The organism is Citrobacter sp. A316 (assembly GCF_002042945.1).
Classification (GTDB): Bacteria; Pseudomonadota; Gammaproteobacteria; order Enterobacterales; family Enterobacteriaceae; genus Citrobacter; species Citrobacter portucalensis.
Window position 1 is genome coordinate 1 of the sequence record NZ_MVFZ01000004.1, and the last position, 57671, is coordinate 57671.

47 protein-coding genes (1 of these 47 running past the window's edge) are annotated in these 57671 nt (G+C 51.4%); 11 read left to right on the forward strand and 36 right to left on the reverse strand.

What is annotated here, in order from left to right:
• Positions 1 to 52: 52 nt before the first annotated feature.
• The 25 genes from neuC to BZK41_RS06110 all read right to left on the reverse strand — a co-directional run bounded on the left by neuC (position 53) and on the right by BZK41_RS06110 (position 28093).
• On the reverse strand, positions 53 to 1213 hold the full coding sequence (gene neuC, locus BZK41_RS05985; protein ID WP_079937529.1) for a UDP-N-acetylglucosamine 2-epimerase: 1161 nt from the start codon (positions 1211 to 1213) through the stop codon (positions 53 to 55).
• Positions 1210 to 2475, reverse strand: coding sequence for a GDSL-type esterase/lipase family protein (locus BZK41_RS05990; protein WP_079937530.1), 1266 nt, complete (start codon positions 2473 to 2475; stop codon positions 1210 to 1212). The genes neuC and BZK41_RS05990 overlap by 4 nt, the downstream gene beginning before the upstream one ends.
• Positions 2476 to 2478: 3 nt before the next feature.
• Positions 2479 to 3519 carry an N-acetylneuraminate synthase gene (gene neuB / locus BZK41_RS05995; RefSeq protein WP_079937531.1) on the reverse strand — a complete coding sequence of 347 codons (1041 nt, stop codon included), beginning with the start codon at positions 3517 to 3519 and terminating at the stop codon, positions 2479 to 2481.
• Positions 3520 to 3524: 5 nt separating this feature from the next.
• Positions 3525 to 4145: a NeuD/PglB/VioB family sugar acetyltransferase gene (locus tag BZK41_RS06000; RefSeq protein ID WP_079937715.1), complete on the reverse strand. Its 621-nt coding sequence runs from the start codon at positions 4143 to 4145 to the stop codon at positions 3525 to 3527.
• 390 nt (positions 4146 to 4535) lie between these two features.
• The gene (galF, locus tag BZK41_RS06005; RefSeq protein ID WP_079937532.1) at positions 4536 to 5429 is read right to left on the reverse strand and encodes a GalU regulator GalF; all 894 of its coding nucleotides are present in this window, start codon (positions 5427 to 5429) and stop codon (positions 4536 to 4538) included.
• A gap of 165 nt (positions 5430 to 5594) precedes the next feature.
• Positions 5595 to 6989 carry a colanic acid biosynthesis protein WcaM gene (wcaM, locus tag BZK41_RS06015; protein WP_079937533.1) on the reverse strand — a complete coding sequence of 465 codons (1395 nt, stop codon included), beginning with the start codon at positions 6987 to 6989 and terminating at the stop codon, positions 5595 to 5597.
• An 11-nt stretch (positions 6990 to 7000) separates the two neighbouring features.
• Entirely contained in the window at positions 7001 to 8221 is a 1221-nt protein-coding gene (gene wcaL / locus BZK41_RS06020) for a colanic acid biosynthesis glycosyltransferase WcaL (RefSeq protein ID WP_079937534.1), read from the reverse strand.
• Positions 8218 to 9498 carry a colanic acid biosynthesis pyruvyl transferase WcaK gene (gene wcaK / locus BZK41_RS06025; protein ID WP_079937535.1) on the reverse strand — a complete coding sequence of 427 codons (1281 nt, stop codon included), beginning with the start codon at positions 9496 to 9498 and terminating at the stop codon, positions 8218 to 8220. Before wcaK ends, wcaL begins: the two co-directional genes overlap by 4 nt.
• A 23-nt stretch (positions 9499 to 9521) precedes the next feature.
• Positions 9522 to 11000, reverse strand: a complete 1479-nt coding sequence (gene wzxC, locus BZK41_RS06030) for a colanic acid undecaprenyl disphosphate flippase WzxC (RefSeq protein ID WP_079937536.1) — start codon at positions 10998 to 11000, stop codon at positions 9522 to 9524.
• A 1-nt stretch (position 11001) separates the two neighbouring features.
• Entirely contained in the window at positions 11002 to 12396 is a 1395-nt protein-coding gene (gene wcaJ, locus BZK41_RS06035) for an undecaprenyl-phosphate glucose phosphotransferase (protein ID WP_079937537.1), read from the reverse strand.
• A 54-nt stretch (positions 12397 to 12450) separates the two neighbouring features.
• Positions 12451 to 13821: a colanic acid biosynthesis phosphomannomutase CpsG gene (cpsG, locus tag BZK41_RS06040; protein ID WP_079937538.1), complete on the reverse strand. Its 1371-nt coding sequence runs from the start codon at positions 13819 to 13821 to the stop codon at positions 12451 to 12453.
• Between the two features lie 135 nt (positions 13822 to 13956).
• Entirely contained in the window at positions 13957 to 15393 is a 1437-nt protein-coding gene (gene cpsB / locus BZK41_RS06045) for a mannose-1-phosphate guanyltransferase (protein ID WP_079937716.1), read from the reverse strand.
• Positions 15393 to 16619: a colanic acid biosynthesis fucosyltransferase WcaI gene (gene wcaI / locus BZK41_RS06050; protein WP_079937539.1), complete on the reverse strand. Its 1227-nt coding sequence runs from the start codon at positions 16617 to 16619 to the stop codon at positions 15393 to 15395. Before wcaI ends, cpsB begins: the two co-directional genes overlap by 1 nt.
• Positions 16616 to 17095 (reverse strand): GDP-mannose mannosyl hydrolase, encoded by a 480-nt coding sequence (locus BZK41_RS06055; RefSeq protein ID WP_079937540.1) that lies wholly within the window; start codon positions 17093 to 17095, stop codon positions 16616 to 16618. The genes wcaI and BZK41_RS06055 overlap by 4 nt, the downstream gene beginning before the upstream one ends.
• A 2-nt stretch (positions 17096 to 17097) precedes the next feature.
• Entirely contained in the window at positions 17098 to 18063 is a 966-nt protein-coding gene (locus tag BZK41_RS06060; protein ID WP_048240732.1) for a GDP-L-fucose synthase, read from the reverse strand.
• A gap of 2 nt (positions 18064 to 18065) precedes the next feature.
• On the reverse strand, positions 18066 to 19187 hold the full coding sequence (gene gmd, locus BZK41_RS06065; RefSeq protein WP_003036748.1) for a GDP-mannose 4,6-dehydratase: 1122 nt from the start codon (positions 19185 to 19187) through the stop codon (positions 18066 to 18068).
• A gap of 24 nt (positions 19188 to 19211) precedes the next feature.
• Complete coding sequence (gene wcaF / locus BZK41_RS06070) at positions 19212 to 19766, reverse strand: colanic acid biosynthesis acetyltransferase WcaF (RefSeq protein WP_079937541.1); 555 nt, start codon at positions 19764 to 19766, stop codon at positions 19212 to 19214.
• A gap of 9 nt (positions 19767 to 19775) precedes the next feature.
• Positions 19776 to 20522 (reverse strand): colanic acid biosynthesis glycosyltransferase WcaE, encoded by a 747-nt coding sequence (gene wcaE / locus BZK41_RS06075; RefSeq protein ID WP_079937542.1) that lies wholly within the window; start codon positions 20520 to 20522, stop codon positions 19776 to 19778.
• Between the two features lie 5 nt (positions 20523 to 20527).
• Positions 20528 to 21745: a colanic acid polymerase WcaD gene (gene wcaD, locus BZK41_RS06080; protein ID WP_079937543.1), complete on the reverse strand. Its 1218-nt coding sequence runs from the start codon at positions 21743 to 21745 to the stop codon at positions 20528 to 20530.
• Complete coding sequence (gene wcaC, locus BZK41_RS06085) at positions 21720 to 22937, reverse strand: colanic acid biosynthesis glycosyltransferase WcaC (protein WP_079937544.1); 1218 nt, start codon at positions 22935 to 22937, stop codon at positions 21720 to 21722. Before wcaC ends, wcaD begins: the two co-directional genes overlap by 26 nt.
• A complete protein-coding gene (wcaB, locus tag BZK41_RS06090; protein ID WP_003834262.1) occupies positions 22934 to 23422 on the reverse strand; it encodes a colanic acid biosynthesis acetyltransferase WcaB in 489 nt (162 codons plus the stop codon). The genes wcaC and wcaB overlap by 4 nt, the downstream gene beginning before the upstream one ends.
• A gap of 2 nt (positions 23423 to 23424) precedes the next feature.
• Complete coding sequence (gene wcaA / locus BZK41_RS06095; RefSeq protein WP_079937717.1) at positions 23425 to 24267, reverse strand: colanic acid biosynthesis glycosyltransferase WcaA; 843 nt, start codon at positions 24265 to 24267, stop codon at positions 23425 to 23427.
• A 72-nt stretch (positions 24268 to 24339) separates the two neighbouring features.
• Entirely contained in the window at positions 24340 to 26502 is a 2163-nt protein-coding gene (gene wzc / locus BZK41_RS06100; protein WP_079937545.1) for a tyrosine-protein kinase Wzc, read from the reverse strand.
• The gene (gene wzb / locus BZK41_RS06105; RefSeq protein ID WP_032949610.1) at positions 26499 to 26948 is read right to left on the reverse strand and encodes a low molecular weight protein-tyrosine-phosphatase Wzb; all 450 of its coding nucleotides are present in this window, start codon (positions 26946 to 26948) and stop codon (positions 26499 to 26501) included. Before wzb ends, wzc begins: the two co-directional genes overlap by 4 nt.
• Positions 26949 to 26953: 5 nt before the next feature.
• The gene (locus BZK41_RS06110) at positions 26954 to 28093 is read right to left on the reverse strand and encodes a polysaccharide export protein (RefSeq protein ID WP_079937546.1); all 1140 of its coding nucleotides are present in this window, start codon (positions 28091 to 28093) and stop codon (positions 26954 to 26956) included.
• 629 nt (positions 28094 to 28722) lie between these two features.
• On the opposite strand from BZK41_RS06110, the gene BZK41_RS06115 reads away from it, so the two are divergent.
• On the forward strand, positions 28723 to 30306 hold the full coding sequence (locus BZK41_RS06115; RefSeq protein ID WP_079937547.1) for a TerC family protein: 1584 nt from the start codon (positions 28723 to 28725) through the stop codon (positions 30304 to 30306).
• A 44-nt stretch (positions 30307 to 30350) separates the two neighbouring features.
• On the opposite strand, the gene asmA is transcribed toward BZK41_RS06115, so the two are convergent.
• From asmA to udk, 3 genes are all read right to left on the reverse strand, one after another.
• On the reverse strand, positions 30351 to 32204 hold the full coding sequence (gene asmA, locus BZK41_RS06120) for an outer membrane assembly protein AsmA (RefSeq protein WP_079937548.1): 1854 nt from the start codon (positions 32202 to 32204) through the stop codon (positions 30351 to 30353).
• Positions 32205 to 32230: 26 nt separating this feature from the next.
• Positions 32231 to 32812, reverse strand: a complete 582-nt coding sequence (gene dcd / locus BZK41_RS06125; protein ID WP_003834269.1) for a dCTP deaminase — start codon at positions 32810 to 32812, stop codon at positions 32231 to 32233.
• Between the two features lie 91 nt (positions 32813 to 32903).
• Positions 32904 to 33545: a uridine kinase gene (gene udk / locus BZK41_RS06130; protein WP_003036776.1), complete on the reverse strand. Its 642-nt coding sequence runs from the start codon at positions 33543 to 33545 to the stop codon at positions 32904 to 32906.
• Positions 33546 to 33860: 315 nt separating this feature from the next.
• On the opposite strand from udk, the gene BZK41_RS06140 reads away from it, so the two are divergent.
• Positions 33861 to 37190: a diguanylate cyclase gene (locus BZK41_RS06140; RefSeq protein WP_079937718.1), complete on the forward strand. Its 3330-nt coding sequence runs from the start codon at positions 33861 to 33863 to the stop codon at positions 37188 to 37190.
• Here the strand turns inward: BZK41_RS06140 and alkA are convergent.
• Positions 37158 to 38027, reverse strand: a complete 870-nt coding sequence (alkA, locus tag BZK41_RS06145; protein WP_079937549.1) for a DNA-3-methyladenine glycosylase 2 — start codon at positions 38025 to 38027, stop codon at positions 37158 to 37160. The genes BZK41_RS06140 and alkA overlap by 33 nt on opposite strands.
• A 136-nt stretch (positions 38028 to 38163) precedes the next feature.
• Here alkA and yegD point away from each other — a divergent pair, with 136 nt between their 5' ends.
• Entirely contained in the window at positions 38164 to 39516 is a 1353-nt protein-coding gene (gene yegD, locus BZK41_RS06150) for a molecular chaperone (protein WP_079937550.1), read from the forward strand.
• Positions 39517 to 39615: 99 nt separating this feature from the next.
• Here yegD and BZK41_RS26855 read toward each other — a convergent pair whose 3' ends face one another.
• Positions 39616 to 39675 (reverse strand): type I toxin-antitoxin system Ibs family toxin, encoded by a 60-nt coding sequence (locus tag BZK41_RS26855; RefSeq protein ID WP_100280300.1) that lies wholly within the window; start codon positions 39673 to 39675, stop codon positions 39616 to 39618.
• A gap of 279 nt (positions 39676 to 39954) precedes the next feature.
• On the opposite strand from BZK41_RS26855, the gene BZK41_RS06155 reads away from it, so the two are divergent.
• From BZK41_RS06155 to yegQ, 8 genes are all read left to right on the forward strand, one after another.
• Positions 39955 to 41202 carry an MdtA/MuxA family multidrug efflux RND transporter periplasmic adaptor subunit gene (locus BZK41_RS06155; RefSeq protein ID WP_079937551.1) on the forward strand — a complete coding sequence of 416 codons (1248 nt, stop codon included), beginning with the start codon at positions 39955 to 39957 and terminating at the stop codon, positions 41200 to 41202.
• Positions 41202 to 44324: an MdtB/MuxB family multidrug efflux RND transporter permease subunit gene (locus BZK41_RS06160; RefSeq protein WP_079937552.1), complete on the forward strand. Its 3123-nt coding sequence runs from the start codon at positions 41202 to 41204 to the stop codon at positions 44322 to 44324. Before BZK41_RS06155 ends, BZK41_RS06160 begins: the two co-directional genes overlap by 1 nt.
• Entirely contained in the window at positions 44325 to 47405 is a 3081-nt protein-coding gene (mdtC, locus tag BZK41_RS06165; protein WP_079937553.1) for a multidrug efflux RND transporter permease subunit MdtC, read from the forward strand.
• Entirely contained in the window at positions 47402 to 48814 is a 1413-nt protein-coding gene (locus BZK41_RS06170) for an MFS transporter (protein WP_079937554.1), read from the forward strand. The genes mdtC and BZK41_RS06170 overlap by 4 nt, the downstream gene beginning before the upstream one ends.
• Complete coding sequence (gene baeS, locus BZK41_RS06175) at positions 48814 to 50217, forward strand: two-component system sensor histidine kinase BaeS (protein WP_079937555.1); 1404 nt, start codon at positions 48814 to 48816, stop codon at positions 50215 to 50217. Before BZK41_RS06170 ends, baeS begins: the two co-directional genes overlap by 1 nt.
• Positions 50214 to 50936, forward strand: a complete 723-nt coding sequence (baeR, locus tag BZK41_RS06180; RefSeq protein ID WP_003036797.1) for a two-component system response regulator BaeR — start codon at positions 50214 to 50216, stop codon at positions 50934 to 50936. The genes baeS and baeR overlap by 4 nt, the downstream gene beginning before the upstream one ends.
• A 136-nt stretch (positions 50937 to 51072) precedes the next feature.
• Positions 51073 to 51405 carry a YegP family protein gene (locus BZK41_RS06185; RefSeq protein WP_003841759.1) on the forward strand — a complete coding sequence of 111 codons (333 nt, stop codon included), beginning with the start codon at positions 51073 to 51075 and terminating at the stop codon, positions 51403 to 51405.
• A 159-nt stretch (positions 51406 to 51564) separates the two neighbouring features.
• Positions 51565 to 52926: a tRNA 5-hydroxyuridine modification protein YegQ gene (yegQ, locus tag BZK41_RS06190; protein WP_079937556.1), complete on the forward strand. Its 1362-nt coding sequence runs from the start codon at positions 51565 to 51567 to the stop codon at positions 52924 to 52926.
• 426 nt (positions 52927 to 53352) lie between these two features.
• Here the strand turns inward: yegQ and BZK41_RS27235 are convergent, their stop codons facing one another.
• The 6 genes from BZK41_RS27235 to BZK41_RS06215 all read right to left on the reverse strand — a co-directional run.
• Positions 53353 to 53517: a hypothetical protein gene (locus tag BZK41_RS27235; protein WP_172313110.1), complete on the reverse strand. Its 165-nt coding sequence runs from the start codon at positions 53515 to 53517 to the stop codon at positions 53353 to 53355.
• A gap of 222 nt (positions 53518 to 53739) precedes the next feature.
• On the reverse strand, positions 53740 to 55464 hold the full coding sequence (locus BZK41_RS06195) for a hypothetical protein (protein ID WP_079937557.1): 1725 nt from the start codon (positions 55462 to 55464) through the stop codon (positions 53740 to 53742).
• A gap of 7 nt (positions 55465 to 55471) precedes the next feature.
• Positions 55472 to 56014 (reverse strand): hypothetical protein, encoded by a 543-nt coding sequence (locus tag BZK41_RS06200; RefSeq protein WP_079937558.1) that lies wholly within the window; start codon positions 56012 to 56014, stop codon positions 55472 to 55474.
• Positions 55986 to 56708, reverse strand: a complete 723-nt coding sequence (locus BZK41_RS06205) for a hypothetical protein (RefSeq protein ID WP_044713454.1) — start codon at positions 56706 to 56708, stop codon at positions 55986 to 55988. The genes BZK41_RS06200 and BZK41_RS06205 overlap by 29 nt, the downstream gene beginning before the upstream one ends.
• Positions 56698 to 57042 (reverse strand): tail fiber assembly protein, encoded by a 345-nt coding sequence (locus BZK41_RS06210; protein ID WP_079937559.1) that lies wholly within the window; start codon positions 57040 to 57042, stop codon positions 56698 to 56700. The genes BZK41_RS06205 and BZK41_RS06210 overlap by 11 nt, the downstream gene beginning before the upstream one ends.
• Positions 57043 to 57044: 2 nt before the next feature.
• Positions 57045 to 57671, reverse strand: partial view of a phage tail protein gene (locus BZK41_RS06215; protein ID WP_079937560.1) — the end only. Its footprint extends 1161 nt past the window's final position; 627 of the gene's 1788 nt are visible here — the last part of the coding sequence; the start codon falls outside the window, past its right edge — the gene reads right to left on this strand; the stop codon is at positions 57045 to 57047.

The window sequence follows — 57671 nt, forward strand, 5'->3', positions numbered from 1 at the left end:
AGTTGATACAACATTAAAATTAGAGTTTTCTAAATAGATAGCTCCCTCGAACTTACAAATCATAAAATTCTTTGAAGCCTAACTTAGCAAGATCATTTGATATAAATTCTTTTATTATTTTTATAATTCTATCTTTAACGTTTTCCATAAAATATGGGTTTTTAGAATTTTCCAAGTTACTAATAAAACTATTTTCGGTTACCTTTAAAATTGCTTCACGGATATCTTCTCTTTGACAAAGAGTATCGACAACACTTTCTCCTCGAATACGCCCTTTCTGACGATCGCCAATATTTATTGTTGGAACTTTAAGGCTAGGTATTTCAATTAAACCCGATGAGGAATTTCCAATTAAACCTATGGAATATTTATTTAGTGCAAGATATTCTTCAGGTGTTACTGATACCAGGTAACGACATCCATGGCGTTGGCAAAAAACATCTGTCATTTCTTTTATTTTGTGTGCACCTGTATCAGAATTAGAACCAATAAAGATAAAATCGTATTCTTTTCTAAAATATTCTAGTGCACTTAAAAGCTCAGAGAATTGACTTTCAACGGATGAGTTTGACAATGTCTCTGGATGGAAAACCACAACAAAATATTTGCGATCCAGTTTACCTAATTTCTTCTCTAATTCATTTTTTTTTGGTAGGTCAAGTAAGAAACTATTTTCTGCACCTAATGCACCAACATTAAATACGAAATGAGGATCTTCACCAAGTTGAATAACTCTTTTTCGATATTCTTCTGTTGACACTAGATGCAGGCGGCTCATTTTCGTTATTGAATGTCGGATAAATTCATCATAGTTACCTAACGTCTTCTCACCGCCATGAAGATGAATAATAGGTAGGTTATGCATAGCAGCAGCTACTGCTACTGAGAATATTTCGTATCGGTCCCCTAATATAATGACAGCATCATATTTATTCTCCTGGAAATGCTCACCAAATTTTTGCTGGCATATTGACATAGATTTCAATATATCGGCATTTGTTTTATTATTTAACTCTAAATCAATTAATTTTTCAATTATAAAACCATCTTTCTCGATGGTTTTATATGTATAACCATATTTTGAATCGCAATGCATTCCTGTGGCAATAATAGATAAATCAATATCATTATCATCTTTCAGACTTTTTAAAAGTCGTTTCATAATACCATATTCGGCTCTTGAGCCAGTAACATAGAGCAATTTTTTTTTCATTTTAAGACACTCGAAATATCATTTTCTAACTGTTTGTATGCTTGTAATGTGAAATGCAAACCATCATAAGTATATTCTTTATTCAGATTGCCAAATCCATCATAAAAAGATGGCGATAAAGGCGTCCAAATAACATTATCTAGTTTGCTAAAATATTCCATCATTGCTGAGTTTAATTTTTTTATGGTATTATTATTCCTATCTATTCTTCCAAGAACAGGCGGCACTGCAAGTAGGAATATAGTAACATTTGGGTTTATAGATTTAATTCTATCGATCAGTTTTTTCGTCCATGTTATAGTATATTCTGGATTCCAACCATCGATAACAATATCATTTGTTCCTGAAATTAATAATACATACTTACCAATATTTGTGAGTATGTCTTTTTCCATTATATATTTATAATATCTTTCGCTATCAATGCCAGCAATTCCTAGATTGTTAACCCTCATTCCAGATATATTATTAAGCTCCCAATAGTCAAAAATTGAATGTCCAATCAGTGTAATCGGATAAGCTTTATTAAATAAATCCTTTTTATCAGAAATACGTTTGATTATGGCATTGTCTAGTATTATTTTTTTATTTCTTTTGGTTTGAATAAGAATTGCCATTTCAAAATCCAATTGGTCATCTATATCAATAGAATCTTCTTTATTCATGATATAGGCAATACTGTCAGCACCAAAGAAATGTTTTTTCCTTAAATAATCAGATACGTAACCAATAAAAATTGCACCGTTTGGGAAATATTCTTTTTTATTTTGTCTACGATAGTTGCTGAAATCAGCGTCAAAGTTCTTCAATGATAATGAATCATCAATCGGTTTAATTAATGCTGAACTTTTATTACTTTCTACTACAGATACTAAAAATTTCGCATCATTATTATTTTCAAATTGTTTAACAGCGTTCTTGATATGCTTATAATTACGGAATGGAGATGTTGGTTGTAAAAGTACAAAATAATCATAACCCTTACATTTATCAAGCACATCTTGAATTACCATAAAGGAGGTAGCCGAATCTGATGCTAATTCCTCTGTACGCAATATTACTTCCGCACCATATTTCTCTGCAATGTTTTTATATTCTAACGAATCGGTTGAAACAATAACCTTATCAAATATATCTGAATTAATGGCTGCTTCGATAGTATAAGCAATTAAGGGACGATCCAAGAGCATTAGTATATTTTTACTAGGCAATCCCTTAGAGCCAGACCGAGCAGGAATTATGGCAATTTTTTTTAATGACACAACTTAGACCTCTTGTTCACTAAATTCAGAGTGTTCAATTAGTTGATCCTCATCAAAATCCTTTTCAGCTATTTTCCCTAATACTTCATACCAATGCATTGGGCTAATTCCGTTTCCTGGTCGCTTTGTCGTGATATTTTCCGTTGTAAATACGTCACCTTTTTTTATTACACATTTAGCGACAATTGATTTACGGGCTACTATTTTATTTTTCCGTTCTGAATTCGTTACCAATTTATCATAACTGCCAAGCGAGGCTTCTACTGCACGTATACCCTCGCATAGTAATTTAAGTTCTTCTGGTGTTACGGAAGCTTTATGATCTGGACCTTCAAAATTTTTATCCAGTGTAAAGTGTTTTTCAATAAAAGTGATACCGTAAGGCACTGATGCAATACCAGCAAAATAACCGGGTGAATGATCAGAAAATCCAACATTGTATTTACTGAAAATGTTCTTGAATCCAGAAATCGTATTCAAGTTTACATCTTCAAAAGGAGTTGGATATTCTGTATTACAATGCAATATTGTTATATTTTCAGGAACAATGCCATTATCAGTAAAAACTTTTAATGCCAAATTGATCTCATCAACTGTTGCCATTCCTGTTGACAGTACGATCTTTTTATCTTCGATTGGTAATCTGGCAATTTTTTCTAAATACGGTAAGTTCAATAATTCACCTGATGGAATCTTCCAAACCTTTTGATTTCTGGATGCAAGAAAATCGATCGAATCAAAATCAAATGGTGTTGAGAATACATCTAAGCCAAGTTCTTTTGCATATTCTTCCAGTTTCACAAATTCTTCATATGGTAACTCTAACTTACGAGTCATATCTAATTGAGATTCTTCATTTCCTGTAACTTTGATTTGATATTCGGCCTTAGGGGCATACTTTGAGATAAGTTGATCAGCTTTAAATGTTTGGAATTTCACAGCATCAACCCCAGCTGATTTTGCTTCTTCAACCATTTTCTTAGCTAACTTGAAATCTCCGTTATGATTACACCCAATTTCAGCAACAATATAAATCTTCGACATAAAAATCACCTTGTTCTAATAAATTTTGTAGGGGCTCCAGCCACTACTACATTGTCAGGAATATCACGAATAACTACAGATCCAGAACCAATAATTGACGAACTACCTATTTTGAGTTGCCCATTAACAACGGTACAACTTCCTATAAAGGATTTATTCCCAACGAAAACATCGCCATTTAGAACAACATTAGTGGAGATATTTGTACAATATGATATATAATTCCCATGTTCTACTAATGCTCTCGTGTTTACCACTACACCATCTTCTAGTTCTGAATCACAGTTAATGATGGCCATTTTCCCTACATAAATACAGGTACCAAGCCTGGAACGCTCAGAAATTATAGATGTTCTATCAATTACATTGATTGTTGTAAGTTGCATTTCTTCTATTAACTTCATCCATAAGGCTCTGTAATCAGGATCACCGATCGCAATGAAGTAAACGTATTGGTTAGGTTTATCTATGACATTAAAAGCATCACCTAAAATAGGGTATCCTTGATGCTCACCTGTTTTAAACGTATCAATGAAACCTTTGATTTCGTATTTTTTATGATCCAAACTATCAATTACAGTCTTAGCAAAACCACCAGCGCCAATAATTATTAATTTTTGCTTCATATTCATACCATTTAATGGTTTGGTAAGATAATTCCACCTTTGTTACTTATATTGTTGGTAACGATAATATATGGGCATTTCAAAAATGCACGCTACCGCCCCTGGCCTTACAGCTACCAGAGCACTACCTAACAATACGCCAAAGATGTATCCAGCCCCGCCTGCGATAGCAAAGTAATCTTAAACTCAAACGCTAATTGTCTTACCAAATGCGACCAGAAACAAGAAAAAATCCAACAAAAAGCAGATTAAACTTGGTAGGTTAACTTGTTGTTATTGGTCATTTTTCATAAAAAAACGGCAGTAACATTCCATTGCTTAAAGCATAGAAGCTGGGATGTTAGCTGCCGCTATTTTTTCTAGCTTACCGTCACAAAGACCTGTAAATCTCTACTCGCTAAGCAACTTCTCAATGCTCTTACGGAACTTCGGTCCTTCCTTCAGGTTACGCAGACCATATTTAACGAATGCCTGCATATAGCCCATCTTTTTACCACAGTCGTAGCTGTCGCCGGTTATCAGCATGGCATCAACAGACTGTTTTTTAGCCAACTCTGCAATAGCATCAGTCAGCTGAATACGTCCCCAGGCACCTGGAGCAGTTTTTTCCAACTCAGCCCAGATATCAGCAGAAAGCACGTAGCGCCCTACGGCCATCAGATCGGAATCAAGCGTTTGTGGCTGATCGGGTTTTTCAATGAATTCAACGATACGGCTGACTTTGCCTTCGTTGTCCAAAGGCTCTTTGGTCTGAATAACAGAGTATTCGGACAGATCGCCATCCATGCGTTTAGCCAGCACCTGACTGCGCCCGGTTTCATTAAAACGGGCAACCATGGCAGCCAGGTTATAACGTAACGGGTCCGCACTCGCTGTATCCAGAACGACGTCAGGCAATACGACGACAAACGGGTTATCCCCAACAATCGGGCGAGCACAAAGAATGGAATGACCCAGACCCAGTAACTGAGCCTGACGAACGTTCATAATAGTCACGCCAGGAGGACAGATAGACTGCACCTCGGCTAAAAGCTGGCGCTTAACACGCTGCTCAAGGAGTGATTCGAGTTCGTAAGAGGTGTCGAAGTGGTTCTCAACCGCGTTCTTAGACGCATGAGTCACCAGAACGATTTCTTTGATACCGGCAGCTACAATCTCGTCGACAATGTATTGAATCATCGGCTTGTCTACGATCGGCAGCATCTCTTTAGGGATTGCCTTCGTGGCAGGCAACATGTGCATCCCCAGACCTGCTACCGGAATAACTGCTTTCAAATTAATCATTAAGTCATTCACCTATTCAATTGTTGCTGAATTATAGCTTTTTAGCTTGTTTTAGCCAGTATGAATTACATTACTCCGATGCCGCGTATGTTACGCCGCTTAACTGCGGAATGCAGTAATCTTAATCCCAGGCGGGTACAACTTTTGCCAGGAATGGTCGCAAAGTTACCTCCCCTGCCCCGGCAGTCGAAAATTCACCGCTTCGACATTCACCATCTGATGGTTTACCCGGTCGATGTCAACTGAACTTTGACCAATTTCGTTTACTGCATGTACGTTGGACAGTGAGAGTAGTGTGTCCTGCCTGGCCATAAACTTGCCGCGTACGTCCTGGCGCAGATCGAAGTGCATCCTGAGCGCGGGTCCTGTTGCGGATTGCTGCATCACCTTGATGTTACGTAAAAAAAGGTGCTGCGGTTGGTTGTGCAATTCAAGCGTGGCTCGCTTCATCTCCACGTTGGTGATGGCCACGAACGACGTTGCATTACCTGATGAGATCTGAATGCCGCGTAATTTATATTCAAGTTTCGTGTTATCCAGATGGATATTATTTAACTTAAAGTTCTGCGGGATGGATAAATATCGTCCTTTAATAACACCGTAGCCAATGAGCATACCTGCGCTATTTTCCATATTAATATTATCAATCACGAAATTATCACAACCATAAATAGCGACCGTAGCATTATCAATGCCCGCTTTCTTACTATAATCTGGAGTGATGTTTTTCGCGGTGATATTACGAATAATAAAGTGCTTGCCGTTCTCCACATGCACTAGCTGTCGACAGTCGCTACCAGTGATATTCGCCACCACAAAGTTTTTTACCGCCAGGTCATCGGGATAGGTATTGTCATAGGTACTGCCCGCCAGGCCTATGCCGATGCCCCAGTTCACGTTGCCGTTGGTACAGTTAATACGTTCAATGACATGATCAGAAATGAGGATGTTGCTGTCGTTGATTGCCACATTCCACTCAATGGCATCTCCCTGTAGATCGCTAAAACGGCAGTTTGTAATCTTTACGCCATCCATCCGATTATGAAAGCCCTGACGCAGGATCCCATAGTTAGCGCGCGTGACGGTAATATCATCGATAACCAGATTGCGCATCAGCCTCGGTGTTTTGCCGCCGATATAGACTTGCGTCACTGGCCCGAAACCACTCATGGCAATCCCTTTTATTACGCAGTCCGAACCGCGCACATCGAGTGTAACGTTCCTCAGGCTCCCGCCCTGCTCACCCATCACCTTACATCCATCCTGCAGAACAAAGCGACCACGGCCATTACCGCTGATTCGCCCTTGCAGGTGTAGCGTTTTGCCAGGCGGAATAACGATAGCGGTATTGAGATCCTTGCATTCCAGCCCATTTGGTACGACTACCGTTTGTCCTTCTTTGAACGCCTGCCGGAAAGAAGCGACCCAATCCTTTGGGTTGTAATCCTGAATGTTGACGCTGCCCGATGATTCAAGCGCCCGGACAACGGGAGTATGCAGTACGACAAGCGCAGAGCCTGCCGTCAGAAAAGTACGGCGTGAGTATTTATTCTCTGACATACGACCTCGATTTACATCGTTTGCAGCAGGCTGGCTAACTGTTTATTGATTGCTAACTGATTAAATTCAGTTTCAATTTTTTCGCGCGCGCACTGCACAATCGGCTGTACCTGCTCACTGTCGAGCAGGCTGAATGCCGCTAAACGCTCTGCCAGTGCCTGCGCGTCATTTTCCGGTGCCAGCCAGCCAGACTTGCCCGATTCGACCAGCTCCGGGATCCCGCTGTGAACGGTAGAAATTACCGGTATACCTACCGCCATCGCCTCCATCAGCGCCACCGGGATCCCCTCCATATCGCCGTCTCTTCCGGTGATCGACGGCAGTAAAAATACATCCGCCTGCTCAAGCATCTCCTTTACCTGATGACTGGGCTTAAAGCCAGGCATCTCAATCACATCATCAAGCTGATATTGCTCGATCAGCGTACGTAAACGACGCTCCCAAGGGCCGATACCCAGAATGCAATAACGAAATGAAACGCCCTGCTCTTTTAACTGACGACAGGCTTCGATGGCGACGTGCAGTCCTTTTTTCTCGGTTAGCCTGGCGACAGAGATAATTTCCAGTGGTGCAGCTGGGGCTTTAAGTTGACGTGGGGTGAAACGTGTCATGTCGATACCCATACGCGAAACCGCGATTTTTTGCGGCGGACATCCCATATTTTTTAAACGTCCGGCCCAGAGATTGCTGATGGGTAACATCAAATCTCCACGTTGAAACAGCTGCTGATACTCAGGGGTATAGCGGGCAAGCACATCCCGATGCGAAACATCGACTCCGTGAAATACCGTGGCGATTTTTCCGCGGATCATTCCAATCTCACGCAGTTTGGCGGCCGTTACGCCTGCTGGCCCAAAATGAGCAATAAAGACATCTGCTTCAAACACCTGCGGATTCCCGCCGCAAATGGCCGCTAAAATCAGATTGCGCGCCTCCTCGCCATAGCGTGCAACATTAAGCGCTTTCCAGGTCGCTGCGCGGGTAATACCGTGCAGAGCCGCCGCTGCCCTATATTTCAGTTTCGCCAGTTTGCTTTCCGGTTCATTCAGCAACCAGCGCGTTTTTTCACCCAGCCGGTAGGTATTAAATGAGGTATGCGTATTTTCAAGATCGCCCTTCTGTAAAGCGACAATCTCCACGTCGTAGCCCATATCGATGAATGCGGTTATCTGATTAAGTACAAATGTCTCGGAGGAGAGCGGAAATTTAAGCAGGAAAAAGCCAATCTTCATTTTTCCCCCTCAATACGCGTTAAAACCGACTGCACCATGCGTACCCCGCGTTCGCGTTCGCGTGTCACAGCGTCCCCAAGCCGTACGTTCAGATCAGGTAACTGTCCGAGGGTATCGGCGACCTTTCCTTCCAGACTGCCTTCGAGCAGATGGCGAATATCGACAGCCATCTCCGGCAACCCCAGTTGTTGCATAATTCCTGCCGATTTATGCTCGTAGTTAATGGCGATGGCAGGCGTCATAAAATTCATCGAGATGATGGCAGAGTGCAAGCGAGTCCCCACCGTCAGATCGCAGGCAGCCAGAATCTTCCCCATCTCCAGATCGTTAAGTTCATCCATCACCACGTGATATCGGGCCGGGTCATTAACATGCTGGCGCAGGTTTAACGCCACCATGCGGTCATCTTTGTTGTAACTATCAATACCGGTGCAGGTTGACAGTGCAATCACCTGATAACCTTCATCAAGGATGCGGTTCACTACTCCGGCAAAGGCTTGCTCATAGGCCTGCTGCGTTGTCCCCAGACGCTTATCAAAAGGAGCCAGCTCGCGCAATGTAATGGCAATGGTCTTCTGTTTAGCCGCCATGTCTAACCAGTGCTGTACCGCATAACCTGGTTCAAAATCCTCATGATGATTGTCGACCAGCCAGGCCGTATCCACGCCGGTTTCGACTTTATCCGTGGTAATTGCGCTGCGCTTCATCAGATCCAGACTGACGGATTCACGCAAAATCAGCGCATTACAGTGACCAAACACGTAGTTCGCCAGTTGATTAAACTGCTCATCCTGGAATGGCCCCACGCTGTGACCAATCATGTACAGCGGTTTTTTCGCCATAAACGAACACAACGCATGTTCAAACTGCGGCACACCATACAGATCGACAAAGAACGATCCACCTACCTGGATGATGGCGTCATAACGCGACAATAAACGAACAAAATCGGTAAATCCCTGGGCGATAGCGATATTGCGCAGATTACCGGAGTCGGTAACACGCGAGAGTAGTACCTGATGCTGATAGCGACGACGCAGCACTTTCTTCACACGCCCCATAACACCCGCGGCGTTGTTGTGTTGCTTCATCTGCGAATACAGCGGATCGCCCATCACCGGGCGGTTCAGCAACCACGAAGAGCTCACCGGGTAGCGGCTCATAACATCCACTTCAGTCTCGGGACGCAACGCGTTAATGGCATCCAGCAAACCGCGCAGGATCGCGCTATCCCCTCGATTCCCACAGGTATGGTTGCCCAAAATTAATAGTTTCATTACGACCTCTTAAAGCGTTGTTCTTATCCTGCACGAAGCAAGGTTTTCATTTTTTCACTGCGACAGAGCTGGCGTTTTATTTCCACCACCAGCGGATGGCGAGACAGCACTATCATTAGTGCAAACGCCAGCGCCCCTGCCGCTATCTGGCTCCCCAACAACACGCCCAACGACAGCTGGCCATGCAGCATTACGCCCAACGCATAACTCACCACAAGGGTTGGCAAGGAGAGATACAGCGGCAGCCAAAGACTGAGCATGTACTGGCGGTAGCTGGGGCCAAGAACAGGCTTGATCATCACGAAGTAACTGAGGACGGTGTTAATCACCTGGACCAACAAAAAGCCCAGCGTCACGCCAATCGCCCCCGCCAGATGCCCACCGATGAAAATGGCCGGAATAAACAGAAAAGTTTTGAATACATTGAATTTGAAACTGATATCGACCCGCGCCTTCGCCATCAGCAGTGAACCGATCGGGTTCCCCACCGAGCGCAGCAGCCCAACAATGCACAGCAATTGCAGGATGGGGATAATACCGTTCCACTTCTCGCCAAACACCAGTGGCACCACGTTGTTGGACACCACCATCAATCCCAGTAGCGCCGGGAAGTTGATAATCCCAACCACCGACAGCAGCTTGTAAAAATTCACCCGTAGCTTTTCGCTGTCGTCCTGGATTTTGGCAAACGCCGGAAACAGCACGCGGGTGATAATCGGGTTCAGTTTGATCGGGGGGACAACCGCCACATTCCAGGCGAGATTGAACCCGCCCGCCACGCCAGCTCCCAACGTGCGGGCTAAAACCAGCGTGGAAAGGTTGGTATTGATGTAATTGATGATGCTGTCTGCCGTCAGCCACGCACCAAAACGCAGATTCGACGAAACCGATGCCAGCGAAAAATGCAGCCCCGGACGGTAAATCCGGCGACCAAAATAGCCGAACAGCAGCGTACGTAACGTACTGTTCACCAGATACCCGAGAATGGCCGTCAGCGCGAGCGGCCAGAAATGGGCGCTGACTACGGTAAAAGTAAAACCGGCCAGCACCGAACTGGTTTCAATCATGCCAATTTTGTTGAAGGCCAGCTCTTTTTGCATCAGCGCGCGAAACTGCTGCCCGTGCGGTATCACCACAAACGCCAGTGATAAGGTTTTGATGAGCGGTGCCAGTTCTGGGTTATTGAGCACATGGGCAATCGTCTCGTTCAGCAGAAACATCGCCACGCATACCACGATACCCAGCCCAACGTTGAGCCAGTACAGCGTGGTCAGTTCAAGATAGCCAATCTCTTTGCGCTGAATAATTGAGTTGGCGATACCAAAGTCAGACAGCGTATCGGCCAGCGCGATGATCACCAGCGCCACGGTTAACAACCCGAACTGGTGGTTATCAATAATCCGCGCCAGTACGGTCATCTGGATAAGCCCCAGACCAATGATGATCACCGTGGCCATCGCCGACCACTTTGCGCCGTTAAGCGTTTTTTCTCGTAAACTCATGTTAATACGCCGCTTTGTTGACAAAGCCTTTGAATACCGTCAGAAAAACAATTTTGATATCGAACCACACGCTCCACTCGCGGATGTATTCGAGGTCAAATTCCACACGTTTTTCCATTTTTTCCAGCGTATCGGTTTCACCGCGCCAGCCGTTGATTTGCGCCCAGCCGGTAATCCCCGGTTTCACCTTGTGGCGTAACATGTAACCCTCGATCAGCTGGCGGTACTGTTCGTTATGCGCCACCGCATGCGGGCGCGGCCCGACAATAGACATGCCTCCGGTCAGCACGTTAATAAACTGTGGCAGTTCATCGAGCGACGTCCGCCGCAGGAAATTCCCCACAGGGGTAACGCGAGGATCGTTTTGCGTCGCCTGCGTCACCACCGTGTCGTTTTCCATCACATTCATCGAACGAAACTTCCAGACTTTGATCGGTTTGCCGTCCATGCCATAGCGGGTCTGGCGGAAAATCACCGGTCCTTTGGAGGTCAGTTTTACCAGTAGCGCTATGCCACACAGCACCGGAGAAATAAGCAGCAGGATCAGTGAAGCCAGCACGATATCTTCCGCGCGCTTTAACAGACGATTAATCCCCGAGAGCGGCGTGTCATACAGCGGCACCACCGGTATGCCGTTCATCTCCTCAATTCGTGAATGCAAAATGTTGAAGGTAAAGACATCAGGAATAAGGATCACTGAACAGGTGGTGTCGGCCAGCTCGCGCACCAGTTTTTTGACGCTGGCGCCATCGCTCATCGACATGGCGATATAGACGTTGTGAATGCGTGAGGATTTGGCGTCGTCCACCAGTTGTTGCAGATTACCGGCCCAGTCGCGGGAGTTTTTTCCAGGGATAGGATCGTGATAGACCCCCGCAACTTCAAACCCCAGCCATGGTTCATGGCGAAAACTGTCCAGTAGCATTTGTCCGGCTGGCAGCTCACCTGCCACCGCCACCCGACGAGTGTTGTACCCGCGATTGCGCAGCCATCCCGCGCCGTAGCGAATAAACGAACGACTCAACACCAGGCCAACGCTGGATAGCAGATACCACGCCAGCCAGACGGCGAGACGGTTATCAAAATCGTTATTAAAGGCGATCAGACCTGCGCAAAAAATCAGACTCAGCGTCCAGTTTTGCAGCAACAGCACCAGCTCGGTGGAAATTTTGACACCGCGCCAGGAGCGATAAAAATCCGTTATGCCACCGAGCATCTGAAAAACGACCAGCGTGATCAACGCCACCAGCAGGTGCATGTACAGGAAAGGCAAACCGCTTAATTCGCAGATTACCCACAACCCGCCAAACATGATGGTGATATCTGAAAAGCGTTGCACCATCGAAATTAACGACGCATTGGTTTTGGCGCGCTCGCGCTTCTTTAGATGTGTCATCGTGGTTCCTGTTAGTCACCCTTTGCCCAGAATCGGGCAAAGGAAGCACCGGCATTACTGATTCAGTAACGCCAGAAGAGTGCGCGTTCGCGCTTCCATCAACGTAATATCTCCGCGCGATTCCACGTTCAGGCGCACCACCGGTTCGGTATTGGAAGAGCGTAAATTGAAGCGCCAGTCGACAAACGACATGCTGATACCGTCCGTTCTGTCCACCGACAGCGCCTCACGGGAAAAATGCTGCTCCACGCGCGCAATCGCTGCCGCCGGCTCTGCCAGCGTACTGTTTATTTCACCACTCGCCGGGTAGGCCACCATCCGGTCGCGGACCAGTTCGCTCAGCGACTGCCCTTTCAGACACAGCAGTTCCGCCACCAGCAGCCACGGGATCATTCCACTGTCGCAGTAGGCAAAATCACGGAAATAGTGGTGCGCGCTCATTTCGCCGCCATAAATGGCATCTTCGTGGCGCATCCGCTCTTTGATAAAGGCATGCCCGGTTTTTGACATCACCGGTTTACCGCCTGCCGCCGTCACCACATCCACGGTGTTCCAGGACAGGCGCGGGTCGTGGATAATTTTCGCCCCAGGGTTCTTTTCCAGAAACGCCTCCGCCAGCAGGCCGACAATGTAGTAGCCCTCAATGAACTGACCTTTTTCATCGAACAGGAAGCAGCGGTCAAAATCACCGTCGAAGGCAATCCCCATATCCGCGCCGTGTTCAATGACCGCATTGTGGGTGTCGGCCCGGCATTCCGGCAGCAGAGGATTGGGAATACCATTGGGGAAGTTGCCATCCGGCGTGTTGTGAATTTTGATAAACTCGACCGGCACGCCCAGCGCCTTAAAACGGGCCTCAATGGCATCAACCACCGGACCTGCCGCACCGTTGCCGGAATTAAGCACCAGCTTCATCGGTTTCAGGTTGGCGGAACTGATGTAACCCAGCAGGTGGTCAATGTAGGCATCGCGGGTAGTAATGCGCTGGTAGCGACCACGTTTTGTCTCATCAACCGCCGGGAAGTCATTGGCTTCCGCCAGGCGCTGCACGTCGCGCAGACCAGTATCACCGCTGATGGGCCGTGCCCCTTCCCGCACCAGCTTCATGCCGTTGTAATCCATCGGATTATGGCTGGCGGTCACTTCAATACCGCCATCAATGCCCAGGTGGAAGGTGGCGAAGTAAATCTCTTCGGTGCCCGACATGCCGATATCCAGCACATCCACCCCCGCATCCTGTAGTCCTTTCGCCAGCGCCAGCTTCAGCGTCTCGCTGGTCAGGCGCACATCGCCGCCAAGGACAATCGTTTTTGGCTTCAGTAACTCACCGTAAGCGCGGCCGATACGCCACGCGATATCTTCATTCAGCTCTTCGCCCAGCCTGCCGCGAATATCGTAGGCTTTGAAACAGGTTAATTTCGTCATGATTTACCCTTCTTCAGGCAACAGGAGGCCCTGACTCTTAATGAGCCTTTTAATGAGTGTTAAATGCATTTCCCGCCGTGCTTCGCTTACCGGGCCTACAGTGTTGTAGGCTGGATAAGCGCAGCGCATCCGGCATCAGGTACGCCCGTATCTGTCCGCAAACCGCACCACATCATCCTCATCGAGGTAAGATCCGGAGCGCACTTCAATCAGATCGAGCGGGATTTTCCCCGGGTTCTCCAGACAATGGGTCGCCCCCAGCGGAATATAGACAGACTCGTTTTCAGCGAGCAGTTTGATGTCATCATTGATTGTCACCTTCGCGGTACCAGCCACCACAACCCAGTGTTCAGCCCGGTGATGATGCATCTGCACGGACAATCCCTCACCAGGTTTGACGGTAATCCGCTTCACCTGGTAACGGTCTCCGGCATCAATAGAGTCGTACTTGCCCCATGGACGGTAAACTTCACGGTGAATATGATGTTCATGTCGTCCGTCAGCTTTAATTTGCTCCACCACTTTTTTGACGTCCTGCACCGCGTTGCGATCGGCAATCAGCACCGCATCTTTGGTCTGCACCACCACCAGATCTTTCACCCCGACGGTCGTCACCAGGCCAGATTCGGCATAGACGTAGCTGTTTTCCGTTTTGTGGCTAATGACATCGCCGTGATGCACATTGCCTTCAGCGGTATGAGCGCTGATTTCCCACAGCGATGACCAGGAGCCAACGTCGCTCCAGCCTGCGTTCATGGGCATCACCACCGCATCGGCCGTACGTTCCATAACCGCATAGTCCACAGACTCTTCCGGGCAGGCGAGAAACGCCTGTTCATCAACACGGATAAAATCGAGATCGGGGTCAACCATACTCATGGCGTTTTCGCAGGCCTCAAGAATGTCGGGGCGATATTTTTTCAGTTCTTCCAGATAACGCCCGGCCCGGAACAAGAACATGCCGCTGTTCCAGTAGTAGTCGCCGCTCGCCACATAAGCCTGCGCGGTTTCCAGATTGGGCTTTTCAACAAACTGTGCCACCTCAAAAGCCACGGCGTCGGTATTGGTCGGCGAAACCTCGCCACGACGGATATAGCCGTAGCCGGTCTCCGGCTGGTCCGGCACGATACCAAACGTCACCAGCTTACCCGCGCTGGCATAGGGCATCGCATTGCGAACCGCCTCGCGAAATGCTTCTTCATCGGCAATCATGTGATCGGCTGCCAACACCAGCAGCAGCGGATCTTCCCCCGGACTTTGGCGTTTTGCCGCCAGCGCAGCCAGCGCTATCGCCGGTGCCGTATTACGCCCGGCGGGTTCGAGAATAATGTTCTCAGTCAGCTTGTGCAGTTGTCGTAGCTGTTCCGCCACAATGAAACGGTGTTGTTCGTTACAGATAACCACCGGGCTTTCGCACTCCACGCCGTTCAGACGACAAATCGTTGTCTGCAGCATGGTGAGATCGCCTTTCAGGCACAGGAACTGCTTTGGATACAACACGCGGGACAGAGGCCATAAACGGCTACCCGAGCCACCGGCCATCACCACCGGAAAGAGTTTGCTTTGACTCATCATGTACCCCGAATATCTGCAATAAATTGGCTCAGCACGTTTTCTTTATCCAGCGTGCGTTCAGCATAATCACGTGCCACCGTGTTCATTTTTGGCATCATCAGCGCCTGTTGAATGCCACTAACCAGCGAGTTTACCGACTCCGGCTCCACACACACCGCAATACCCGGATGCGTGCCGCAAAGCTGACCAAGTTCGGTTTCTGGCTCGGCGGTAATAACCGCGTTACCACCAACGGCGAGGATATTGGTCAGTTTGGAAGGCAATACGGCATCCGCCGCACCACGCTTTTGTACCACCAGATGACAGTCCGCCATCTTGAGCAGCGCAGGCAGAGCGCCATAAGATTGCAGCGGAAAGAACATCACATTATTCAGGCCGCGTTCGCTAGCCATACTCTCCAGCCGCGCTTTACCCCCGCCCTGCCCGACAATCACAAACAGCAAGGGCCGCTCGCTCAACAGGGCCGCTGCGTCGATCACGCTCTCCAGCCCTTGCTTTTCACCGATATTGCCTGAGTAGAGAATGATTTTTTTATCATCAGGCAAGCCCAGTTGCTGGCGTAACGCCAGAGCATCGGCGGCGGTCACGTCACGAAAGCGTGCTACTTCTGACCAGTTCGGAAAGAAAATGACCTTCTGTGCATCAACGCCCTTTTCCTGTGCTTTATTCATCATTGAGCGAGAAATGGTCGAAATATGATCCATATTCAACAGCCCACTGCGCTCAAAGGCGCTGGCCAGTTTTGCCACCACGCCACGCTTGCCTTTGCCCGCCATGCCAAGCCCCAGCATGGCATCAACTTCGTAATCCTGAATATGCAGCAGCGTGCGCGCCCCGGACAGTTTCGCCAGCAGACGCATGCCCGGCGTACAAAACAGTGTCGGCACTACCCCAATGATGCGATCCGGCTTCCAGCGGTGTTGCGCCAGTAGTGGGAAGAAACTGCTCAGGGCAAAACTGCCTAAATGCAGCAGGCGCTTGAGCGTAGAAGGCTGCTCAGGCACATACAGCGGACAACGCCAGACGATGGCATCGCCCTCTTCACGACGGTAGCGCCAGGATGAATAGCGACCGCTGACCTTCCACTGCGGATAATAAGGCGGCGCCGTGATCACCCGTACGTCATGCCCCTGTTGCGCCATCCACTCCACCATTTCACCGGTGTATTTACCGATACCGGTCAACTCCGGCGAATAGTTGATGCCATACACAAGGATCTTCATAGCCCGGGTACTCCAGCCTGACTCTTCTCACAGAAGTAAGCCCGGCTGTTGTCGTGCACACGATCACTGGCCAGGATCTCTTCAATTGCCAGCCAGCGGTACGCGTCATGTTGAACGTCAGGCAGTTGCAGGTCGTTTTCCGACACCCGCAGACGAAATCCCAGCACGATGTAATGCGTTGAGAAATCTTCCCCGGAAAAGTTGTCGCCATAGAAGTGCTGCCAGACACCGTAAAACTTTGCAGTGGACAGCGGTAAACGTAACCCCAGCTCTGCGTCAGTCAGCCGCTCAAAAGCCGCGCTCAGCGGTTCATCTTTTTGCACCCGACCGCCGGGCACGAACCAGTATCCCTGCGCCGGACGATTGAGGCGCTTGCCAAGCAGAAATTCGCCGTCGGCGTTTTCCACGATCAAATCGATGGAAATTAGCGGAGTTGAACGTACAACGGCGGCAAAATCCTCATGACGTAAAAACATGCTTACCCCCGGTAACGCTGCTGGTTTTCAAGGAACCACTGATATGTACTGGCAAGCCCCGCTTCCAGAGATATCTCGTGATACCAGCCCAACTGATGCAGGCGCGTAACGTCGAGCAATTTGCGCGGCGTGCCGTCCGGTTTGCTGGCGTCAAACACCACGCGCCCCTTGTAACCCACGACCTGTGCGATAGTCTGGGCCAGTTCACGGATAGTGCAATCCACACCGGTACCCACGTTGATATGCGACAGCATCGGCTGGCTATATTCCTGCAACACTTCCTGAGCCAGCTCCATCACGTGGATACTGGCCGCCGCCATATCGTCAACATGCAGAAATTCACGCATTGGCGTCCCGCTTCCCCACACCACCACATCCGGCGTATTTTGCTCGCGAGCTTCATGAAAGCGGCGCAGTAGCGCCGGGATCACATGCGAATTACTCGGATGAAAATTGTCATGCGGTCCGTACAGATTGGTCGGCATCACCGAGCGATAATCACGGCCATACTGCCGGTTATACGATTCGCACAGCTTGATACCGGCAATTTTGGCAATCGCATACGGTTCATTGGTCGGTTCAAGAGTCCCCTGCAACAATTCACTTTCGGCGATTGGCTGGGTGGCTTGCTTGGGATAAATACAGGATGACCCGAGGAACAACAGTTTATTCACGTTATGCAGATGCGCCGCATGAATAATGTTGCTCTCAATCATCATATTTTCATAAATAAAATCAGCAGGATAAGTATTGTTTGCCACAATTCCCCCTACTTTTGCCGCCGCCAGATAAACCTGGTCAATACGTTCAGCGGCAAAGAACGCCTGCACCGCACCCGCGTCCAGCAGATTAAGCTGGTCGCGGGTACGCAGCACCAGCTCTACGTTATTTCGCTGCGACAATTGTCTGACGATGGCGGCCCCCACCATCCCGCGATGGCCCGCCACAAAAATACGTTGTGTCTTCATCCTCAGTACTCCAGCGCGATGGCGACCTCGTAACCGTGCGACTTGAGCAGGGAATGTTTCTTCGCCGCATCAAGATCGTTGGCAACCATTTCCGAGATCATCTGGCGCAGCGTGATTTCCGGTTTCCAGCCCAGTTTTTCATGTGCTTTAGCCGGATCGCCCAGCAGCGTTTCCACCTCAGCCGGACGGAAGTAGCGCGGGTCAACGGCAATCATGACATCCCCAGGCTTCACCCCCGGAGCATCGTGTCCGGTCACAGAAACTACGATGCCTTTCTCATTCACGCCCTCGCCTTCAAAGCGCAATTTAATCCCCAACTGAGCGGCCGCCATTTCTACAAACTGGCGCACGGAATACTGCACGCCGGTGGCAATCACGAAATCTTCCGGCTTATCCTGCTGCAGCATCATCCACTGCATCCTGACGTAATCTTTGGCATGCCCCCAGTCGCGCAGTGAATCCATGTTGCCCAGGTACAGGCAAGACTCCAGCCCCTGCGCGATGTTGGCGATCGCCCGGGTAATTTTGCGAGTAACAAAGGTTTCGCCGCGGCGCGGAGATTCGTGGTTAAACAGAATGCCGTTACAGGCATACATCCCGTAAGACTCGCGGTAGTTGACGGTTATCCAGTAGGCGTACAACTTAGCAACGGCATACGGTGAACGCGGATAGAACGGCGTGCTCTCTTTCTGCGGAATTTCCTGTACCAGACCGTACAGTTCAGAGGTAGACGCCTGATAAAAACGGGTCTTCTTCTCAAGTCCGAGGAAGCGAATTGCCTCCAGCAAACGCAAGGTGCCGATCGCATCAACGTCTGCGGTGTATTCCGGTGAATCAAACGACACCGCGACGTGGCTCATGGCGCCCAGGTTATAGACTTCATCCGGTTGGACTTCCTGTAAAATACGGGTCAGGTTGGAGGAGTCGGTCAAATCGCCATAGTGCAGATGAAATTTGGGATTGCCTGAATGCGGATCCTGGTAGATGTGGTCCACACGTTCGGTGTTGAATGATGAAGCGCGACGCTTAATACCGTGTACTTCGTACCCTTTTTCCAGCAGGAGTTCTGCCAGGTAAGAACCATCCTGCCCGGTTACGCCAGTAATGAGAGCGACTTTTGACATGTTATAACCTCTTCAGTGATCCCCTCAGGGAGTAACTTTCTCGACGCGTTCGCGTGTGACTACTGCGGGATTTCCCCGACAAATGACATTTGCTGGCAGCGATTTAAATACGCTGCTTCGTGCTCCGACGATGGTGCCATCGCCAATCGTCACGCCAGGCGCGACAAAGACATCTGTCGCCAGCCAGCATTTAGCGCCAACCACAATCGGCGTAGCGTTAATATCAAAATGTTGACTGGCATAATCATGACTCCCGGTACATAAATAACTTTTTTGCGAAATAACCGCGTGGGCGCCAATCGTAATATCACCTAACGTATATAAAACCGCGTCATCACCCACCCAGGAATAATCTCCCAGAGTTAATTTCCACGGATAAGTAATTTTTACTGAAGGCCGAATGACTACGTTTTTTCCTATTTTTGCGCCAAACATTCGTAATAAAAATGCACGCCAGCGATACATGACCTGTGGAGACCAGCGAAATAATGTTGCTTGCACCGCCCACCATAATTGCACTTTAATCGCGCCGCCACCGCGAAAACCTCCAGGCACTTTAAATCCGCTTAAATCCTGCATAATATGCCCTTACGTTTTCCCATATAAGGTTTTTGTTTTGCCGGTTGTGCGCAGACGTAAATATTCTGATAAACCGGTCCAAAAGCCTGGCGTGTGTAATATCTGGCGCTGTACTTTTTTGGCATCCCGGCACAATTCCAGATTATTCGTCGTTGACACTCCGCCCATGGAAAACTCCGATACCAACCCGCTCAGTTTTTTAAAAGCGTAACCGGACTTGTATAATTTGGCTGCCAACGCGTAATCAGACGATATTTTATATTGCAAATCATAATGCCAGACATTCAGTCCTGAGAGCGGAAAGAATATTGCCTGATGGCTGGCGGGCAGGCTGTGGTAAATATACCAACCCGGTTTTGCCCGACGCTTAATTTTGTTGCCATTGCCGAAATCCAGCAACGCATCGCCAATGACCATAATTTGGTCGCTCTGCGTTTTTAGCTGGCGGATAAAACAAGCCGCATCCGCATGCAGAATATCCCCGGAGTTGAGGAACAGCGCAAACCGCCCGCGCGCCATCTCGATGCCTTTGTTCATCGCATCATAGATACCTTTATCCGGTTCGCTGACATACCGTAACCGGTGTTCCCCATTGAGTTCTTCAAGGAATGCTGACGTACCGTCAGTGGAACCGCCATCAACAACAATCCACTCAAAACTGATATCACCCGCTTGCGCCAGATGTGCCAGCGATGCGTGAGTTTTGACGATCCCTTCCTGATTGCGAAAGGCGACGGTAATGATACTGAGCAGCATGTGAGTTACCTCGCGATATTCAGCGCCTTGCGTAATATAAACGGACATACAATTAAAAATGCGTATTCCGGACTAAATACTGAACCTGTAAAAAACAGGGACAACGGTGTAAAAAGATAAAGCTGCACCCGATAATTCTGATTATCGCCAAACGCATTGAACATCATTTTTATGACCTTCCCCATGTACCATAGGGCTAATATCACCGCGAACCATGAAAAATAAATAATCAGCAGATACAAGCCATTGTCTATTGTTTTACCGACATCTGCACCGTTAAAAATTCCGAATGACGCGACGTATTCATAAAGTGAGCCAAATCTCACTACGCCATCAACGTTCAGTAACGAATAACCGACCATCACTAATGGTCCTACGATACGATAATACGATGACGAACCTTCAGTTCCTAAATCACCAAGCCGCGTTGCGATGTACGGAAAAGCAAATATCACACCAACCAGAAACACGCTTAATGAGATTATCGCCAGTGGTAGCTTCTTTTTTATCGCATCCTTATTCAGGTACTGGAACGCCCACTCCAGGAGATAAAACAAAATAAACGTCATTACCCCTGAAAACGATCCTGATAATATTATCCCTGCCAGAATCATAGCATCGGACTTAGGTGTTTTGATACCAAACTGTTTGATACTGAGCCAAATTGAGATTAACGCCAGAGCGAAGAATGCCGGTTCGAAATAGAGTGAGGTGGTACGCTTCCCACCAAACTTAATAAAGTTCAGAACATAGCTGTTACTGTAAATAAGATATTTCGAAATAACTTCCATTAAACTGCTGCCGCCGCTGAGAATTATCTGTGCCATTTCAACCGCAGCTAATCCCACCACCAGTCCCACCACCAGCCAGAAAAAACGCAAAATCTTAATGTAGTTATGGGGTGAAATGGTTTTGAAGCGAATACTCCACACCATGCCAATAATCACCACGGTATAGATAAATAGCATCGCAGACGTTACGTACTTGCTGGCATCCAGTGATTGGCCGAACAGGTAGTTAAACGCCGTCAGCCCGCCCCCCACGCCCAGCGCGATCATTAATTTTTTGATATTAATGCGCTCGACAAACAGCAACAGCAGAACAGGCAAGAAGGTGACGATGGTTATCGGGAAGCTCTCGCCAAGCTGGGCAAGTTTGACGTTAACCAGCAAATAAAGCAGCGGTAGCACCAGATAGCTACAGATTCTGATAGAACGAGACATATTCCTCCAGCATCTGTTGCCCACTGTATGCCACCCGACTGCGCTGGCTGAACGCGGTAAGGGACGTGTCAAATACCGCCTGCGCGATGTCTGATTTTTTCAGTTGCACCAGTTGCAATACGTCCGCTTCGCTGAACGTTTTGCCGCCTGATTTAGCCAGCACTTCCTGCGCGGCATCGCTGTGCGTGGCAATGACCGGTACGCCGATAGAAAGCGCTTCACACAGAATCAGCGGGTAGTTATCGACACGGGAGCTGAACACCAGTCCATCCATCTGGTTAAGCGCACTCATCAACGTGCGCTTATCGCTCTCAAAACCGTGATTGATGACGTTATCTCCCGCAAATGGCGAAAATTTGCCGAAGGTATGCAGCTCAATTTTGTCCCCAAGCGCGGTAATCGCTCGCACCAGTTGCTGACTGGTTTTGCCGTCATAGCGCAGGTCATGAGCCACCACGGCAATTTTCGGCCGACTGTTCTCCTCAGGCATCGCGGGTAGTTCGGCAAGAATGGCTTCCGTCGCCACATCGATACCGTTGTTAATAATGTGGCATCGTCCCACGCCATACAGGCTGTTGAATGCGTCGGCCACATGCTGACTGGGTGAGATAAACTGGCAGCCCAGCGCCAGCATGGCGCGAAACATCTGCCGCTTGCCGGGCAACTGCTGATGGGCTTTATCGATTTTTACCGGCGGATAGTTGCTGAGCGTTGGGCATTTCTGGCAGCCCGTTTTCCAGCCTTCGCAGCCATCGGTAAAGGCACAGCGCCCGGTCACGCTCCAGTGATCGTGCAGCGTCCAGACGAAGGTGATATCCGGTTTATGCGCCTTCACTTTTTGGCAAAAGGTCACCAACTCTTCCAGGTTCAACCAGTAGCTGTGCAACACATGAAAATGCAGTACCAGCGGGCCGCAGGTGCGGGTAACTTCACGGTATAACTTGTTGAGATTGCCAAACATGTCGCGGTTCGCGAAACGAAACAGCGCAATGTTCGCCGCCGACGTCAGGCGCGGCGTATATTTAATAACCTGCGGGTAATTCGCATGACTGGCGCTTTTTTTACCACCTTTGCCATAGCCATAGACAAAACGCGACGACAGCCCTTTTTCCAGCGACCTCAGATGCAAATCTAACGCCACGCCTGCCGCCCCACCTTCTGCGAGTCGCACATTAAACTGTAATATCTTCATTTTATTACCTTCACCCGAGCCTTCTCGCCCACGACCAGCGTATTGTCCGGAACGCTATCCACCACGACGCTCCCGGCGCCAATCGTCACGTTATCGCCAATAGCAACGTCGCCAAGCAGAGTGACATTGGCCCCCAGCTCAACGCCGTTACCGATGACCGGACAGGATGGGTCGTTGGCACCAAGATTGCCGATGGTGACGCCGTGGCGTAGGGTAAAATCATCCCCCGCCACCACGTTTTTATTGATAACCACCCCATAGCCATGATGGATGGTGAAACGACGACCGATTGATGCAGCAGCCTGAATTTCATAGCCAAACAGGCATTCAGTGATAAGGCGATACATCACCAGCACCGGGGCAGCCCACAGGTTGTTTATGATGTTTTTTTTACGCCAGACGGAGCAAAAATGGGCAATCCGATAGGCCGCCACCATGCAGCAGGGGCGCAGACTCCAGCCGTTCGCGCGTAAATCTTCCAGCATAATTAGCGTCCTCGCAGTCCGTCGGCCAGACGCTTACTGTTACGAACAGAAAGCAGCGTCAGCAGCGTGCGCCAGTTCATCCGTTTGTTGCGGATCTGATAGAGGGTAAACAGCTGATATTTCTTGCTGGCCCGGTCAAATTTGCCTTTGTGCTTGCGGTAAAACTGAAAGTAGCCGGAGAATTTATTCGGCGATGAGGTAATACGCATCTCGCCGTGATTGACATGCAGGATCTGCGTCGCCTCTTTGACCTTCCACGGTTTGCCATACGCCACCACCATGCGCAGGAAGATGTCGTAATCCTGCGCCGCTTTCAGCGTGGTATCGAACAGGCATGATTTAAACCGCCATGCCCAGGTAAATACCTGATTACCAATGATGTTGCGCTTATAAAACCTGCGGCGTGAATAAACGGACTTCGGATAGAGCGGCAGACTGGTCGGCTGCGAATACACTTCGCCCTCACAGACATAGTCATTGGCATACAGAAACGCCCGCGTGACAAGGTGATGGCGATAGTTGAGAAATACGCTCAGGCGGTTCGGCGTCCATTCATCATCATCATCAATCCCCGTGATGTATTGCCCGTTGGCCTGCATAATGGCCTGATTACGCACCGCGCAGGCCCCTGAGTTGGTGGAATTATGCGTATACGACACACGCGGATCGTTGAGTTCCTCAACAAACTGCTGCAACTGCTCATATGAGGAAGAGCAATCATCCACAATGATCATCTCCCAGTGAGGGTAGTCCTGGCGCAACACCGATTTAATCGCCCGAATGGCCAGCTGCTGGCGATTCCAGGTTGGCATATAAATTGAAATTAGCGGGTTCTCTGTCGTCATTTTCGTTTCCAAAAAAAGTTGCCTGATGGCGCTACGCTTATCAGGCCTACATTCGATATGCGTTGCTGTTATCTATTTCGAATCCGACGTGTATTCGTATTCGTAGTAACCGTAATCCTGATACCCGCTGGCACGGCGGAAGATCGAGTTGAGAATCACCCCTTTCACCTGAATGCCGTTTTGTTCGAAGCGACTCAGGCTGGTTTCCACCTCTTTCAACGTGTTGACCGCATAACGCGCCACCATCAGCGTGGTTCCGACATGACGCCCTACGATAGCCGCATCGGTCACCGCCAGAATTGGTGGGGTGTCAATCAGCACCAGGTCATAGTGCGCGCTGGCCCAGGCAATCAGTTCGCCGAAGCGCTCGCTCATCAACAGCTCGGAAGGATTGGGAGGAATTTGACCGCGAGGGATCAGATCAAAATGCGGAATCGATGTCGGTTTGGCGCTGGATGAAATATCCCCCTTGCCGATAAGGATCTCAGACAGGCCGTTGACGTTATTGGTCCCCAGCAGTTCGTGGGTATAGCCTTTGCGCATGTCGCAGTCGATCAACAGCACGCGTTTGTTGGTCTGGCTGATGACTGCCGCGAGGTTGGCGCAGACAAACGTTTTGCCAATCGACGGGCTGACGCCGGTCAGCATCAATACGTTGTTACGCGCCTGCATCATGGCAAAGTGCAAGCTGGTACGCAGACTGCGGACCGCTTCTATGGCGAGATCGGTTGGATTCCCCACGGCCAACAGCTGGCTTTGCTTGTAGCGTTTCACACCTTTAATGGTCTGAACGTTATCACGTGCTTTTTGCCATTCAGACAGCGGAATACTGGCATACACGCTGATACCATGCTCTTCCAGCGCCTGTGGGCTTTCAATACCGCAATTAAACAGAGAACGCAGCAATACGCCCGCCACGGAAAGCATCAAACCAAGAATGATACTGCCGAGAATAATCAACGCCGTTTTCGGTTTCAGTACGCCAGGCTGAGCAATCGCGGGATCGACAATGCGCACATCGCCGACCGTACTGGCCTCGGTAATCTTCAGTTCCTGTTGTTTGTTCAGCAACTGCATATAGACCTGCTGACCGGACTCCACATCACGCGTCAGGCGAACAATTTCCTGCTGCGTTTTCGGCATCGCCGTTACGCGCCCGTTCAGCTTACTTTTCTCATCTTCCAGCGCCTGGCGTTTTTCCAGCAGCGTGCGGTACGCCGGGTGCGCTTTGGTGAACAGCTTGGAAATCTCCGCTTCTTTGAAGGTCAATTCATTCAGCTGCGCGTCGATATTCACCATCGAATCCAGCACCGCTTTGGCTTCCAGCGGCAAATCCACGGAGTCTTTATCCTGACGAAAGGCGTTCAGCTTGTTTTCGGCAACGTCCAGCCGATTACGTACCTCAGGCAGTTGCTTTGCCAGAAACGCCAGACTTTTGGCGGCCTCTTCGGATTTACGTTCCACGTTTTGTTGCAGATAGTTGCGGGTAATACTGTCGAGGATCTTACGGATTTGCTCGCGGTCTTCGCCGGTAAAGGTCAGGCTCAATACGCCGGTATCTTTGCCTGTTTCCGCCACCATCAGATTATTTTGCAGGGTGTTTATCATGCCCAGCGTGGAGAATTTGCTGACGGTAAATTGGCTCTCCGGGCTGGCATGAATCGCCTCAACCAGCATCGTCACGCCATCATGTTCCAGCACCTTGCCGACTTGCCCCCGGGCGCTAAAACCTCCGTCACTCACCAGTTGATAGCTTTTATCATTCAGCACATTGAGCGAGAAGGTCTGTTCATTCATTGCCTTTGGCAGCGTGAAGGTTGTCACGTTAACCGTTTCGTTCTGACGGCCCATCAGCCGATCCCAGCCCGCGCCAAAAATGGGGAACGTATCTTTGGTAACGGCGATATCAAGGTTGAGATCGTCTACCGTTTTCCCTAATACCAGTCGTGACTGAATGAGCTGAATTTCCGCTTCTGAGGCCGGAGGTTTGTTCGACAACGCCGAGCCAATATCCTGCACCAGTGAATTTCCGGTATTTTGCTCAATTTGCACCAGCGCGTCCGCACTGTAGATGGGTGTGGCGAACAGCGTGTAGACCGCGGCACACAATGCAAAAGCCGTGGTAATGCCAAGAACCCACCAGCGGGCTTCCACCACCGTTGCGACCAGACGACCAATATCGATTTCATCATTGCCCGTTACCGGCGCAGCAGACTGTTTTACTTTTTCTGTCATTGTTTTCCCTGCTCTGCGTTCAGTGCCTGAGCCCATTGGCGGGCAGACCGTTCAAGTAATGCGTACACCGCGTCAAACGCATCACGGCTTTTACGATACGGATCGGGAATTTCGCGCTCGCTGTCCCAGTGCCCAAAAAGCATCACTTTGCCGCGCATCTCCGGCACCATTTCACATAGGGCAGAGATATGGCGCTTTTCCATGGTCAGGATCAGGTCATACTCCCGGCACATTCGTCCTGAGATCTGCCGGGCACAATGATTATCCAGTGACAGGTTGTGCGCCTGCGCCACGCTAATGGCGCACGGATCCGCGCCTTTCCCCACCAGCGCCCCAAGACCGGCAGAAGAGACCGTTAACGCCGGATGAAATTGCCTTAACAAGCGCTCTGCCGTCGGGGAACGGCAAATGTTCCCCACACAGACAACTAAGATTTTGTTAAACATGACGATTACCAGTTGTGAAGGTCGCTGGCCGTGTCCGTCATATAGCGAACACCGCTAATAGTCGGCAGCAACTGATTGATCAAACGGTTCCAGCGAGCAACCGGCGCGGTAGTGACGTACACCACATCGTATGGCTGGAGTCGGAATGAAGTCGCCATCACCAGCGACGTCGCATCCGACATATCAAGCTGATAGATATTGGCGATCTTGCTGTTGTTCCCGCCCTCGCCTTTCAATGGTCGAATAACGAAAATACCGCTGGCGTTGGAGGTGGTCAGGTCGATACCTTCGGCATTGCCCAGCGCTTCGGTGAGCGTCATGCCGCTGAAGTCCATTTTGAGGGTGCTCTGTTTTTTAACTTCCCCCATTACGAAGACTTTCAGATCGTCATTACGCGGGACAAACAGGATGTCGCCAGGATAGAGCAGACGATTCTGGCTCAGGTCGCCATTTTGCATCAGTGCTTGCAGTGAAATGCGTTGCTCCTGCCCTTTATGAGTCAGCACAACGTTACGCCAGTCTGCCGCCTCGGTGAGACCGCCAGCGGCGTTAATAGCATCGAGAACGGTAAGCGGCACGTTGGTGATGGCCTGCTGGCCGGATTTGTTCACCTGCCCGGAGACATAGGCCTTCTGTGAGCGGAAAGCGGCGATATTAACGTCCACCTGCGGGTCAGCAATATACTTCGCTAAGCGCCCGGTAATATCACTACGAATCTCTGCCAACGTTTTCCCTACCACGCTGACTTTGCCGATGTAGGGGTAAAACATCGTGCCATCAGGCTGCACCCAGTTGCCGGTATCGCTTGAGCTACGGTACTGCCCGGCCGGCGTGGTGAGTTCGGGATGGTCCCAGACGGTCACATTCAGGACATCACCCGGACCGACCCGGTACTGATATCCGGCAATCTCCTGGTCCAGCGACATATTAGGTTGTGCAACATTTGGTCGAGGACGTAATTGTTCTACCAGCCGTGGCGTGAGTGGATAAACATTCACCATGCGATCGATATCAAAATCAGCGTCCTGCTGTTTAATCACATCTTTGCCCATCGTAGACATATTGCTGCCCGGAAGCACGGTACAACCGTTTATCAAGATTACCGATACCAATACTGGTATCAATTTAAGTTTGGATTTCATCATTGATTATTTATCACTTTGGCAGAGTAATTATCACATGCAATCTAAATAGCGACTTCGCCTGTACGCATTTACCTTGCCGTTAATTGAAATGGAATTTAACTGGCATCAGTCCTAAAAAAAATGAATTCATCTGCGGTCTCTTGACAGAATACTTTAGGTTTGTTTCAGGCGACCAGACACGCTACCGCCCCTGGCTTCACTAGCTACCAATGCACTGATTAATTTAAATTTTTATCTTCTCCTGTATTTTCATCGCATTTACAGAGGCAGCGCATCAGAAATAGCGCCACTGGTTGATGAGGAAATATTTATCTTTTGATTATTACCGCAAGAATTGTTGCAGCTATGCGAATATCAGGCAAGATAACAAACCGCCGACACCAAGCTTTTAAGATTTTTAGGATTTTATTGATATTGACAATATTGGTATGTAAATATCCCACCTGCGATATTTCCTAAATATATTTAGATTAATAAAATCATTTCCGGTAGTTACATTACGGCTATTATCCTGCATCTGTTCTGATATAACCGACAGAGAAATCCCTTCTCGCCATTGCATTTTTCGCCAGTTTTACCCATGATCGAATTGTGACAATTGTCATACAACTATGGGTATAGCATTTATTATGGAATGGATTGCCGATCCGTCAATCTGGGCCGGACTGGTCACGTTAATCGTGATCGAACTTGTTCTTGGCATTGATAATCTTGTTTTTATTGCCATCCTCGCGGAGAAACTACCTCCTGCCCAGCGGGATAAGGCGCGTATTACCGGGCTACTGCTGGCGATGGTTATGCGCCTGCTGCTGCTGGCATCAATATCCTGGCTGGTAACGCTGACCACGCCGCTGTTCAGCATTCGCGATCTCAGCTTCAGCGCCCGCGATCTGATCATGCTGTTCGGTGGTTTCTTCCTGCTGTTTAAAGCCACTATGGAACTCAACGAACGGCTGGAGGGAAAAGACAGCGATAACCCCACCCAGCGTAAAGGCGCTAAGTTCTGGGGTGTGGTCGCGCAAATCGTGGTGCTGGACGCCATCTTCTCTCTGGATTCCGTCATTACCGCTGTTGGCATGGTTGATCACCTGGCGGTGATGATGGCGGCAGTCATTATTGCCATCAGCCTGATGGTGCTGGCCAGCAAGTCGCTGACGCGCTTTGTTAACAGCCATCCAACTATAGTTATTCTGTGTCTGAGCTTCCTGCTGATGATTGGTTTCAGTCTGGTGGCCGAAGGGTTTGGTTTCCATATCCCGAAAGGTTATCTGTACGCAGCCATCGGCTTCTCGGTCATGATCGAAGCATTGAACCAGTTGGCCATCTTTAACCGTCGTCGCTTCCTCTCAGCCAACCATACTCTGCGCCAGCGCACCGCCGAGGCGGTAATGCGGCTGCTGAGCGGGCAAAAAGAAGATGCCGAACTGGATGCCGAAACCGCGGCAATGCTGGCGGATCATCATGAAGGTCAGATTTTCGCGCCTCAGGAGCGGCGAATGATTGAACGCGTGCTGAACCTTAATCAGCGTACCGTCAGCAGTATCATGACCTCGCGCCATGATATTGAACATATCGACCTCAATGCGCCCGAAGCAGAAATCCGCGCCTTACTGGAAAAAAACCAGCATACGCGTCTGGTGGTTACTGGCGAAGACGAGCAGGAAGAACTGCTTGGCGTGGTACATGTCATCGATTTGCTGCAGCAGTCTCTGCGCGGCGAACCGCTCGACCTGCGCGTCTTGATTCGCCAGCCGCTGGTGTTCCCGGAAACTCTGCCGCTGCTTCCGGCACTTGAGCAGTTCCGTAATGCCCGTACGCACTTCGCGTTTGTAGCAGATGAATTTGGTTCCGTCGAAGGGATTGTGACGCTGAGTGATGTGATGGAAACCATCGCCGGCAATCTGCCAAACGAAGTAGAGGAAATCGACGCCCGCCATGATATTCAGAAAAACGCCGATGGTTCATGGACCGCTAACGGACATATGCCGCTGGAAGATCTGGTGCAGTATGTCCCTATTCCGTTAGACGAAAAGCGTGAGTACCACACCATTGCTGGTCTGTTAATGGAGTATTTGCAGCGCATCCCCAAAACAGGCGAGGAAGTCCAGGTTGGCGACTATCGGCTAAAAACCCTGCAGGTGGAAAATCATCGTGTGCAAAAAGTCCAGCTGATACCGCTACACAGTGAAGAAGAGATGGATTACGAGGTGTAAGTCACGAGCCGGATGGGGCATTAGCCACCATCCGGCAATATGAATCAGAGCTTATCCAGCAACTTTTTAACATCTTTGCCGTTGCGGGAATCTTTATTGCGATCTGCCCAGTCATTCAGGCGACGTTTTGCTTCATCCTGCAGATGCTTACGCAAAAGCTGATCAACTTGCAGACTGTAGTTCAGGGATTGCCACTGGCCATAGACCCTGAGAGGAACCGGGGTGGCCTTCAGGAAATTAATCAACTTACTTTCGCCATCCCAACCGCCCAGCACGCGAATGTTAAACAGCGTGTCGCAATTCTGCTTCACCAGATCTAACGTTCCTTTGCCGGTTAGCGCCAACATCGCGGACTCGCCTGCCATGTTATCCAGCGTCACCTCTCCGTTATCCAGCGTCATATCGGTTACAAAATGATCCAACCGGGTCACGTTATCGAGGTTTTGCTGAGATTTAACATCCCCACCGCTGCGTTCTACAGCCTGTTGAATCATCTGCTGGAAGTTCATCCCTTCCATTCGCGTATCGTTCATTTCGACATGGGCCTGCCCTTGCCAGCTATGGCGAAACGCCTGGGCATCAATATCTGAGCCGGAAAAGTCTCCCGCCAGCGACAGCTTGCCGGTGAGTGCGATGGGGTAATCAAAGGCCTTCAGAATCGTGCCAATTTCCACACCTTCCAGACGCGGATGAAAGACCGCTCGCGGTTCTCCCTTTCTGGCATCCAGCGTGCCGGGCAGTGAGATCAGCCCGCCATCACTTTTTCCCTGCAACTGCGCAATGTTCAGTAAGCCGAACTGGTTGTCTATTTTTGCCGAAACATTCTCAAACGCCATTTTCCGCCACAGCACTTTGTCAGCCTGCAAAGCGATGTCTGCCGAAAAACCCTTGAGTCCTTGATACGAAACGGCATCAACCTGGGAAGCAATGACGGGGCGCGCCAGCGTTGACTGACTCTGACCTTGCTGAACGTCACCTTTTGCTGTCGCCGCTGCGTCATGTTGTACGAGCAGGTTATCCAGATTGAGCTGACCAAATTTTAGGTCGACGGCCCATTCCGGTTTTTCCAACAAGGATACGTGCGCTTGCCCGGAGAACGAAGAGTCATTGGCGGTCAAATTTATCTGGCTAAACGAAAGCTGTTTTTTCTCTTCCAGCCATTGCGCCTGAAGATGTCCCTGACCGTTGATTCCCTGCGGCGGCAGATCGGCCCCCTGCAGTTGCCAGCTTAACTGCGCAATATTCGCAGATAAGTTGTGCGGATAATCGGAGGCATCGACCGTGCCGTTAAAGGATAACGCGAGATCGCGCTGATCGCGGTTCACACGCCCGGAAAAATCAAACGTGCCGCGGTGCTGGCTATCTTGTTCCATCTCCAGACGAATATCACGAACGGTAACTTGTTCGTCGTCTTCATGCTGGAATACCAGAACACTGTCGGCAACCCGCAAACGGGCGATATCAAACGACCACCCTTTGTCTTCCGCCAGATCGGGCAACATATTGTCTTTTGGGGCAACGGGCGCATCTTTACCGCGCACCGCCTCAGTTTGCGGGGTCAGTTGAATCACTGCGCCTTTGAGCATCACCTGCTTCACGCTGAGCTGGTGGCTCAACAGCGGCCATAACGCAACGTCAAGACGCATATTGTCGGCACGAACCAGAGGTTCGCTGGCACCTTCAGCCGTTAACACCACTCGCCCTGAGAGGATACTCAGTTGCGGCCATACGTGCCAACGCAGGGGGCCATCCAACTGCAGCTGATATCCGCTACGTGCGGCAACCTGCTTGACCATATACGCGCGGAAATCATTCGGATTAACCAACAGTACTAACGCAGAAAAGCCGGCCACCAGCACGACCAGAAGAATCATCAGCGTCGTCAGAAATCGTCTCATGCTATCCCCAATGGACTGAAAAACACTCAGTCTTTATCGATCCGGCTGGCAACAGCGCCCTGCTGGTCGCGATACTTCGCATCCTGACGACGGTTGTATGGTCGCGCTGCCGGACCAGAAAGCGGTTCGAAACTTAACGCGCCAATCGGCATGCCCGGACGCAGAGCCAGGGGTAATTTTCCGGAGTTGTAAAACTCCAGTACGATACAGCCAGACCAGCCCGGATCGATACGGTGTGCGGTGACGTGTACCATCAGTCCCAGACGAGCCAGCGAAGAACGGCCATCTAACCAACCGACGAGATCGGAAGGCAACGTCACGGATTCGAATGTTACCGCCAGCGCAAGTTCCCCCGGATGCAGGAAAAATGCCTCGCCGTCCTTGAGGACGATTTCATCGCTCATCACGCGATCCAGCGCGGCGCTGACTTCATCTTTCGGTCCGCTTAAATCAATATACGCCGCCGTATGACCACGGAACGTACGGAATTTGTTGCCAAGACGCACATCTACCGTGGCGCCATTGATTCGCTCGACAGGAGGGCGTGGAGTGATCGACAGGCGACCTTCATCCAACCAGGCTTCAATATCTCGATCACATAAACGCATGGCACTTTCTCCTTTCGTGCTTCAAACCCTTAATGCCAGGTGCGTTAAGGGTGAACCAGGTTATCACTGAACGGTACACAATTCGCTGAACTTATTCAAAGAACTGACTGATTTTAGCCTTCAGAATATCGATGGCGATGCGGTTTTTACCCCCGCGCGGCACAATGATGTCGGCGTATTGTTTTGAAGGCTCAATAAATTGCAGGAACATTGGGCGGACGGTTTTCTGGTATTGCGCCATCACCGAATCCATTGAACGACCACGTTCATTCACATCCCGCTTGATACGGCGCATCAGACAAATATCCAGTGGCGTATCAACAAAAATAGAAAAGTTCATCTCATCGCGCAAACGCGCATCCGTCAGCAGCAAAATGCCTTCCAGGATGATGACTTTCTTGGGTTCGATATGAATAGTATCTTGCGTACGCGTGTGCTCAACATAGCTATATACCGGCAGCTCAATAGCAGAGCCGCGTTTCAGCGTTTGCAGATGTTGAAACAGCAGACTGTGGTCCATCGCGTTCGGATGGTCGTAGTTGGTTTTTACGCGTTCTTCCATCGACAGATGGCTTTGATCTTTGTAATAGCTGTCTTCGGGAATAACGCCAATATGTTCGTCACCGACTTGTTCACGCAATTCGCGATAAAGAGTACTGGCAATAAGGCTCTTGCCGGAAGCCGATGCGCCGGCAATGCCGATAATGACGCACTGATGGGACTGATCAGTCATAAATTTAGCGACCTGATTAACCTGGATGTAAGGAAGGGCGGCGCCGAAACGCCAAACGCGGCAATTATAGGGATTTCAGCGGCACGATGCCACCCCAGGCTGCACCAATGCTGTCCCTGTCGCAAATTAAAATGGTCAGATTTAGAACAGCCGCTATATTTATTCACCTGCCTTAGGAATTAATAGCTTGGGAGTGTTAATTTATGAGCAGCTGGCGTATAAATTGTAAATTGTTTGTACTAGCATAATCCCAGATTAAATGTGATGCGTCCGGCATCTCTGCTGGGCGACAACGGCTATTTGGGTAGAGTGGTAATGAGTAAACAATCCCAACATGTTTTAGTTACCTTACCCCATCCTCTACTGCGCCTGGCCAGTTTAGGTCTGGTGGCTTTCATCTTTACGTTGTTTTCGCTGGAACTGTCACGTTACGGCGCGCAGCTTGCACCGCTGTGGTTTCCAACCTCTATCATGATGGTGGCTTTTTACCGTCACGCTGGAAAGATGTGGCCGGGGATCGCGCTGGCTTGCTCATTCGGCAGCATCGGCGCTTCTTTACTCTTTTTCCCCGGACAGTCGCTTAATTTCTCCTTTACTGTCATTAACATTATTGAGGCTGTTGTTGGCGCAATGTTATTGCGTAAACTGCTGCCCTGGTACAATCCCTTACAAAATTTGAATGACTGGGCACGCCTGGCATTTGGTAGCGCGGTTGTTCCGCCACTGTTGGGCGGCATATTGATGTGGTTGTTGCTGCCGAAGGACACGTCATTAAATACCTTTCTCATTTGGGTACTGTCAGAATCCATCGGCGCACTGGCGTTGGTGCCGTTAGGTTTACTGTTTAAACCACATTACCTGTTGCGCCATCGCAACCCACGATTATTGTTTGAGACCCTGATTACTCTGCTGGTGACCTTAACGCTCAGTTGGCTGTCCATGATGTACATTCCATGGCCATTTACCTGCGTTATTGTCCTGCTGATGTGGAGCGCTGTCCGTCTGCCGCGTATGGAGGCGTTTTTAATATTCCTCAGCACCGTGATGATGGTGTCGCTGATGCTGGCTGCCGACCCTTCGCTGCTTTACACTCCAAAACCGAACATGATGACGGACATCCCCTGGTTGCCGTTTTTAATGATCCTGTTGCCCGCCAATATGATGACCATGGTGATGTACGCGTTTCGAGCCGAACGCAAGCACATTTCAGAAAGCGAGTCACGCTTTCGCAACGCCATGGAATATTCCGCGATTGGCATGGCACTGGTCGGTACCGAGGGACAATGGTTACAGGCCAATAAAGCCTTGTGCCAGTTTCTGGGCTATAGCCAGGAGGAGTTACGTTCACTGACCTTCCAGCAATTAACCTGGCCGGAAGATTTGAACAACGACATTGAACAGCTGAACATGCTGGCACGCGGAGAGATTAATAGCTATTCCATGGAAAAACGCTATTACACCCGCTCAGGCGACGTCGTTTGGGCGTTGCTGGCTGTTTCGTTAGTGCGTCATAGCGACAATACCCCACTCTACTTTATTGCGCAGGTTGAGGACATTAACGACCTGAAGCATACCGAGTGGATCAACAAACGGTTGATGGAGCGCATTACCCTCGCCAATGAAGCCGGGGGGATTGGGATCTGGGAATGGGAACTCCAGCCTGACGTGATCAGCTGGGATAAACGGATGTTCGATCTCTACGAAGTTCCTGCGCATATTAAGCCCAGTTGGCAAGTCTGGTATGAGTGCGTTGTACCTGAAGATCGCGAGTACGCCGAAAATGTGATTCGAGATTCGCTGGCCGCACGGGCTCCGTTCAAGCTTGAGTTTCGTATCGCGGTGAAAGATGGCATACGCCATATCCGCTCGTTGGCCAACCGGGTGCTGAATAAAGACGGTGAAGTTGAACGCTTACTTGGTATCAATATGGATATGACCGAAGTGAAGCAGCTTAATGAAGCGCTGTATCAGGAAAAAGAGCGCCTGCACATTACGCTGGATTCAATCGGCGAAGCGGTGATTTGTATTGATGTCGATATGAATGTGACCTTTATGAATCCGGTCGCTGAGAAAATGAGCGGCTGGCAGCAGGACAGTGCCATCGGCATTCCGCTATTGACGGTACTACATATTACTTTTGGCGAGAACGGTCCGCTGATGGAAAATATCTACAGTGCTGACATGTCGCGTACGGCAATCGAGCAGGAAGTGGTCCTGCATTGTCGTAACGGCAACAGTTATGACATTCAGTACAGCATCACGCCTCTCAGCACCCTTGACGGCGGCAGCATTGGCTCGGTGTTGGTTATTCAGGACGTCACAGAGTCACGGAAGATGCTCCGCCAGCTTAGCTACAGTGCCTCGCATGATGACCTGACGCAGTTGGCAAACCGGGTCAGCTTCGAAAACCATCTAAAACAATTGCTGTATTCGGTACACGACACGCACCAGCGCCATGTATTGGTTTTTATCGATTTAGATCGTTTTAAAGCAGTGAACGACAGCGCGGGTCATGCCGCCGGCGATGCTCTGCTGCGTGAACTCTCTGCGCTTATGCTCAGCATGTTGCGATCCAGCGATATGCTGGCGCGTCTGGGCGGTGACGAATTTGGTCTGTTGCTGCCGGATTGTAATATCGAAAGCGCCCGCTTTATCTCAGGTCGCATTATCAGTGCTATTAATAATTACCACTTTATGTGGGAAGGCCGTTTGCACCGTATTGGAGCCAGTGCGGGAATTACGCTGATTGATGAGAAAAACCATGTCGCGACTGACGTTATGTCTCAGGCCGATATCGCCTGCTACGCGGCGAAAAACAGCGGCCGTGGGCGAGTCTGTGTCTATGAACCTCAGCAAAGCCAGGCCCATGCCGCGCGTAGCCAACTGTCATTGGATGAACAAAGGCACACTATTACACACAACCCTATGCTGATGATCGCCAGAGGTGTTGCTTCTCCGCGTATACCGGAGACGTTTAGCTTCTGGCTTCTCTCGCTTCGCTTAGGCACCGCTGAAGGTGAAATCATTGAAGATCAAGCCTTCCATGACGGGTTGGTCGATCCCACGTTGAGTCAAGCGCTCGATCGTCGGGTATTCGGCGAGTTCTTCCAGAATGCTGCCACAGCCGTCGCCAACAAGGGTCTCAGTATTGCCCTGCCCCTTTCCGCCGCCGGCCTGCTCAACACAGAACTTGTCGATGAACTGCTGGAGCACTTGCAGCGCAGTCCGCTACCGCCACGACTGCTGCATCTGACCGTTCCGGCAAGCGTCATCAAAACAAACCCAACGCAGGCGGAATTCGCCCTGCATCGACTGCGTCAGTACGGCTGTCGAATTGTATTAAGTCAGGTTGGTCGCGACTTAGAGCTCTTTGACAACCTTAAATATCACATTGTCGATTACTTGTTGCTCGACAGCGAGCTAAGTGCCAGCGCTCCCGGCAACCTGATTGACGAAATGTGGGTGTCCATTATCCAGGGCCATGCTCAGCGCCTGGACATTAAAACCATCGCCGGTCCGGTGCAACTGCCTCTCATCATGGATACGCTTTCTGGCATCGGTATTGATATGATTTATGGCGATATTATTGCCGACGCCCAACCGCTTGATCTGCTACTGAATACCAGCAATTTCGCCATCAACTGACGGCTGCCAGCCATCCGTATACCAGATATGTAACAGCGCATAGGAACGCCAGGGTTTCCAGCGCTCTGCATACCGCCGGATCTGGGCCGGTGTCATGCCGGGAAAACGCTGCTTAATCAGATAATCATCCGGCAGAAAAACGTCCTTCGCCTGCCAGCCGCGCAGTGCAAAGTAATTGGCGGTCCAGCGCCCTATCCCAGGAAACGTTTGTAGCTGCTTAACGCCTTGTTCGATATCGGCAGGGGCTGTTGTCGCGAGCGTTCCTTCAAGGGTTGCATGAGCAAGGTGAATCAACGCTTCTGCGCGTTTGAGCGGCATTCCTAACGCTTTCAGGTGCAGCGAATCGGCGTTAGCAAGCGCTTCTGGCGAGGGAAAACACACATACCCGGGCGCATCCTCCAGCGTATTGCCGTAAGCGTGCGCCACTTTCGCCGTCAGTTTCGCGGCCATCGCCACGCTGACTAACTGCCCTAAAATCGCCCGTATCCCTTGCTCAAACGCATCGACACATCCCGGCAGGCGCAGTCCCGGACGCGCCGCACCGAGGCTGCCCAGCGCGTCGACAATTTGCTGCGGGCAACAGCCAAGATCGAACAAGCGCGTTATTTTTGCCAGGCACTCAGAGGCGACCGGCTGTAACCCTGAGCTTAACGTCACCTGTAGCACGTTGGCATGCAGATCCGGGACAACGCGCACCAGACCACGATGCTCCCCTACGGACAGACTTCGGACATAGCTCAGTTCCTCTACGGTCTCGACACCTTCAACCGCACGGGCGGCAAGAAACCCCAGCATCCAGGGCCAGTCATAAGGCGGTTGCCAGCTCAGCGTGAACATTCAGTTTTCCTTTTTAAGCAAACCTACAGCATAAACGGTATTCAATCAGTACGCCTTGCTTTCATATTCCAGTTGTCGGGGCGTCAACTATTCGTTAAAGTCACGCCCCTTCTTCACTGGCATGGGGATTTTTACGGTGTTTATTGGTTTTGACTACGGTACGGCAAACTGTTCAGTGGCCGTTATGCGTGATGGGCAGCCTCACCTGCTCAAAATGGAAAATAACAGCACGCTGCTACCCTCAATGCTGTGCGCACCAACGCGCGAAGCGGTTAGCGAGTGGCTGTATCGCCATCACGACATCCCAACTACGGACGATGAAACGCAGGCGCTGCTTCGCCGTGCGATGCGCTACAACCGCGAAGAAGACATCGACGTTAACGCCAACAGCGTGCAGTTCGGTCTGGCATCGCTGGGTCAGTATATTGAAGACCCCGAAGAGGTGTACTTCGTTAAATCGCCAAAATCATTTTTGGGTGCCAGCGGTCTGAAACCACAGCAGGTTGCGCTGTTTGAAGATCTGGTCTGCGCAATGATGCTGCACATTCGCAACCAGGCGCAAAGCCAGCTGCCGGAAGCTATCACCCAGGCCGTGATTGGTCGGCCCATCAACTTCCAGGGATTAGGTGGGGATGACGCCAACACCCAGGCGCAGGGTATTCTTGAACGTGCAGCCAAACGTGCCGGTTTTCAGGATGTCGTCTTCCAGTACGAGCCGGTAGCGGCGGGACTGGATTACGAAGCGACACTACAGGAAGAAAAGCGCGTGCTGGTTGTGGATATTGGCGGGGGTACGACCGACTGTTCACTGCTGCTAATGGGGCCACAATGGCATCAACGCGCCGATCGCGAAAACAGCCTGCTGGGACACAGTGGCTGCCGCGTAGGCGGGAACGATCTGGATATCGCGCTGGCGTTTAAATACCTGATGCCACTGCTGGGTATGGGCGGTGAGACTGAAAAAGGGATCGCCTTACCGATTCTCCCCTGGTGGAACGCGGTCGCAATCAACGACGTTCCCGCGCAAAGTGATTTCTACAGCAGCGCCAACGGTCGATTGCTGAACGATCTTGTCCGCGACGCGAGAGAAGCCGATAAAGTCGCTCTGCTGCTTAAAGTCTGGCGCGAGCGTCTGAGCTATCGCCTGGTGCGCAGCGCAGAAGAGAGCAAAATCGCGCTTTCCGACCAAACCATTGTAACGGCGGCGATACCGTTTATCAGCGACACGCTGGCAACCGATATTAGTCAACATGGATTGGAAGCTGCACTCAATCAGCCCCTGGCGCGCATTCTGGAGCAGGTCCAGCTGGCGCTGGACAACGCGCAGGAAAAACCGGACGTGATTTACCTAACCGGCGGCAGCGCGCGTTCACCGCTGATTAAAAAAGCCCTCGCCCAGCAGCTTCCGGGGATCCCTATCGCGGGTGGCGATGATTTTGGTTCTGTCACCGCCGGACTGGCCCGCTGGGCTGACGTTGTTTTCCGCTAAGCCGCTCGCATGCTGAAAAGTGTGCGTATTGACATCACTGTAGCTGTGGCTTATTTTCAGGAGTGAGGGTTAGGGAGGGTTTCCCCTCCCCCTGGTGTCTTAGTAAGCCGCGAAGCTAATGACTAAGAGTATCACCAGTATGATGACCTGCTTCATCATAACCCTTTCCTTATTTTGGCCCCTTCCTCGGGAGGGGCTTTCCCGTTCCAGCGTCCAGCTGAAATCCCTGGCTTTCCTCCTTTTTGCCTTGTCAGCACTCTATCGCACAATTGCGCATTCGCTATTTTCACCACCGATTGTTGCGTAACACCTCGCAAAGCCGCGTCAGCATTCAGACGAATCCCGACAGTGTTTCATAATTCCTCCATTTTTCTCCCTTGTTCGCTGGCTAAACTAGTATCATTCCGCGAATCGTTTCAGGATGAGAAACTCATAACAATGAAAGGCAGTAATAAATCCCGCTGGGTGATAGCAATTGTGATCGTCGTGGCCGCCGTCGCCGCCATCTGGTTCTGGCAAAGCCGCGGTGCATCCCAGGGAGCCGCACCGGGCGCGACCAAACCCGCGCAGCACACTGCGGGGTCAGGACGGCGTGGAATGCGCTCCGGACCGTTGGCTCCCGTGCAGGCTGCCACCGCCACCGAGGAAGCCGTGCCACGTTACCTGACAGGGCTGGGGACCGTTACTGCCGCAAATACCGCCACGGTGCGTAGTCGGGTAGATGGTCAGCTCATCGCCTTACACTTTGAGGAAGGACAGCAGGTAAAAGCCGGCGACCTGCTGGCAGAGATAGATCCCAGCCAGTTCAAAGTCGCTCTGGCTCAGGCGCAGGGACAACTGGCAAAAGATAAAGCCACGCTGGCGAATGCCCGTCGCGATCTTGCCCGCTATCAACAGCTGGTTAAAACCAATCTGGTCTCCCGCCAGGAGCTGGATGCCCAGCAGGCGCTGGTCAATGAGACGTTAGGCACAATCAAAGCGGATGAAGCCAGTGTCGCCAGCGCTCAGTTGCAGCTCGACTGGAGCCGGATAACCGCGCCTGTCGATGGTCGTGTCGGCCTGAAGCAGGTCGATGTCGGTAACCAAATTTCCAGCGGCGATACCACTGGAATCGTCGTCATTACACAAACGCATCCCATCGACCTGATATTTACCTTGCCTGAAAACGACATTGCTACCGTGTTACAGGCACAAAAATCGGGGAGCCAGCTGAAGGTCGAGGCCTGGGACCGGACCAATTCGCAAAAGCTGAGCAAAGGCGTCCTGCTCAGTCTCGACAATCAGATTGATGCCACCACCGGAACAATTAAAGTTAAGGCTCGTTTTTCCAATCAGGATGATGCCTTATTCCCTAACCAGTTCGTTAACGCCCGCATGCTGGTCGACACACAACAAAATGCCGTTGTGATCCCAACTGCCGCCCTGCAAATGGGTAACGAAGGCCACTTTGTCTGGGTGCTGAACAGCGATAATAAAGTGAGCAAACATCTGGTGAAACCGGGAATTCAGGATAGCCAAAAAGTGGTAATCGCCGCCGGGCTGTCTGCGGGCGATCGAGTCGTGACCGACGGTATCGATCGTCTGACGGAAGGCGCAAAAGTCGAAGTCGTTGAGGCGCACGACGCCTCTGTTTCCGATGAGAAAACAGCGCCACGCGGATACGGCAAAAAAGGAGCCAACTCCTGATGCAGGTGTTACCTCCGGACAACACAGGCGGACCATCGCGCCTGTTTATTCTGCGCCCCGTCGCCACCACGCTGCTGATGGTCGCGATTTTGCTTGCCGGTATTATCGGTTATCGCTTCCTGCCAATCGCAGCCTTACCTGAAGTGGATTACCCCACGATTCAGGTCGTTACACTCTACCCCGGCGCCAGCCCGGACGTCATGACCTCGGCGGTCACCGCGCCGCTTGAACGCCAGTTCGGCCAGATGTCTGGCTTAAAACAGATGTCCTCGCAAAGCTCCGGTGGCGCATCGGTCGTTACGTTACAGTTTCAACTGACGCTCCCGCTGGATGTTGCCGAGCAGGAAGTTCAGGCCGCGATTAACGCTGCCACCAATTTATTACCCAGCGATCTCCCTAACCCTCCGGTCTACAGCAAAGTAAACCCGGCAGATCCGCCGATCATGACGCTGGCGGTCACTTCCAGCGCCATGCCGATGACGCAGGTGGAAGATATGGTCGAAACCCGCGTCGCGCAGAAAATCTCTCAGGTATCCGGCGTGGGTCTGGTAACTCTTTCCGGAGGGCAACGCCCGGCGGTCCGCGTGAAGCTTAACGCTCAGGCTATTGCCGCACTCGGCCTGACCAGCGAAACCATTCGTACGGCCATTACCGGCGCTAACGTCAATTCGGCAAAAGGGAGTCTTGATGGCCCAACGCGTGCCGTTACCCTTTCAGCCAACGACCAGATGCAGTCCGCAGACGAATATCGTCAGCTCATTATTGCCTATAAAAACGGTGCGCCGGTTCGTCTGGGCGATGTAGCCACCGTCGAACAAGGAGCAGAAAACAGCTGGCTGGGCGCATGGGCCAATAAGCAACAAGCTATAGTGATGAATGTTCAGCGTCAGCCAGGAGCAAACATCATCTCCACGGCAGACAGTATCCGCCAGATGCTGCCACAGCTCACCGAAAGCCTGCCCAAATCGGTCAAGGTCAGCGTACTTTCCGATCGTACAACCAATATTCGTGCGTCCGTAGCGGATACCCAATTTGAGTTGATGCTGGCGATTGCGCTTGTAGTCATGATTATCTACCTGTTTTTGCGCAATATTCCGGCAACCATTATTCCTGCGGTCGCCGTACCGTTATCGTTAATCGGTACTTTCGCGGTGATGGTATTTCTTGATTTCTCCATCAACAACCTGACCCTCATGGCGCTAACCATTGCGACAGGCTTTGTTGTGGATGACGCTATCGTGGTTATCGAGAATATTTCACGCTATATCGAAAAAGGCGAAAAACCGCTGACTGCTGCCCTGAAGGGCGCGGGCGAGATTGGTTTTACCATCATCTCTCTGACATTTTCACTGATCGCCGTACTGATCCCGCTGCTGTTTATGGGTGATATCGTAGGTCGATTGTTCCGAGAGTTCGCTGTGACGCTGGCCGTAGCGATTCTGATTTCCGCTGTTGTCTCGCTCACTCTTACGCCGATGATGTGCGCGCGTATGCTGAATCAGGCCTCATTGCGTAAGCAAAACCGCTTCTCCCGCGCCTCAGAGCAAATGTTTGATCGCGTCATTGCCGGGTACGGACACTGGCTGGCGAAAGTGCTCAACCATCCGTGGCTCACGCTCAGCGTTGCGCTCGGCACGCTGGTATTGAGCGTCATGCTTTGGGTCTTTATTCCCAAAGGCTTCTTTCCGATCCAGGACAACGGCATTATCCAGGGCACGCTTCAGGCACCGCAGTCCAGCTCATTTGCCAGCATGGCCCAGCGCCAACGTCAGGTTTCAGATGTCATCCTGAAAGATCCGGCGGTAGAAAGCCTGACCGCTTTTGTCGGTGTGGATGGCACTAATCCGGCCTTGAACAGCGCGCGCTTACAAATCAACCTTAAGCCGCTGGATGAACGTGACGATCGGGTGCAGAAAGTGATTGCGCGCTTACAGGACGCGGTTGACAGAGTTCCCGGCGTTGACCTCTATCTGCAGCCCACTCAGGACCTGACGATTGATACCCAGGTCAGCCGGACGCAATATCAGTTCACGCTGCAAGCGACATCCCTTGATGCCCTCAGCACCTGGGTTCCACAGCTGATCGCAAAACTAAATCAGCTACCGCAACTGTCCGATGTTAGTAGCGACTGGCAGGACAAAGGCCTGGTAGCGTATGTGAACGTCAATCGCGACAGCGCCAGCCGTTTGGGCATCAGCATGTCAGATGTCGACAACGCCCTGTACAACGCTTTCGGCCAGCGACTGATTTCAACTATCTACACCCAGGCAAATCAGTATCGCGTGGTGTTAGAACATGACACCAACAATACACCGGGGCTTGCGGCTCTGGATACAATACGTCTGACCAGTAGCGACGGTGGCATAGTACCGCTCAGCGCGATCGCCAGCATTGAACAGCGTTTTGCCCCACTGTCGATTAACCACCTCGATCAGTTCCCGGTCACCACCATCTCGTTCAACGTGCCAGACGAACATTCGCTGGGCGATGCGGTACAGGCGATTCTGGATGCCGAAAAAACGCTTAACCTGCCCGCAAATATTACCACCCAGTTCCAGGGCAGCACGCTCGCTTTCCAGGCCGCGCTGGGAAATACCATCTGGTTGATTGTGGCTGCGGTTGTCGCAATGTATATCGTCCTCGGCGTGCTGTATGAGAGCTTTATTCACCCAATTACTATTCTCTCCACGCTGCCGACGGCGGGCGTCGGGGCACTCCTGGCGTTAATGATTGCCGGCAGCGAACTGGACGTCATCGCGATTATCGGCATTATTTTGCTCATCGGTATCGTCAAGAAAAACGCCATCATGATGATCGACTTTGCCCTTGCCGCGGAGCGCGAACAGGGAATGTCACCACGCGATGCCATTTTCCAGGCCTGTCTGCTGCGTTTTCGTCCGATCCTGATGACCACGCTGGCAGCGCTGCTCGGCGCGTTGCCGCTGATGTTGAGTACCGGTGTGGGTGCCGAATTACGCCGTCCGTTAGGGATTGGTATGGTCGGCGGCCTGCTGGTAAGCCAGGTATTAACTCTGTTTACCACCCCGGTGATTTATCTGCTGTTTGACCGTCTGTCGCTGTATGTGAAAAGCCGCTTCCCGCGCCAGGAAGAGGAAGCGTAAATGAAATTTTTCGCGCTTTTCATTCATCGTCCGGTGGCGACCATTCTCATTTCGGTAGCCATCACCCTGTGCGGCATACTCGGATTTCGTCTGCTGCCGGTCGCTCCACTGCCGCAGGTGGATTTTCCGGTGATCATGGTCAGCGCATCGTTACCGGGTGCCTCACCCGAAACAATGGCGTCCTCGGTCGCAACTCCGCTGGAGCGCCCGCTGGGGCGCATTGCGGGCGTGAACGAAATGACATCAAGCAGTTCGCTTGGCAGTACGCGTATTATTCTCGAATTCAAATTCGACCGTGACATCAATGGCGCGGCGCGGGACGTTCAGGCCGCGATTAACGCCGCGCAAAGTCTGCTACCCAGCGGGATGCCGAGCCGACCAACGTATCGCAAAGCCAACCCTTCCGATGCGCCAATCATGATCCTGACGCTAACGTCGGACACTTACTCGCAAGGTGAACTGTACGATTTCGCATCAACACAACTGGCGCAGACCATCGCGCAAATCGACGGTGTGGGCGACGTTGACGTTGGAGGCAGCTCTCTGCCTGCCGTGCGTGTAGGGCTGAATCCGCAAGCGCTGTTTAATCAGGGCGTGTCGCTGGACGACGTGCGTAGCGCAATTGACAACGCCAACGTGCGTAAGCCGCAGGGCGCTATCGAAAATGATACCCACCGCTGGCAGGTCCAGACCAACGACGAGCTGAAAACCGCCGCCGAATACCAGCCGATTATCATCCACTACAACAACGGCGCAGCGGTGCGACTGGGCGACGTTGCGTCTGTAACCGACTCGGTGCAGGACGTACGCAACGCGGGGATGACCAATGCCAAACCGGCCATTCTGCTGATGATCCGCAAGCTACCGGAAGCCAATATTATTCAGACGGTAGACAGCATTCGCGCCAAATTACCGGAATTACAAACGCTGGTCCCGGCCGCCATCGACCTGCAAATCGCCCAGGACCGCTCGCCGACCATTCGCGCCTCGCTGGAGGAAGTCGAACAGACGCTGATTATCTCCGTGGCGCTGGTTATCCTGGTGGTCTTTGTTTTCCTGCGCTCCGGGCGCGCGACGCTGATCCCCGCGGTAGCGGTTCCGGTATCGCTGATCGGTACCTTTGCCGCCATGTATCTGTGCGGATTCAGCCTGAACAACCTGTCATTGATGGCGTTAACCATTGCTACGGGATTTGTCGTAGATGACGCTATCGTGGTGCTGGAAAATATTGCCCGCCACCTGGAAGCGGGAATGAAGCCGCTCCAGGCGGCGTTGCAGGGTACGCGCGAAGTAGGATTCACCGTGCTTTCCATGAGCCTGTCGCTGGTAGCGGTGTTCCTGCCGCTGCTGTTAATGGGCGGATTGCCTGGGCGCTTGCTGCGCGAGTTTGCCGTCACGCTATCGGTGGCTATCGGCATCTCACTGCTGGTGTCGCTGACATTAACGCCAATGATGTGCGGCTGGATGCTCAAATCCAGCACCCCACGCGAACAGTCTCGCAAACGGGGTTTTGGTCGTGTGCTGGTGGCGCTGCAACAGAGTTACGGCACCTCGCTTAAATGGGTGCTGCGCCATACGCGACTGGTAGGCGTGGTGTTACTTGGCACCATTGCGCTGAATATCTGGCTTTATATTTCCATCCCCAAAACCTTCTTTCCGGAGCAGGATACGGGTGTATTGATGGGTGGGATCCAGGCCGACCAGAGCATCTCTTTCCAGGCGATGCGCGGCAAACTGCAGGATTTTATGAAAATCATCCGCGACGACCCGGCGGTAAATAACGTCACCGGCTTTACCGGCGGTTCCCGGGTCAACAGCGGGATGATGTTTATTACCCTCAAGCCACGCGGTGAGCGCCATGAAACGGCTCAGCAGGTGATCGACCGCCTGCGCGTCGCACTTGCCAAAGAGCCGGGCGCGAATCTTTTTCTGATGGCGGTGCAGGACATCCGCGTTGGCGGACGCCAGGCCAACGCCAGCTATCAATACACACTGCTGTCCGACGATCTCGCGGCGCTGCGTGAGTGGGAACCGAAGATCCGTAAGGCGCTTGCCGCCCTGCCCCAACTGGCGGACGTCAACTCCGATCAGCAGGACAATGGCGCGGAGATGAATCTGATTTACGATCGTGACACCATGTCTCGCCTGGGGATCGATGTGGCAGCCGCCAACAGCCTGTTGAATAATGCTTTCGGACAACGGCAGATTTCTACCATCTATCAGCCGATGAACCAATACAAAGTGGTGATGGAAGTCAATCGACGTTACACCCAGGACATCAGCGCACTGGACAAAATGTTCGTCATCAACAATGACGGTAAAGCGATCCCATTATCGTATTTTGCTAAATGGCAGCCGGCGAATGCGCCACTGTCTGTGAACCATCAGGGCTTGTCCGCCGCCTCAACCGTGTCGTTTAACCTGCCAACAGGTTCTTCACTGTCAGAAGCGACAGAGGCGATCAACAGAACCATGACCCAGCTCGGCGTCCCTTCCACGGTTCGCGGTAGCTTTGCCGGTACCGCTCAGGTATTTCAGGATACGATGAACTCGCAGGTGATTCTGATTATCGCCGCCATCGCCACGGTCTATATCGTGCTGGGCATGCTGTATGAAAGCTATGTACATCCGCTGACCATTCTCTCCACGCTACCTTCGGCAGGCGTCGGGGCGTTGCTGGCTCTGGAACTGTTCAATGCCCCGTTCAGCCTAATCGCCCTGATAGGGATCATGCTATTAATTGGCATTGTGAAGAAAAACGCCATCATGATGGTCGATTTTGCGCTGGAAGCGCAGAGAAACGGCAAGCTGCAGCCGGAAGAAGCTATTTTCCAGGCCTGCCTGTTGCGCTTTCGCCCAATAATGATGACCACGCTGGCGGCGTTGTTTGGCGCGTTGCCGTTGGTGTTATCCGCAGGGGATGGCTCTGAACTGCGCCAGCCTTTGGGGATAACCATTGTCGGTGGGCTGGTCGTGAGCCAGCTCCTGACGCTGTACACCACGCCCGTGGTCTATCTCTTTTTCGACCGTCTGCGTCTGCGTTTTTCGCGTAAAAACAGCAAACCGGTAGCAGAGTTATGACAGAACTTCCCGACAGCACCCGCTGGCAACTTTGGATTGTGGCATTTGGCTTTTTTATGCAGTCGCTGGATACCACCATCGTTAACACCGCACTTCCCTCGATGGCGGCAAGCCTCGGGGAAAGCCCGTTACACATGCATATGGTCATCGTGTCATATGTACTAACCGTTGCCGTGATGCTGCCCGCCAGCGGATGGCTGGCGGATAAAGTTGGCGTGCGGAATATCTTCTTCACCGCCATTATCCTGTTTACGCTTGGCTCGCTGTTTTGCGCCGGGTCCAGCACGCTCAACGAGCTGGTGATGGCGCGCGTTTTACAAGGCGTTGGCGGTGCGATGATGGTACCGGTCGGCAGGCTAACGGTGATGAAAATCGTCCCGCGTGAGCAATACATGGCGGCGATGACGTTTGTCACTTTACCCGGTCAAATCGGCCCGCTGCTGGGCCCGGCGTTAGGCGGAATTCTGGTTGAATACGCCTCCTGGCACTGGATATTTTTGATTAACATTCCGGTAGGCATTGTCGGCGCGATAGCGACGTTAATGCTGATGCCCAACTACACCATGCAAACCCGACGTTTCGACCTCTCAGGGTTCGCAATGCTGGCAGTCGGCATGGCGGTACTGACGCTGGCGCTCGATGGCAGCAAAGGAACCGGCCTCTCCAGTATCACGCTGGCGGCGCTGGTTATCTGCGGGGTGTTGGCTATTGCGCTGTATCTGAAACACGCCCATCGTAATCCGCGTGCGCTGTTCAGCCTGAATCTGTTTCGCACACCAACCTTCTCGCTAGGTCTGTTCGGCAGTTTTGCCGGACGCATCGGCAGCGGCATGTTGCCGTTTATGACGCCGGTGTTTTTACAGATAGGCCTCGGTTTTTCCCCCTTTCATGCCGGTCTGATGATGATCCCGATGGTGCTGGGCAGTATGGGCATGAAGCGCATTGTGGTGCAGGTCGTGAACCGCTTTGGATACCGTCGCGTACTGATTACCACCACGCTTGGCCTGTCGCTGGTCAGTCTGTTGCTAATGACCACGGCACTGCAGGGCTGGTATTACGCCCTACCCTTCGTGCTGTTTTTACAGGGAATGGTCAACTCAACGCGTTTTTCATCCATGAACACGCTTACGTTAAAAGACCTGCCTGACGATCTGGCCAGCAGCGGTAACAGCCTGCTGTCGATGATCATGCAGCTATCGATGAGTATTGGTGTGACCATCGCAGGCCTGCTGTTAGGCATGTTCGGCCAACAGCATATCGCCATCGACAGCGGTAGTACGCATACCGTCTTTATGTATACCTGGCTGTGCATCGCCTTCATTATTGCGCTGCCCGCCATTGTTTTTGCCCGCGTGCCGAACGACACGCAAACCAACGCGGTGATTTCACGGCGCAAAAGGAGCACCTGATGAAGTTCTGGCGGCCCGGTATCACCGGCAAACTGTTTCTGGCGATTTTCGCCACCTGCATCGTGTTGCTGATCAGCATGCACTGGGCCGTACGCATTAGCTTCGAACGTGGTTTTATTGACTATATCAAGCACGGCAACGAGCAGCGGCTGCAAATGCTCAGCGACGCATTAAGCGAGCAGTACGCGCAGCACGGCAACTGGCGATTCTTACGCAATAACGATCGTTTTGTGTTCCAGATCCTGCGCTCTTTTGAACACGACAATGACGATGATAAACCGGGCCCAGGTATGCCGCCGCACGGCTGGCGTACACAGTTTTGGGTTATCGACCAAAATGCCCGCGTGCTTGTCGGCCCGCGCGGCCCAGTTCCTCGCGACGGCATGCGCCATCCCATCCGTGTCAACGGTAGCGAAGTGGGCGCCGTGATCGCCTCTCCTGTGGAACGTTTAACACGGAATACGGATATCAATTTCGACATGCAGCAAAGACGATCCAGTTGGCTTATCGTTGCGCTCTCCACGATCCTGGCTGCGCTGGCGACGTTTACGCTGGCGCGCAGCCTGCTGGCCCCGGTTAAGCGGTTGGTGGAAGGCACGCACAAACTGGCGGCGGGCGATTTCACCACGCGCGTTACGCCAACCAGTACGGATGAGCTGGGCAAGCTGGCGCAGGACTTCAACCAACTCGCCAGTACGTTGGAAAAAAACCAGCAGATGCGTCGTGACTTTATGGCCGATATTTCTCACGAACTGCGCACGCCGTTGGCGGTACTGCGCGGTGAGCTGGAGGCCATTCAGGATGGCGTCCGCCAGTTTACCCCTGACTCAGTTGCCTCTTTACAGGCTGAAGTCGGTACACTCACTAAGCTGGTGGACGATCTTCATCAGCTCTCCATGTCCGATGAAGGCGCGCTGGCCTACCAGAAAACATCGCTGGACCTCATCCCCCTATTGGAAGTGGCAAGTGGGGCATTTCGTGAACGCTTTGCCAGTCGTGGGCTAACGATACAACTTTCACTCCCGGACAGCATGACGGTATTTGGTGACAGGGATCGTCTGATGCAGTTGTTCAACAACTTACTGGAAAACAGTCTGCGCTACACCGATAGCGGTGGCGGGTTGCATATCAGTGCCGAACAACGCGAACGCATGGTGTTATTAACCTTCGCAGATTCCGCTCCCGGCGTAAGTGATGAGCAGTTACAGAAGTTGTTTGAACGGTTTTACCGCACCGAAGGCTCGCGTAACCGCGCCAGTGGAGGGTCCGGGTTGGGGCTGGCGATTTGCGTCAATATCGTACAGGCGCATAATGGTCTGATTCGTGCCGCCCATTCGCCTTTTGGTGGGGTTAGCATTACAGTAGAGTTACCGCTGGAACGCGATTTACAGAGAGATGTATGACTGAGTTACCCATTGATGAAAACACACCGCGTATTCTGATCGTGGAAGACGAGCCTAAGCTAGGGCAACTGCTGATCGACTACCTGCGGGCAGCGAGCTATGCACCTACGCTCATCAGCCACGGCGACCTGGTTCTGCCTTACGTGCGCCAAACACCGCCCGATCTGATCTTGTTGGATCTGATGCTGCCCGGTACCGACGGTCTGACACTGTGTCGGGAAATCCGCCGTTTCTCTGAAGTCCCCATCATGATGGTAACCGCTAAAATCGAAGAGATTGATCGCCTGCTGGGGCTGGAGATCGGTGCGGATGACTACATTTGTAAGCCCTACAGCCCGCGCGAAGTTGTCGCGCGCGTAAAAACAATCCTGCGTCGTTGCAAACCGCAGCGCGAACTGCAACAAATGGATGCAGAAAGCCCGCTGATTGTCGATGAAGGCCGTTTTCAGGCCTCCTGGCGAGGGAAGATGCTCGACTTAACGCCCGCAGAATTCCGCTTACTTAAAACGTTGTCACATGAGCCGGGAAAAGTGTTCTCCCGAGAACAATTGCTTAACCATCTCTATGACGATTATCGCGTCGTTACCGACCGCACCATCGACAGCCATATTAAGAACCTGCGACGCAAGCTGGAGTCGCTGGATGCTGAGCAGTCGTTTATCCGCGCGGTCTATGGCGTGGGGTATCGCTGGGAAGCCGACGCCTGCCGAATTGCTTAAACACTCCTGCCCTTCAGGGCTCCGCTGCTTCGAGGGGCCCTGGTGACTAGCAACTCTCCAAATATCGCTCATACTCTTTCTGACAACACTGTCGTCAATAACTGTTTGATATAAAACTTTTAATCAAGGAGTTCATATGGCTGGTTGGTTTGAATTAAGTAAGAGTAGCGATGATCAGTACCGCTTTGTTCTTAAAGCTGGGAACGGGGAAATAATCCTTACCAGTGAGCTTTACACTACAAAAGGCGCTGCAGAAAAAGGGATCGCATCTGTCCAGGCTAACAGCCCTTTGGATGAGCGCTATGAGAAAAAAACAGCGGCTAATGGCAAATTACATTTCAACCTGAAAGCTGCAAACCACCAGATTATTGGGAGCAGTCAACTGTATGCGAATGAACAGTCACGCGAGACCGGTATTACTTCGGTTAAGACCAATGGTGTCAGTCAGACGATAAAAGATAAGACCTGATAATTGCTCGCTCAGCCGGGTAACGCAACGCTGTCGCCCGGCGTTTTTCTTTACCTGACTTCCCCGCAGCGCTACAATGCCCGCCCTTAATATGGGGGCACTCCCCTAACCGCTTCATTGAGTGAGGCGAGTCTGACCTGTCATCAGAACGAGAAAATTATGTTTAAACCGGAACTCCTTTCCCCGGCGGGAACGCTGAAAAACATGCGTTACGCTTTCGCCTATGGCGCAGACGCTGTGTATGCGGGCCAACCGCGTTACTCTTTGCGCGTACGCAACAACGAATTCAACCACGAAAACCTGCAGCTCGGCATTAATGAAGCCCATGAACTGGGTAAAAAATTCTATGTGGTGGTTAACATTGCCCCACACAATGCCAAGCTGAAGACCTTCATTCGTGATCTGAAACCGGTGGTGGAAATGGGGCCGGATGCACTGATCATGTCAGACCCTGGTCTGATTATGCTGGTGCGCGAAAACTTCCCTGACATGGATATTCACCTTTCAGTTCAGGCTAACGCCGTAAACTGGGCAACGGTGAAATTCTGGAAGCAGATGGGGCTGACCCGCGTGATCCTCTCCCGCGAGCTGTCGCTGGAAGAAATTGAAGAGATCCGCACCCAGGTGCCAGATATGGAGCTTGAGATCTTCGTTCACGGCGCGCTGTGCATGGCCTACTCCGGTCGCTGCCTGCTGTCTGGCTACATCAACAAGCGTGACCCGAACCAGGGTACCTGCACCAATGCCTGTCGCTGGGAATACAACGTGCAGGAAGGCAAAGAAGACGTGGTGGGCAATATCGTGCATAAGTACGAGCCTATCCCGGTACAAAACGTCGAACCCACGCTGGGTATTGGCGCACCGACAGACAAAGTCTTTATGATCGAAGAAGCCCAGCGTCCGGGCGAGTACATGACCGCATTCGAAGACGAACACGGCACCTACATCATGAACTCGAAGGATTTGCGTGCCATTGCCCACGTTGAACGTCTGACGCAGATGGGCGTGCATTCGCTGAAAATCGAAGGCCGCACCAAGTCATATTATTACTGCGCGCGCACCGCGCAGGTATACCGCAAAGCCATTGATGATGCCGCGGCCGGTAAACCGTTCGACCCGCAACTGCTGGAAACGCTGGAAGGTCTGGCGCATCGTGGTTACACCGAAGGGTTCCTGCGCCGCCATACGCATGACGACTATCAGAACTACGAATACGGCTTCTCTGTTTCCGAGCGTCAGCAATTTGTCGGCGAATTCACCGGCGAACGTAAAGGTGAACTGGCTGCCGTACTGGTGAAAAACAAATTCACCGTCGGCGACAGCCTGGAGCTGATGACCCCACAGGGCAACATCAACTTTACCCTCGAACAGATGGAAAACGCGAAAGGCGAAGCCATGCCGGTTGCGCCGGGCGATGGTTACACCGTGTGGATGCCTGTGCCGGAGGATATCGATCTGAATTATGCATTGTTGATGCGTAATTTTGTCGGTGAGTCCACACGTAACCCGCATGCTAAGTAGTTAATTACGGTTATTTTTCAGCGTTCGGAAGATTCTTAGAAATCGATCACATACCGTTTCGTTCATTAAGGGTATTATCCCCTCCGCTGAAAAACATAACCCATAAATGCTAGCTGTACCAGGAACCACCTCCTTAGCCTGCGTAATCTCCCTTACGCAGGCTTATTTTTTGCCTGTAATTTACTGAAATATATGGATTTATTTCTAACAATGTCCACACATTGACCACATCAAACAAACCCCGTCCACAAAACGGGGTTTTTTAATACTTTCCCCTCCCCCTTCTCTGTAGATCCTTTTATCAAAACTTCGTGCATCATTTTGCAAAACCCAAATCAAAGCAAACCTACCGCCAGCCCGCGCCGCGCAAGGCTTCACGATATCCTCACCTGAAAGCCACCGAACGCCACCGAATCATTTTGATCGTCACAGAAACCAAAACGATCCTTTTAAAAACATCATGTTATCCAGTCGGTTAGCGACTGGCGGCGCGGTGACTTTTGCAAAGTGCTGCAAATCTTTGCGCAGCGTGCAAACGCCCGCAGGATGCAAAAGCCCAGCAGCGGCGCAGGCTGGCGGGGTGCTTTGCACAAAATTTCTTTTGCAAAATTTTTATGATCCAAACTGCGCAGGCGGGTGCGGTGTAGCGCCGTTTCCGTCCTGGATCCGCTTCCGTCTGCCTGCTGTCGCTTACGCTGTGGGGCACTGTTGAACGAACGAAAGAAAGGCCGCACGGTGGCGACCTTTAATGTTTGCGCCTGCTGTGGCGCGTTCTGTGGTGTCTGGTGAGGTGTGCGGTTATGCCGCTTTTTGTCAGGCTATCAGGGGACCGTATTTGCTTTTCAATGTACCGGTTTTAGCGGCCGTTGCGTTGAACTGCGCAGCCTGCCCGCTGGCCCCTGTGTTGGGGTGAGTATGTGACGCGGCAGTCTCTGCCAGTTCCCTCACCACGTCCAGGGTGTCGGTGAGTAGTGTCAGGACGTTAATCTCTTCGCTTCCCAGTTTTACAACCGGGGCAATCAGCTGTTGCGCCTGGGCCACACTTCGGCGGATGCCGCTGATTTTTTCAGTCAGTGCGCCGCTGACGTTTGACGTGACATTCCCTTTCACGTCGTCTGTAACATTGCCCGCGACGTCCCGTTTCACGTTCCGGCCAACACTGACGGAATTGTCCTTACTGCAGGTTACTGTCAGGTTGCCGGATGTGCCGACGCTGTAATCCCCCTCGCTGATATGGACCACCGCCCCGGCCAGAAGTGTTGCCGTGCCAAGCACGGTTGTTTTATCCGTTGCCTGGACCGTAGTTTCACGGACAACCACTTTGCGGATTTCTTCGTCGGTGGTGACTTCGCGAGTCATGGAGTTTTCGCGGATTGTCTGGTCCGTCTGGCGTTCCCAGTCTCCGGCAACCGTCACGCGCTGCGATACACCATCCCGCTGTTGCTGCAACTGCTCGCCGGGTTTAACCGCTGGCAGGTTATGACCCTCCGCCATAATCTGGCGCACAAAGGGCTTATCCTGCCGCCCCTCAGTGAACCCAACTTCAACCAGCGTGCCAGGGGTCGGAAACTGAAACATTCCCGACTCGCTGCCCGCCATTGGTACAGGTAGCGGAACGGCAGAATAGACCGGCGTATTTGCGGCTGGCTTGCCGTCTTCGTCAAGCAGTTGGAGATCCACGGCATAGCGCGGGCGGAATGGATCGGCAATATTCCCCCCTGATACATCCTCGCTTGGTGCTTCCACCCTGGCGAACTTTGGAAGATGCAGGCCGCTTGCCAGCTCCGGGAATGCGTTTTCAATCTGCCGCTGAATCGGTGATTTTTGTAATGGCTGGCCGCTGGCTTTGTTGCGGGGCTGCCATGTGATTGCCATGTCGTCGTTATTTAGCCGGACCTGGTTCAACCGCTGGCCGTTCACTTCCGCACCTGGTCGCAGGCTCTGAATCATCGGCACAACCATTGAATTACCGCCCGCCGATGCCTGGCTAAATTCGTGCGGGATCTCCACTGGCTTACCCGCAAAAAGACTGTGCTCCGCAGCGCCGACGAAGACATCCCCGTCCGGCAGCTGATACCAAAGATAATCCGTCACTGAAAATGCACGGCCCAGACTGGCAAAAAGCTGATAGCCCGTGCCGCTGTGCGCAAAGTGGGGGATCGGTTTATCTGCATAAGCAGCGCCGACCGGCGTTGTGACGGTCAACCCGCTTTGCTCACTTATCCAGTCAGTAATCTGGCGCAACGTTGGATGCTGGAAAGAACACGGCCACAATTTATCAAAGATGCCGACCAGCTCACGCACGAACAACCGGCATGTTCCATTATCAGCAGGTTGTGACCGTTCGACGTACCCGGTAAACCAGCGCAGGACCAGACCATCATAACCAACATCGATACGCACCATTTTGCCGGTGTAATCTGTCTCTGTCCCCGCCGTAATAAACCCCCGACCGCACGCGTTCAGCTCCAGCACGATATTGCAGTCAATCAGATGGACCGGATCAGAGGAAAGGTACAGGCGTTTAATTGGTTTCATCGTTTAATTACCCCAGCGCATCGTTGACCGGCTTTAAGACCTTTTCTTCAAACCAGCTCATTTTGTCGGCTGGCTCATCAGCACCGGCAGCCGAACCCGCGCCCTTTGCCCCCGTTTGCTTGGTGCTGGCCGTCGCGTTACCTTTGCGGGCCTGTCGTTTTTCCGGGACGCTGCCTTTTTCACGCAGGGTAAAACTTACTTGCCAGGCAAGGCGATCCTCCTGCGGTACGGCATCAATCTGGCCGGTGAACGTGGCTTCACGAAGGTTGATAGCCGTTGCCGTCGCATTGGCGACGCGGTACTTTTTCAGTGCTCCGCTGGCTTCGGTTGCGGATGCCAGCTGGAAAAGCCGCTGTAAGACGGCTTCGTCGTCGAATGTCACCAGACCCGACACGCGCAGCTCTTTGGCCTTGATACCCTGTTCAGCATTGGCCGTGCTCGATGTCTGGCCCGACTGGTCCTTTTCCTGAAACTGCATGGAAGGTGAAACCAGCATGTTCTGCATGGCGATCCCTTCACCATCAAGCGCGAGTAATGCGGTCTGGCTCATGTAGCATCTTCCCTAAGTCAGATAACGAATCCCCGATAAACATCATCGCGGCGGTATGCACTGCCGTTGTTTGCGGGATGCCTTTCAGCAATTCAGCGGCAGCAACGGCATAACTTCCGCTGTAACTGAATGAAAAAATATTCGCGCTGGCGGCTTTCAGGTCGTCCAGTCCCTGGCTGAGTGAGGCCAGCAAACCGGCCCGTTCCTGAATAAAGCCCGTAACCTGATTTTTTAGATCTGTTGTGGTGGTACTGACTGCGGCGGCCAGCTGCGCGGCGGCAACACGCTGGGCATTCAGCGCCAGCCGGTTGGTTGAGACGGATAACGGCGCACTGGCTGGCAATACATCGGCTTTAACCGGCAACTGCATTTTTACCGTGCTGAGTTCTGCGGCTGCTGCCGCCATGCGGCTTACCTGCGTAAAAACGGGGGCCGGAAATACGGTGGACAGCTTATTCAGCCCCTGCATAAAAGCGTCGTGGGTATTTTCCGCCACCATCATGACGATAACGTCACCGCTACCGCCACCGGATAACAGCTTTTTAGCAAGATATCCCATCGCATTGGCCGGACTGAGATAACCGCCTGAATCCGTGTTCTGTCCCAGCCCGTAAACCCAGGGGTGCGCAGGCACAATGGAACAGGCCAGCGCCCCCATATCGTCAGCAATCTTTACAACCGATTCACGCCACATCAGGTGCCTCCGGCCAGAAAGGATCCGAGGTGTCCACCCGGTTCACCATGACGCTATATCGCTCCCATTCCCCCAGAAGCAGGGTCTCTTTTTCGGTCGCCATACCAAGTCTTACAGACCTTTCAAGCAGAGCTATGACAGAATTCGCCTCAGCCAGAAGACGAGATTTATCACTCTCAGCCTGCTCCTTTATCTGTTCCGCCGTAAGGGGCTTATTCAGTATTGCCTTCGCTTCCTCTTCAGTTATCGCAATTAACCCACGGCGGTAGTATTTTTTATCAGCATCATCTTCATAAGCGTAAATTTCATTTTTACTCGTTTTAAAATACTTCATCGTTATCTTAGCTCCGTCCAGGCCCTCAATATCGTAGAGATACCTGAAGCATCAACCCGGTAGGTAAAGCCCGGTGGGACAATGAAAAACGCGGTTGCAAGCGATGTGTCTAAAGCGGTTGCACCACCACCACCAAATTCAATCCCATTGATATAGGCATAAAGGTTTGCTGACGTCCCCCCAGTAATTCGGACATATACCGCTATCGGAAACCCTGTGGAATTGGTGTATGTCACCCCTGTTCCACGAGAGGATTTTAAATCCTGTAATGTTTGCCCCTTACCAAGAGACGGGTAAGTTTGTATTGCAGTAGTAACAGCCGCCTGAGGCATCACCAGAGAACTCGACCCGCCCATTGAATTAACAAGCTGTACAAGACCTGCATTTGTGATAGTTGCCCCGTCCGCAGTGTATTTTAACTGCGCCAGTTCATATGCATATTGCGCCTGTTTCAGCACATAATTTACAGCGGTGGTGGTGGCAGCGGTTTTTGAATCAGGCGCACCGGTATTGTCACTGAGCATGACAATACCTTTCTGCGACGTTGTCGCTTCAACTGCACTCCATTTCTTTTTAGCAATTTCCGCTGCGGCTATTGCCGTGTCATAAGCAATTTTTACCGCACCTGA

Excerpts from the sequence above, each read along its gene's own strand:
- wcaD (WP_079937543.1), bottom strand. The coding sequence starts at position 21,745 with ATGTCTCGTTCTATCAGAATCTGTAGCTATCTGGTGCTACCGCTGCTT.
- BZK41_RS06060 (WP_048240732.1), bottom strand. The coding sequence starts at position 18,063 with ATGAAGACACAACGTATTTTTGTGGCGGGCCATCGCGGGATGGTGGGG.
- BZK41_RS06205 (WP_044713454.1), bottom strand. The coding sequence starts at position 56,708 with ATGTGGCGTGAATCGGTTGTAAAGATTGCTGACGATATGGGGGCGCTG.
- wzc (WP_079937545.1), bottom strand. The coding sequence starts at position 26,502 with ATGACAGAAAAAGTAAAACAGTCTGCTGCGCCGGTAACGGGCAATGAT.
- cpsG (WP_079937538.1), bottom strand. The coding sequence starts at position 13,821 with ATGACGAAATTAACCTGTTTCAAAGCCTACGATATTCGCGGCAGGCTG.
- wcaE (WP_079937542.1), bottom strand. The coding sequence starts at position 20,522 with ATGCTGCTCAGTATCATTACCGTCGCCTTTCGCAATCAGGAAGGGATC.
- galF (WP_079937532.1), bottom strand. The coding sequence starts at position 5,429 with ATGATTAATTTGAAAGCAGTTATTCCGGTAGCAGGTCTGGGGATGCAC.
- asmA (WP_079937548.1), bottom strand. The coding sequence starts at position 32,204 with ATGAGACGATTTCTGACGACGCTGATGATTCTTCTGGTCGTGCTGGTG.
- wcaJ (WP_079937537.1), bottom strand. The coding sequence starts at position 12,396 with ATGACACATCTAAAGAAGCGCGAGCGCGCCAAAACCAATGCGTCGTTA.
- BZK41_RS06115 (WP_079937547.1), top strand. The coding sequence starts at position 28,723 with ATGGAATGGATTGCCGATCCGTCAATCTGGGCCGGACTGGTCACGTTA.
- baeS (WP_079937555.1), top strand. The coding sequence starts at position 48,814 with ATGAAGTTCTGGCGGCCCGGTATCACCGGCAAACTGTTTCTGGCGATT.
- wcaI (WP_079937539.1), bottom strand. The coding sequence starts at position 16,619 with ATGAAGATCCTTGTGTATGGCATCAACTATTCGCCGGAGTTGACCGGT.
- wcaM (WP_079937533.1), bottom strand. The coding sequence starts at position 6,989 with ATGTCAGAGAATAAATACTCACGCCGTACTTTTCTGACGGCAGGCTCT.
- wcaF (WP_079937541.1), bottom strand. The coding sequence starts at position 19,766 with ATGCAGGATTTAAGCGGATTTAAAGTGCCTGGAGGTTTTCGCGGTGGC.
- gmd (WP_003036748.1), bottom strand. The coding sequence starts at position 19,187 with ATGTCAAAAGTCGCTCTCATTACTGGCGTAACCGGGCAGGATGGTTCT.
- BZK41_RS06200 (WP_079937558.1), bottom strand. The coding sequence starts at position 56,014 with ATGAGCCAGACCGCATTACTCGCGCTTGATGGTGAAGGGATCGCCATG.
- BZK41_RS06000 (WP_079937715.1), bottom strand. The coding sequence starts at position 4,145 with ATGAAGCAAAAATTAATAATTATTGGCGCTGGTGGTTTTGCTAAGACT.
- baeR (WP_003036797.1), top strand. The coding sequence starts at position 50,214 with ATGACTGAGTTACCCATTGATGAAAACACACCGCGTATTCTGATCGTG.
- alkA (WP_079937549.1), bottom strand. The coding sequence starts at position 38,027 with ATGTTCACGCTGAGCTGGCAACCGCCTTATGACTGGCCCTGGATGCTG.
- wcaK (WP_079937535.1), bottom strand. The coding sequence starts at position 9,498 with ATGAAACTATTAATTTTGGGCAACCATACCTGTGGGAATCGAGGGGAT.
- BZK41_RS06140 (WP_079937718.1), top strand. The coding sequence starts at position 33,861 with ATGAGTAAACAATCCCAACATGTTTTAGTTACCTTACCCCATCCTCTA.
- wzxC (WP_079937536.1), bottom strand. The coding sequence starts at position 11,000 with ATGAGTTTACGAGAAAAAACGCTTAACGGCGCAAAGTGGTCGGCGATG.
- mdtC (WP_079937553.1), top strand. The coding sequence starts at position 44,325 with ATGAAATTTTTCGCGCTTTTCATTCATCGTCCGGTGGCGACCATTCTC.
- BZK41_RS06160 (WP_079937552.1), top strand. The coding sequence starts at position 41,202 with ATGCAGGTGTTACCTCCGGACAACACAGGCGGACCATCGCGCCTGTTT.
- BZK41_RS06210 (WP_079937559.1), bottom strand. The coding sequence starts at position 57,042 with ATGAAGTATTTTAAAACGAGTAAAAATGAAATTTACGCTTATGAAGAT.
- neuB (WP_079937531.1), bottom strand. The coding sequence starts at position 3,519 with ATGTCGAAGATTTATATTGTTGCTGAAATTGGGTGTAATCATAACGGA.
- BZK41_RS06170 (WP_079937554.1), top strand. The coding sequence starts at position 47,402 with ATGACAGAACTTCCCGACAGCACCCGCTGGCAACTTTGGATTGTGGCA.
- BZK41_RS06055 (WP_079937540.1), bottom strand. The coding sequence starts at position 17,095 with ATGTTTTTACGTCATGAGGATTTTGCCGCCGTTGTACGTTCAACTCCG.
- yegQ (WP_079937556.1), top strand. The coding sequence starts at position 51,565 with ATGTTTAAACCGGAACTCCTTTCCCCGGCGGGAACGCTGAAAAACATG.
- wcaB (WP_003834262.1), bottom strand. The coding sequence starts at position 23,422 with ATGCTGGAAGATTTACGCGCGAACGGCTGGAGTCTGCGCCCCTGCTGC.
- wcaA (WP_079937717.1), bottom strand. The coding sequence starts at position 24,267 with ATGACGACAGAGAACCCGCTAATTTCAATTTATATGCCAACCTGGAAT.
- udk (WP_003036776.1), bottom strand. The coding sequence starts at position 33,545 with ATGACTGATCAGTCCCATCAGTGCGTCATTATCGGCATTGCCGGCGCA.
- BZK41_RS06195 (WP_079937557.1), bottom strand. The coding sequence starts at position 55,464 with ATGAAACCAATTAAACGCCTGTACCTTTCCTCTGATCCGGTCCATCTG.
- wcaC (WP_079937544.1), bottom strand. The coding sequence starts at position 22,937 with ATGAAGATATTACAGTTTAATGTGCGACTCGCAGAAGGTGGGGCGGCA.
- cpsB (WP_079937716.1), bottom strand. The coding sequence starts at position 15,393 with ATGAGTCAAAGCAAACTCTTTCCGGTGGTGATGGCCGGTGGCTCGGGT.
- wzb (WP_032949610.1), bottom strand. The coding sequence starts at position 26,948 with ATGTTTAACAAAATCTTAGTTGTCTGTGTGGGGAACATTTGCCGTTCC.
- BZK41_RS06110 (WP_079937546.1), bottom strand. The coding sequence starts at position 28,093 with ATGATGAAATCCAAACTTAAATTGATACCAGTATTGGTATCGGTAATC.
- BZK41_RS06185 (WP_003841759.1), top strand. The coding sequence starts at position 51,073 with ATGGCTGGTTGGTTTGAATTAAGTAAGAGTAGCGATGATCAGTACCGC.
- BZK41_RS06155 (WP_079937551.1), top strand. The coding sequence starts at position 39,955 with ATGAAAGGCAGTAATAAATCCCGCTGGGTGATAGCAATTGTGATCGTC.
- dcd (WP_003834269.1), bottom strand. The coding sequence starts at position 32,812 with ATGCGTTTATGTGATCGAGATATTGAAGCCTGGTTGGATGAAGGTCGC.
- neuC (WP_079937529.1), bottom strand. The coding sequence starts at position 1,213 with ATGAAAAAAAAATTGCTCTATGTTACTGGCTCAAGAGCCGAATATGGT.
- wcaL (WP_079937534.1), bottom strand. The coding sequence starts at position 8,221 with ATGAAGATTGGCTTTTTCCTGCTTAAATTTCCGCTCTCCTCCGAGACA.